At 61.8% G+C, this 55510-nt stretch carries 56 protein-coding genes (1 of these 56 cut by a window edge); 27 read left to right on the top strand and 29 right to left on the bottom strand.

Annotation, left to right across the window (positions count from 1 at the left end; translation table 11 throughout):
* Window positions 1-150: 150 nt before the first annotated feature.
* From AC07E3_RS07305 to leuD, 5 genes are all read right to left on the bottom strand, one after another.
* Complete coding sequence (locus AC07E3_RS07305) at window positions 151-1185, bottom strand: aspartate-semialdehyde dehydrogenase (RefSeq protein ID WP_223005639.1); 1035 nt, start codon at window positions 1183-1185, stop codon at window positions 151-153.
* A 108-nt stretch (window positions 1186-1293) separates the two neighbouring features.
* Window positions 1294-1491 (bottom strand): hypothetical protein, encoded by a 198-nt coding sequence (locus tag AC07E3_RS07310; protein ID WP_007010733.1) that lies wholly within the window; start codon window positions 1489-1491, stop codon window positions 1294-1296.
* An 18-nt stretch (window positions 1492-1509) separates the two neighbouring features.
* A complete protein-coding gene (leuB, locus tag AC07E3_RS07315) occupies window positions 1510-2619 on the bottom strand; it encodes a 3-isopropylmalate dehydrogenase (RefSeq protein WP_478360923.1) in 1110 nt (369 codons plus the stop codon).
* 71 nt (window positions 2620-2690) lie between these two features.
* Entirely contained in the window at window positions 2691-3113 is a 423-nt protein-coding gene (locus tag AC07E3_RS07320; protein ID WP_223005638.1) for a RidA family protein, read from the bottom strand.
* Complete coding sequence (gene leuD, locus AC07E3_RS07325; protein WP_478360925.1) at window positions 3104-3709, bottom strand: 3-isopropylmalate dehydratase small subunit; 606 nt, start codon at window positions 3707-3709, stop codon at window positions 3104-3106. Before leuD ends, AC07E3_RS07320 begins: the two co-directional genes overlap by 10 nt.
* 277 nt (window positions 3710-3986) lie before the next feature.
* On the opposite strand from leuD, the gene AC07E3_RS07330 reads away from it, so the two are divergent.
* From AC07E3_RS07330 to AC07E3_RS07340, 3 genes are all read left to right on the top strand, one after another.
* A complete protein-coding gene (locus AC07E3_RS07330; RefSeq protein ID WP_478360927.1) occupies window positions 3987-4892 on the top strand; it encodes an HpcH/HpaI aldolase/citrate lyase family protein in 906 nt (301 codons plus the stop codon).
* A complete protein-coding gene (locus AC07E3_RS07335) occupies window positions 4889-5095 on the top strand; it encodes a DUF1737 domain-containing protein (RefSeq protein ID WP_090328904.1) in 207 nt (68 codons plus the stop codon). Before AC07E3_RS07330 ends, AC07E3_RS07335 begins: the two co-directional genes overlap by 4 nt.
* A gap of 66 nt (window positions 5096-5161) precedes the next feature.
* Window positions 5162-5542 (top strand): DUF6693 family protein, encoded by a 381-nt coding sequence (locus AC07E3_RS07340; RefSeq protein WP_336070953.1) that lies wholly within the window; start codon window positions 5162-5164, stop codon window positions 5540-5542.
* A gap of 105 nt (window positions 5543-5647) precedes the next feature.
* Here AC07E3_RS07340 and AC07E3_RS07345 read toward each other — a convergent pair whose 3' ends face one another.
* On the bottom strand, window positions 5648-6070 hold the full coding sequence (locus AC07E3_RS07345) for a metallopeptidase family protein (protein ID WP_007010726.1): 423 nt from the start codon (window positions 6068-6070) through the stop codon (window positions 5648-5650).
* Between the two features lie 137 nt (window positions 6071-6207).
* On the opposite strand from AC07E3_RS07345, the gene ybgF reads away from it, so the two are divergent.
* The 6 genes from ybgF (at window position 6208) to AC07E3_RS07375 (ending at window position 14486) form a co-directional block, all read left to right on the top strand.
* Window positions 6208-7236: a tol-pal system protein YbgF gene (gene ybgF / locus AC07E3_RS07350; protein WP_478360930.1), complete on the top strand. Its 1029-nt coding sequence runs from the start codon at window positions 6208-6210 to the stop codon at window positions 7234-7236.
* Between the two features lie 8 nt (window positions 7237-7244).
* Window positions 7245-8537: a tRNA lysidine(34) synthetase TilS gene (gene tilS, locus AC07E3_RS07355; RefSeq protein ID WP_478360932.1), complete on the top strand. Its 1293-nt coding sequence runs from the start codon at window positions 7245-7247 to the stop codon at window positions 8535-8537.
* A gap of 144 nt (window positions 8538-8681) precedes the next feature.
* Complete coding sequence (gene ftsH / locus AC07E3_RS07360) at window positions 8682-10622, top strand: ATP-dependent zinc metalloprotease FtsH (RefSeq protein WP_336070959.1); 1941 nt, start codon at window positions 8682-8684, stop codon at window positions 10620-10622.
* A gap of 292 nt (window positions 10623-10914) precedes the next feature.
* Complete coding sequence (gene glmM, locus AC07E3_RS07365; protein ID WP_007010722.1) at window positions 10915-12267, top strand: phosphoglucosamine mutase; 1353 nt, start codon at window positions 10915-10917, stop codon at window positions 12265-12267.
* A 330-nt stretch (window positions 12268-12597) separates the two neighbouring features.
* The gene (locus AC07E3_RS07370) at window positions 12598-13461 is read left to right on the top strand and encodes an outer membrane protein (RefSeq protein WP_478360934.1); all 864 of its coding nucleotides are present in this window, start codon (window positions 12598-12600) and stop codon (window positions 13459-13461) included.
* Window positions 13462-13646: 185 nt separating this feature from the next.
* Window positions 13647-14486, top strand: a complete 840-nt coding sequence (locus tag AC07E3_RS07375; RefSeq protein WP_478360936.1) for an outer membrane protein — start codon at window positions 13647-13649, stop codon at window positions 14484-14486.
* A gap of 166 nt (window positions 14487-14652) precedes the next feature.
* Here the strand turns inward: AC07E3_RS07375 and AC07E3_RS07380 are convergent, their stop codons facing one another.
* From AC07E3_RS07380 to AC07E3_RS07390, 3 genes are all read right to left on the bottom strand, one after another.
* Window positions 14653-15276: a LysE family transporter gene (locus AC07E3_RS07380; RefSeq protein ID WP_171900091.1), complete on the bottom strand. Its 624-nt coding sequence runs from the start codon at window positions 15274-15276 to the stop codon at window positions 14653-14655.
* Between the two features lie 7 nt (window positions 15277-15283).
* Entirely contained in the window at window positions 15284-18196 is a 2913-nt protein-coding gene (polA, locus tag AC07E3_RS07385; protein ID WP_336070965.1) for a DNA polymerase I, read from the bottom strand.
* Window positions 18197-18529: 333 nt separating this feature from the next.
* Window positions 18530-18961 carry a Fur family transcriptional regulator gene (locus AC07E3_RS07390; protein ID WP_065816792.1) on the bottom strand — a complete coding sequence of 144 codons (432 nt, stop codon included), beginning with the start codon at window positions 18959-18961 and terminating at the stop codon, window positions 18530-18532.
* 195 nt (window positions 18962-19156) lie between these two features.
* On the opposite strand from AC07E3_RS07390, the gene AC07E3_RS07395 reads away from it, so the two are divergent.
* Genes AC07E3_RS07395 through AC07E3_RS07410 form a run of 4 tightly spaced genes read left to right on the top strand, consistent with a single transcriptional unit; the run spans window position 19157 to window position 22696 of the window.
* Window positions 19157-20050 carry a metal ABC transporter substrate-binding protein gene (locus tag AC07E3_RS07395; RefSeq protein ID WP_478360938.1) on the top strand — a complete coding sequence of 298 codons (894 nt, stop codon included), beginning with the start codon at window positions 19157-19159 and terminating at the stop codon, window positions 20048-20050.
* Window positions 20047-20952, top strand: coding sequence for a manganese/iron ABC transporter ATP-binding protein (locus AC07E3_RS07400; protein WP_478360940.1), 906 nt, complete (start codon window positions 20047-20049; stop codon window positions 20950-20952). The genes AC07E3_RS07395 and AC07E3_RS07400 overlap by 4 nt, the downstream gene beginning before the upstream one ends.
* Window positions 20949-21824, top strand: a complete 876-nt coding sequence (locus AC07E3_RS07405; RefSeq protein ID WP_336070971.1) for a metal ABC transporter permease — start codon at window positions 20949-20951, stop codon at window positions 21822-21824. Before AC07E3_RS07400 ends, AC07E3_RS07405 begins: the two co-directional genes overlap by 4 nt.
* On the top strand, window positions 21821-22696 hold the full coding sequence (locus tag AC07E3_RS07410; protein ID WP_478360942.1) for a metal ABC transporter permease: 876 nt from the start codon (window positions 21821-21823) through the stop codon (window positions 22694-22696). The genes AC07E3_RS07405 and AC07E3_RS07410 overlap by 4 nt, the downstream gene beginning before the upstream one ends.
* A gap of 252 nt (window positions 22697-22948) precedes the next feature.
* Here AC07E3_RS07410 and AC07E3_RS07415 read toward each other — a convergent pair whose 3' ends face one another.
* From AC07E3_RS07415 to AC07E3_RS07475, 13 genes are all read right to left on the bottom strand, one after another.
* A complete protein-coding gene (locus AC07E3_RS07415; protein WP_065816797.1) occupies window positions 22949-23356 on the bottom strand; it encodes a RidA family protein in 408 nt (135 codons plus the stop codon).
* A gap of 35 nt (window positions 23357-23391) precedes the next feature.
* Window positions 23392-24078: an ABC transporter ATP-binding protein gene (locus tag AC07E3_RS07420; RefSeq protein ID WP_478360944.1), complete on the bottom strand. Its 687-nt coding sequence runs from the start codon at window positions 24076-24078 to the stop codon at window positions 23392-23394.
* Entirely contained in the window at window positions 24075-24824 is a 750-nt protein-coding gene (locus tag AC07E3_RS07425; protein WP_336070975.1) for an ABC transporter ATP-binding protein, read from the bottom strand. Before AC07E3_RS07425 ends, AC07E3_RS07420 begins: the two co-directional genes overlap by 4 nt.
* On the bottom strand, window positions 24817-25788 hold the full coding sequence (locus tag AC07E3_RS07430) for a branched-chain amino acid ABC transporter permease (RefSeq protein ID WP_478360946.1): 972 nt from the start codon (window positions 25786-25788) through the stop codon (window positions 24817-24819). The genes AC07E3_RS07425 and AC07E3_RS07430 overlap by 8 nt, the downstream gene beginning before the upstream one ends.
* A gap of 10 nt (window positions 25789-25798) precedes the next feature.
* Window positions 25799-26719 (bottom strand): branched-chain amino acid ABC transporter permease, encoded by a 921-nt coding sequence (locus AC07E3_RS07435; protein WP_478360948.1) that lies wholly within the window; start codon window positions 26717-26719, stop codon window positions 25799-25801.
* Between the two features lie 174 nt (window positions 26720-26893).
* Window positions 26894-28030 carry an ABC transporter substrate-binding protein gene (locus AC07E3_RS07440; protein ID WP_478360950.1) on the bottom strand — a complete coding sequence of 379 codons (1137 nt, stop codon included), beginning with the start codon at window positions 28028-28030 and terminating at the stop codon, window positions 26894-26896.
* Between the two features lie 185 nt (window positions 28031-28215).
* Window positions 28216-29055, bottom strand: a complete 840-nt coding sequence (gene kynA / locus AC07E3_RS07445) for a tryptophan 2,3-dioxygenase (RefSeq protein ID WP_418793140.1) — start codon at window positions 29053-29055, stop codon at window positions 28216-28218.
* A complete protein-coding gene (locus AC07E3_RS07450) occupies window positions 29052-30671 on the bottom strand; it encodes an AMP-binding protein (protein WP_478360953.1) in 1620 nt (539 codons plus the stop codon). Before AC07E3_RS07450 ends, kynA begins: the two co-directional genes overlap by 4 nt.
* 10 nt (window positions 30672-30681) lie before the next feature.
* Window positions 30682-31824, bottom strand: coding sequence for an acyl-CoA dehydrogenase family protein (locus AC07E3_RS07455; RefSeq protein ID WP_478360955.1), 1143 nt, complete (start codon window positions 31822-31824; stop codon window positions 30682-30684).
* A gap of 198 nt (window positions 31825-32022) precedes the next feature.
* On the bottom strand, window positions 32023-32835 hold the full coding sequence (locus tag AC07E3_RS07460; RefSeq protein WP_478360957.1) for an enoyl-CoA hydratase family protein: 813 nt from the start codon (window positions 32833-32835) through the stop codon (window positions 32023-32025).
* The gene (locus tag AC07E3_RS07465) at window positions 32832-33308 is read right to left on the bottom strand and encodes a MarR family winged helix-turn-helix transcriptional regulator (RefSeq protein ID WP_478360959.1); all 477 of its coding nucleotides are present in this window, start codon (window positions 33306-33308) and stop codon (window positions 32832-32834) included. The genes AC07E3_RS07460 and AC07E3_RS07465 overlap by 4 nt, the downstream gene beginning before the upstream one ends.
* Window positions 33302-34060, bottom strand: a complete 759-nt coding sequence (locus AC07E3_RS07470) for an SDR family NAD(P)-dependent oxidoreductase (protein ID WP_478360961.1) — start codon at window positions 34058-34060, stop codon at window positions 33302-33304. The genes AC07E3_RS07465 and AC07E3_RS07470 overlap by 7 nt, the downstream gene beginning before the upstream one ends.
* Window positions 34061-34226: 166 nt before the next feature.
* Window positions 34227-36518, bottom strand: a complete 2292-nt coding sequence (locus tag AC07E3_RS07475) for a bifunctional salicylyl-CoA 5-hydroxylase/oxidoreductase (protein ID WP_478360963.1) — start codon at window positions 36516-36518, stop codon at window positions 34227-34229.
* A 232-nt stretch (window positions 36519-36750) separates the two neighbouring features.
* Here AC07E3_RS07475 and AC07E3_RS07480 point away from each other — a divergent pair, with 232 nt between their 5' ends.
* The 8 genes from AC07E3_RS07480 to AC07E3_RS07515 all read left to right on the top strand — a co-directional run bounded on the left by AC07E3_RS07480 (window position 36751) and on the right by AC07E3_RS07515 (window position 43825).
* Window positions 36751-37581, top strand: coding sequence for an alpha/beta hydrolase (locus AC07E3_RS07480; RefSeq protein ID WP_478360965.1), 831 nt, complete (start codon window positions 36751-36753; stop codon window positions 37579-37581).
* A 55-nt stretch (window positions 37582-37636) separates the two neighbouring features.
* Window positions 37637-37873 (top strand): Lrp/AsnC ligand binding domain-containing protein, encoded by a 237-nt coding sequence (locus AC07E3_RS07485; RefSeq protein WP_007010700.1) that lies wholly within the window; start codon window positions 37637-37639, stop codon window positions 37871-37873.
* 79 nt (window positions 37874-37952) lie between these two features.
* A complete protein-coding gene (locus AC07E3_RS07490) occupies window positions 37953-38636 on the top strand; it encodes a D-lyxose/D-mannose family sugar isomerase (protein WP_336070994.1) in 684 nt (227 codons plus the stop codon).
* Between the two features lie 79 nt (window positions 38637-38715).
* On the top strand, window positions 38716-39213 hold the full coding sequence (locus AC07E3_RS07495; RefSeq protein WP_336070995.1) for a hypothetical protein: 498 nt from the start codon (window positions 38716-38718) through the stop codon (window positions 39211-39213).
* Between the two features lie 147 nt (window positions 39214-39360).
* Window positions 39361-39636, top strand: a complete 276-nt coding sequence (locus tag AC07E3_RS07500) for an acyl carrier protein (RefSeq protein ID WP_065816811.1) — start codon at window positions 39361-39363, stop codon at window positions 39634-39636.
* Window positions 39637-40851 (top strand): beta-ketoacyl-[acyl-carrier-protein] synthase family protein, encoded by a 1215-nt coding sequence (locus AC07E3_RS07505; RefSeq protein ID WP_336070996.1) that lies wholly within the window; start codon window positions 39637-39639, stop codon window positions 40849-40851. It begins immediately after the preceding gene.
* 138 nt (window positions 40852-40989) lie between these two features.
* Complete coding sequence (locus tag AC07E3_RS07510; protein ID WP_374730043.1) at window positions 40990-42246, top strand: imelysin family protein; 1257 nt, start codon at window positions 40990-40992, stop codon at window positions 42244-42246.
* A 58-nt stretch (window positions 42247-42304) separates the two neighbouring features.
* Window positions 42305-43825, top strand: a complete 1521-nt coding sequence (locus tag AC07E3_RS07515) for a di-heme oxidoreductase family protein (protein WP_478360970.1) — start codon at window positions 42305-42307, stop codon at window positions 43823-43825.
* Here AC07E3_RS07515 and AC07E3_RS07520 read toward each other — a convergent pair.
* On the bottom strand, window positions 43822-44613 hold the full coding sequence (locus AC07E3_RS07520) for a GntR family transcriptional regulator (RefSeq protein WP_478360972.1): 792 nt from the start codon (window positions 44611-44613) through the stop codon (window positions 43822-43824). The two genes, AC07E3_RS07515 and AC07E3_RS07520, sit on opposite strands and share 4 nt — an antisense overlap.
* Window positions 44614-44859: 246 nt before the next feature.
* Between AC07E3_RS07520 and AC07E3_RS07525 the strand changes: the two genes are divergently transcribed.
* The 3 genes from AC07E3_RS07525 to AC07E3_RS07535 all read left to right on the top strand — a co-directional run bounded on the left by AC07E3_RS07525 (window position 44860) and on the right by AC07E3_RS07535 (window position 47557).
* The gene (locus AC07E3_RS07525) at window positions 44860-45750 is read left to right on the top strand and encodes an N-acetylmuramic acid 6-phosphate etherase (protein ID WP_478360974.1); all 891 of its coding nucleotides are present in this window, start codon (window positions 44860-44862) and stop codon (window positions 45748-45750) included.
* A 40-nt stretch (window positions 45751-45790) separates the two neighbouring features.
* Window positions 45791-46822: an SIS domain-containing protein gene (locus AC07E3_RS07530; RefSeq protein WP_336071001.1), complete on the top strand. Its 1032-nt coding sequence runs from the start codon at window positions 45791-45793 to the stop codon at window positions 46820-46822.
* Window positions 46823-46915: 93 nt separating this feature from the next.
* Window positions 46916-47557: a LysE family translocator gene (locus tag AC07E3_RS07535; protein ID WP_065816817.1), complete on the top strand. Its 642-nt coding sequence runs from the start codon at window positions 46916-46918 to the stop codon at window positions 47555-47557.
* 12 nt (window positions 47558-47569) lie between these two features.
* Here the strand turns inward: AC07E3_RS07535 and rlmN are convergent, their stop codons facing one another.
* The 4 genes from rlmN to AC07E3_RS07555 all read right to left on the bottom strand — a co-directional run bounded on the left by rlmN (window position 47570) and on the right by AC07E3_RS07555 (window position 50417).
* Window positions 47570-48796: a dual-specificity RNA methyltransferase RlmN gene (gene rlmN / locus AC07E3_RS07540; RefSeq protein ID WP_336071004.1), complete on the bottom strand. Its 1227-nt coding sequence runs from the start codon at window positions 48794-48796 to the stop codon at window positions 47570-47572.
* A gap of 139 nt (window positions 48797-48935) precedes the next feature.
* Window positions 48936-49436, bottom strand: a complete 501-nt coding sequence (locus AC07E3_RS07545) for an invasion associated locus B family protein (protein ID WP_336071006.1) — start codon at window positions 49434-49436, stop codon at window positions 48936-48938.
* A 230-nt stretch (window positions 49437-49666) separates the two neighbouring features.
* A complete protein-coding gene (locus tag AC07E3_RS07550; RefSeq protein ID WP_336071008.1) occupies window positions 49667-50047 on the bottom strand; it encodes a YkvA family protein in 381 nt (126 codons plus the stop codon).
* 73 nt (window positions 50048-50120) lie between these two features.
* On the bottom strand, window positions 50121-50417 hold the full coding sequence (locus tag AC07E3_RS07555; RefSeq protein ID WP_478360978.1) for a 4a-hydroxytetrahydrobiopterin dehydratase: 297 nt from the start codon (window positions 50415-50417) through the stop codon (window positions 50121-50123).
* Between the two features lie 58 nt (window positions 50418-50475).
* On the opposite strand from AC07E3_RS07555, the gene AC07E3_RS07560 reads away from it, so the two are divergent.
* A complete protein-coding gene (locus AC07E3_RS07560; protein ID WP_478360980.1) occupies window positions 50476-50949 on the top strand; it encodes a low molecular weight protein-tyrosine-phosphatase in 474 nt (157 codons plus the stop codon).
* Here the strand turns inward: AC07E3_RS07560 and thpR are convergent.
* Window positions 50898-51497 (bottom strand): RNA 2',3'-cyclic phosphodiesterase, encoded by a 600-nt coding sequence (thpR, locus tag AC07E3_RS07565; RefSeq protein ID WP_478360982.1) that lies wholly within the window; start codon window positions 51495-51497, stop codon window positions 50898-50900. The two genes, AC07E3_RS07560 and thpR, sit on opposite strands and share 52 nt — an antisense overlap.
* Before the next feature lie 79 nt (window positions 51498-51576).
* Window positions 51577-52266, bottom strand: coding sequence for an arylesterase (locus tag AC07E3_RS07570; RefSeq protein WP_478360984.1), 690 nt, complete (start codon window positions 52264-52266; stop codon window positions 51577-51579).
* Window positions 52267-52346: 80 nt separating this feature from the next.
* Between AC07E3_RS07570 and AC07E3_RS07575 the strand changes: the two genes are divergently transcribed.
* Window positions 52347-53048, top strand: coding sequence for an ABC transporter ATP-binding protein (locus AC07E3_RS07575; RefSeq protein ID WP_336071014.1), 702 nt, complete (start codon window positions 52347-52349; stop codon window positions 53046-53048).
* An 11-nt stretch (window positions 53049-53059) separates the two neighbouring features.
* Window positions 53060-55510 carry the 5' portion of an ABC transporter permease gene (locus tag AC07E3_RS07580; protein WP_478361110.1) on the top strand. Its footprint extends 93 nt past the window's final position, so the window shows 2451 of its 2544 coding nt (coding positions 1-2451); the start codon lies at window positions 53060-53062; its stop codon lies beyond the right edge, outside the window.

The following is a 55510-nucleotide window of genomic DNA, read 5'->3' on the forward strand; positions in this document are numbered from 1 at the left end:
CCATCTCGAGCGCTGTCTGTTCGGGGGCCGGTGTCTTCAACATGACCCAGTGAATCAAAAACCCCCGGCAAATGCCAGGGGTTTGTCAGCAGTCTGAGCGGACCCGAAGGCCCGCTTTTCTCATTCTTAAATCGAAGAACCCGCCTGAGGTCAGGCGGCTTCCTTCTTTGGCTGAATCAGGCCGCGCGCGACGAGAAGCTCGGCGATCTGAACCGTGTTGAGGGCAGCGCCCTTGCGCAGATTGTCGGCCACGACCCACAGAGCCAGACCGTTGTCGACCGTCGGATCTTCACGCAGGCGGCTGATATAGGTGGCGTCTTCGCCGGCGCTCTCGTAAGGCGTCACGTAGCCGCCGTCCTCGCGCTTGTCGATCACCTGGCAGCCCGGCGCCTCGCGCAGGATCTCGCGCGCCTCGTCGGCCGTGATCGGCTTCTCGAACTCCAGGTTCACGGCTTCCGCATGGCCGATGAACACCGGCACGCGCACACAGGTGGCCGTGAGCTTGATCTTCGGGTCGAGCATCTTCTTGGTCTCGGCGACCATCTTCCACTCTTCCTTCGTAAAGCCGTCTTCCATGAAGACGTCGATATGGGGAATGCAGTTGAAGGCGATGCGCTTGGTGAACTTGTTGGTCGAGATCGGATCGGCGACGAAAACGGCGCGCGTCTGCTCGAACAGCTCGTCCATGCCTTCCTTGCCCGCGCCGGAAACCGACTGATAGGTGGACACGACAACGCGCTTGATCGTCGCTGCCTCATGCAGCGGCTTCAGCGCGACCACAAGCTGCGCCGTGGAACAGTTCGGATTGGCGATGATGTTCTTCTTGGTGAAGCCGTCGACCGCGTCGGGGTTCACTTCAGGAACGATCAGCGGCACGTCCGGGTCGTAGCGCCAGGCCGACGAATTGTCGATCACGACGCAGCCCTGCTTTCCGATCTTAGGAGAATACTCCTTGGAGATCGAACCACCGGCCGACATCAGGCAGATGTCGGTGTCGGAAAAGTCGTAGGACTCGAGTGCCTTAACCTTCAGCGTCTTGTCGCCGTAGGAAACCTCGGTGCCGACGGAACGGCGGGAAGCAAGCGGGACGATCTCGTCTGCCGGGAAGCCGCGCTCTTCGAGGATATTGAGCATTTCGCGGCCGACATTCCCCGTGGCGCCGGCGACAGCTATCTTGAAACCCATGTGGTTTTTAACTCCTGTCTCTCTCCGCTTGGCTTTGATTTGAAGGCCTGCAGCCAGCAGGCATCTTCTCCCCGGCTAGGCCCGGGGAGAGAACGAGCAGCCGAGGTGTCAGACCGTTTTGGTCGTCGTTTTGGCTGTCGTTTTGGTAAAGCAGAGACCGACGCTGCCGTTCCCGGCTGCGTTTAAAAAACTTTGTGCAAATGGCGCTTCGTGATGCGCGCGCATGGCAAAGGGGTCTCCGTTTCCGCGCGTTGTTTTACGCTGAATCAGGCGCAAGTCAACGAAATAGCGTGCGCGGCCGGCCATGCCGGCCGCAAACAGGGGTCAGGCGAGCGCCTTGTATTTGGCCACGATGGCGTCGCCCATTGCCGTGGTGCCAACCTCGGTCATGCCTTCAGACATGAGGTCGCGGGTGCGCAGGCCGTCTTCCAGAACCGCAGCGATGGCCTTCTCGAGGCGGTCTGCCTCTTCAACCATGTTGAAGGAATAGCGCAGGCACATGGCGAAGGAAGCGATCATGGCGATCGGGTTTGCGATGCCCTGGCCGGCGATGTCCGGTGCGGAACCATGTACCGGCTCGTAGAGCGCCTTGCGCGAGCCGGTCTTCTCGTCCGGCGCGCCGAGCGAAGCCGAAGGCAGCATGCCGAGCGAGCCGGTGAGCATGGCGGCAACGTCAGACAGCATGTCGCCGAACAGATTGTCGGTGACGATGACGTCGAACTGCTTGGGCCAGCGCACGAGCTGCATGCCGCCGGCGTCGGCCAGCATGTGGGTCAGCTCGACGTCGGAATACTTCGCCTTGTGCGTGTTGGCGACGACCTCTTTCCAGAGCACGCCCGACTTCATGACGTTGTGTTTTTCCATGGAGCAGACCCTGTTGCTCCGGGTGCGGGCAAGCTCGAAGGCCACGCCGGCAATGCGTTCGATCTCGTAGGTGTCGTAGACCTGCGTGTCGATGCCGCGCTTCTGGCCATTGCCAAGGTCGATGATCTCCTTGGGCTCGCCGAAATACACGCCGCCGGTCAGCTCGCGCAGGATGAGGATGTCGAGGCCTTCGACGACTTCCGGCTTGAGGGAGGACGTGGCGGCCAGCGCCGGGTAGCAGATGGCCGGACGCAGATTGGCGAACAGCTCCATCTCCTTGCGCAGGCGCAGAAGGCCGGCTTCCGGGCGAACCTCATAGGGAACGCCGTCCCACTTGGGACCGCCGACCGCGCCGAACAGCACGGCATCCGCCGCCATGGCCTTGTCCATGTCGGCATCGGAGATCGACTGACCGTGCGCGTCATAGGCGCAGCCGCCGACGAGGCCTTCCTCGGTCTCGAACCCGGCGCCAAAGTCGGCGTTCATCATGTCGATGAGTTTCTTGACCTCGGCCATTGCCTCGGGGCCGATGCCGTCGCCGGGGAGAAGAAGGAGTTTGCGCGTTGCCATGGAATGCCTCTCGAACTGGTAATTCGAGGGACTTGCTAATCCGCCGCGCCGGATTGCGCAAGGCTGGCAGGTCAGGAAGCGGTACGGTTGCGCCTGAGCGCGGTCACCTCGATCTCGATCTTCATCTCCGGCTCATTGAGCTCGCAGACGATCATGGTGGCTGCTGGCCGGATATCGCCGAAGGCTTCGCCGAGGATCGGGAAGACCCGGGACACATAAGAGCGGCTGGTTACGTAGTAATGCGCGCGCACCACGTCGGCGAGCTCGAAGCCGCCCTCGGTCAGCGCTGCGCGAATGGTGGAAAGGCAGTTGCGTGTCTGCTCTTCCACGCTGTCGGGCATGGCCATGGTTGCATAGTCATAGCCCGTGGTGCCGGAAACGAAGCACCAGTCTCCATCAACCACCGCGCGGCTGTAGCCTGCGGTCTTCTCGAAGGGAGATCCGGTGGAGATGAGGCGGCGCTGGCCGCCTCTGTCATCCCGGCTTACGCCCACGGATGGCTTTCCGTATACTTGTTCTCGAAGGTCTCGATGGCCGGAGCCTTCTCCATGGTGAGGCCGATGTCGTCGAGGCCGTTCAGCAGGCAGTGCCGCTTGAAGGCGTCGATCTCGAACTTCACCACGCCACCGTCCGGGCCGCGGATTTCCTGCTCTTCAAGATCGATGGTCAGCGTCGCATTGGAACCACGCTGTGCGTCGTCCATCAGCATGTCCAGTTCTTCCTGGCTGACCTTTATGGGCAGAATGCCGTTCTTGAAGCAGTTGTTGTAGAAAATGTCGGCGAAGCTGGTGGAGATGACGCAGCGAATGCCGAAATCGAGCAGCGCCCACGGGGCATGTTCACGGCTCGAACCGCAGCCGAAATTGTCGCCGGCGACGAGAATGCTGGCGTTGCGGTAGGCCGGCTTGTTGAGAACAAAGTCCGGGTTCTCGGAACCATCTTCGTTGAAACGCATTTCGGCGAAAAGCCCGGCGCCGAGGCCGGTGCGCTTGATCGTCTTGAGATAATCCTTCGGAATGATCATGTCGGTGTCGACATTGACGATCGGCATGGGCGCGGCGACGCCCGTCAGCTTGGTAAACTTGTCCATGAATCCTGGTCCGTTGTCTGCGCGGCCATTTTATCTGCCGCCTCTCAATACACAAGCCGACCCCGCAAAGCAAAGCTCTCTTGTTTTTGTCCCTCAAGCGCCGGGCGGGCGCATACGCGCCCTTGGCTTTCGGCGCACAGGCGCCGGCGGCCGATCGGCCTTGCCATCCTGCTGCGCAGAATGGAAATCTTTCTTCCATTCGGATTGTGCAAGGAAGTTTTCCCTTGGCCAATGGTCCTGTCTTGCTTCGAATGCAGTACTGAGCCATGAAACGGATATGCATCATCATCCAGCACAGCTTCGCCGCTCGGTTCTTTACGTGCCCGCCAGCAATGAAAAGGCGCTGGTCAAAAGCGCAACGCTTGCCTGCGATGCGGTGATCTACGATCTGGAAGATGCCGTCGGACCGGAAGAAAAACTGGATGCGCGCGAGAGGCTGCGCGACTTTCTGAATGGCGGGGATCGTCCGCGCTGCGAGGTCGTCGTGCGCATCAATGCGCTCTCCAGCATCTGGGGAACGGAAGATTTTCTGGCTGCGCGCGCGGTGAAGCCCGATGCCATTCTCCTGCCCAAGGTGAATGGCCCCCGTGACATTCTCGACGCGGATGCGGCGCTTGATGAAACCGATGCGCCGCGCAGTCTGAAGCTCTGGGCCATGATCGAGACACCGCGCGCCGTGCTCAATCTGGGGCCGATCGCGGAGCTCGGGCGCGATCCGGCTGCGCGCCTCTCCTGTCTCGTTGCCGGCACGAACGACCTTGCCAAGGAAACCGGCGTCGAACTGACGGAAGATCGCCGTTATCTGGCGCCGTTCCTTTTCCAGCTTGTCATGGCGGCGCGGGCCGGCGGCATCTCGGTGCTTGATGGCGTTTCCAATGATTTCCGCGACCTCGACGCATTCGGGAAAGGCTGTCGGGAGGCGCGGTCGATGGGTTTCGACGGGAAGACGCTCATCCACCCGGCGCAGATCGCGCCGGCCAATGCGGTTTTTGCGCCTTCCTCCGAAGCCATTGCCGAGGCCGAGGCCATCGTTGCCGCCTTCGCAGATCCCGAAAACGCCGGACGCGGCGTGATTTCCCTGAACGGACGCATGGTGGAGCGCCTGCACCTGGAGATGGCGCAGACACTGCTCGAGCGCGCCAGAGCAATCAGACTGAAAGAGATTGGGGAGACGGCCCGATGAGGCTCTATCGTTTTTTGACCGGCCCGGACGATGCCAGCTTCTGTCACAAGGTGACGGTGGCTTTGAACAGGGGCTGGCTGCTCCATGGTTCCCCCAGCTATGCCTATGATGCCGAGGCCAAATCGATGCGATGCGGCCAGGCCGTCTACAAGGAAATCGACGGGCTGGAATACACGCCGGAGATGAAGCTCGGCGACTACTAGTGTAATTAAAGTTGCGCCCCGGTTCGTTTCTTGCTTTCCTCTCTTCGGGCAAGGGAGGGGGACGAAATGAACACGATCAATATCGTCAATGCAGGAAATCACTCACCGGAAGAGAGTGGCTCCGTGCGGTTGCGTTGCAACTACTCAATCATGGAGGCGACCGGCTATATAATCATCTGGGCGGTTGTCTCTGTTGTCACGCTCGGGATCGGCGCATTCTTCGCGATCTACTATTTCTACAAGTCGATCATCAACAAGACCTACCTGATCAACCGGGAAGGGCATGCCATCGCCAGGCTTGAGTGCGAACTCAACCTTGCCGAAATCATCGGGCACGTGATCCTCTGGATCGTTCTGACCGTTATCACGTTTGGAATCGGGCTGCTGTTCTACATGTTCCGAACACTGCGCCTGTGCATGAACAAGACGCGGATGGTTCGCCTTTAGATCGTCCTTTGTGCGTCCGGATGGACGCAGGACGATCTAAACGATTGATGGAACATCGGAATAACCCGAAAACCGGATTCCACTTTTCGGTCCGATGCTACAGGATCAGGCAACGGCCTCTTCGATCCGGGCCATATCGTCGTCGGATAAGCCGAAATGATGGCCGACCTCGTGAATGAGCACGTGGTTGACGATATCTCCCAGCGTTTCTTCGTTCTCGGCCCAATAGTCGAGGATCGCACGGCGGTAGAGGGTGATGCGGTTGGGGCCCTCGCCGGTCGCCGGGTTCCAGCGTTCGGCGATGCCGCGCCCTTCAAACAGGCCGAGCAGGTCGAAAGGCGTCTCCAGAGCGAGATCGTCCATGATCTCCTCCGTGGGAAACTCGGCCACCTGGATGATGATCTCGCCGGTCAGCGTGCGGAAGTCATCGGGAAAATTCGCATAGGATTCAAGCGCCAGTAGCTCCATCTCCTGAAGCGAAGGCGAAAGCTGGCTTTCCCAGGCCCGTGTCTGATAGATGCGTGCCATTCCTAGTCCTTTGAGGCGCCATATAGCGGTTTATGTGGCCGCTTTCGAGTACGAAATGCGCCCCTGCATTCGGCGTCAGACATCAAAAATCAAAATTTGGCCGAAGTCTCGCGCCCTGATAAAGAGCAAATGGGGCGATGAACAGCCCCGTTGTCTATTGCGAAAGCGAGAGTGGAATGTTTTTGCGAACGGTTCTCGGCGGCGTTCTGGCGTTGCCGTTTCTCATGGCGGGGCAGGCGTTGGCGCTTGGCCCTGCGGCGCTTCCCTCGACGGGGTTTGCCAAGCAGAATGGCGGAAATGTCATTCTTGCCCAGGCGGGAGACCCGCGTGTCAGCGGCCTGGAAGAGCAGGTGCGCCAGCTCAACGGGCGGGTGGAAGAGTTGAATTTCCAGATTCTGCAAATGCAGGATCAGCTCCGGCGGATGCAGGAAGACAATGAATTCCGCTTCCAGGAACTGGAAAAGAACGGCGGGTCGGGTGCCGCGCCTGCCGGTGGTTTGCCCGATCAGCGAACCGAGCGCATGCCGTCAGACGGCGGCCTCGGGGGCGGACCTGGGGGCGGCCTAGGGGGCGACACGGCGAACGGCATGGAAAGCGGTACACAAAGCGCGTCACGGGACGCGCCGACCGTGGGTGAGCCGCCGCGCGCACTTGGGAGTGTTCGCTTCGATGCGAACGGCAACATTGTCGGCGGCGAAGTTGGCGAACCCATCGACCTCACCCGATCGGGCGAGATCGGGCCGATCGGGCAGGGTGATCAGATGGCATCGCTCCCCTCTGCCGATGATCCGGAAGAACTTTACAGGAATTCCTACGAATTCATCCTGTCGGGCGATTACAAAACGGCGGAGGCCGGGTTCCGTCAGCACATCGAGCGTTTCCCGGGCGACACCCGCACGCCGGATGCACATTTCTGGCTTGGGGAATCCCTTCTGGGGCAGGACCGTTACCGCGACGCCGCCGAGATTTTTCTGCGCGCGAGCCGCGAATATCCTTCGGCCGACAAGGCGCCCGACATGCTTCTCAAGCTTGGCATTTCGCTGGCGGCGATGAACCAGCGCGACGTGGCCTGCGTCACCTATAATGAAATTGGTCAGAAATACCCTGATGTTTCCACGGCGCTGCGTGAGCGCGTGAAGCAGGAACAGGCGCTCGCGGGTTGCTGAACCCGGCGATGCAGCCAGATCCGAGACAGATCTTCGACGGTATCGCATTTTCCCGACAGACCGGGGTGATTGCAGCGGTTTCCGGCGGTGGCGACTCCCTCGCCCTTCTTCTCCTTTTGAAAGAATTCCTTGATTTGCAGGCAGGCGCTCCGGCCCTCACGGCGGTGACGGTGGATCACGCCCTGCGAGCCGAGGCGGCCGAGGAGGCGCGCTTTGTCGCTGCCCTTTGCGCCAGCCGCGGCATTGCCCATCGCACAATGGTCTGGCGCGGCGAAAAGCCGGCGACGGGCATTTCCGCTGCCGCGCGCTCGGCACGGCTGTCACTTCTGGCGCAGGCGGCACGTGAGGCGGGTGCCGGGCTCGTTTTCACCGGCCACACGCGTGACGATCAGGCCGAGACTGTTGCCATGCGCGCCGGGCGCGGCACGGGGCTGGGCAGCGCGGGGATTGCCCCTGCTTCACTCTATGACGGTGCGATCTGGTTTGTCCGGCCGCTGCTTTCTCACGGCCGCGCCGATCTGCGCAGCTATCTGGCATCGCGGGATGTGCGCTGGATCGACGACCCGACCAATGACGATACGGCCTATGAGCGCGTGCGCGTACGCCGGTCGCTGACTCCCGAAATGGCGGCCAGCCGGATTATGGAAGCCGAGACCGCCGCCGCGGGGCGTATTGCGCTTGGTGCGCGCGCAGCACATCTGATCAGTGATCATGCGCGCTGTATGGCACCGGGGCTCTATCGCGTTGATCCGGCGTTTGTCGAGGACGCGGACGCCGAGGCTGCGCTCTATGCCCTGCGGGTGCTGACGGCGATGGCTGGCGGCGCTCTTCATCTGCCTTCCGAAGAGCCATCGGCCCGGGTGCTTGCCGGGCTGCGCGCCGGGGTTTGCGCCACATTGTCGCGGGCGGTGATCGACCGGCGTGCAAGCGGCATCTACCTTCACCGCGAACGGCGCAACCTGCCGACAGGAAACGAAGCGATGTGGGAGGGACTATGGGATCGACGCTACAGGCTTTCCGCGCCGGAAGGCCTGCACATTGCTCCGTTTGGCGCTGCAGCACGCGATCTTTTGCCGGAGGCGAACCCCACCCTGCCGCAGGATCTTCTTTTTGCAGCGCAATTTGCCGAACCGGCTCTGTGGCGCGGCGATGTCTGCATTGGACCCGCGCGTATGGCGGTGCCGGGAAACGGGATCGGCGTGCCAGCCCCATGGGCGCACCTGCTTCCATCCTTCGATATTGACGTCGCGCACGCCCTCATTCGACTGGTTGGCGGCAAAACAGTTCTAAAACTGCCATGAGCGCACCACATTCGGCATGGAAGCTTAACCTAAAGGTGAGCAGGTGGGGCGCCTTGGCTTGGCAAGGAAGCACCGGCTCCCTATGTTAATCCTGACCACGAAAAACGGACGATCGCCGGGCTTCGGCGAGTATGCGGGACTTATATGAATCCGAATTACAGAAACTTTGCGCTCTGGGCGATTATCGCCGTTCTGCTGATTGCGCTCTTCAACCTGTTCCAGGCTCCCCAGCAGCGCGGTGCGACGCGCGATATCGCGTATTCGCAGTTTCTGGAAGAGCTTTCGTCGGGAAGCGTTGAATCGGTGACGATCACGGGCGATCGCATCACCGGCACCTATACGGGCAACCGCACCCCCTTCCAGACCTACTCTCCGGGCGATCCCTCGCTGGTGCAGCGTCTTGAAGAGCGCGGTGTTACGATCAATGCCCGGCCTGAAAGCGACGGTTCCAACTCGTTCCTCGGCTATCTTGTCTCGTGGCTGCCCATGATCTTGATCCTGGGCGTGTGGATATTCTTCATGCGCCAGATGCAGTCGGGCTCGGGCCGCGCCATGGGGTTCGGCAAGTCGAAGGCCAAGCTCCTGACCGAAGCGCATGGCCGCGTCACCTTCCAGGATGTGGCGGGTGTCGATGAAGCCAAGGAAGATCTTGAGGAAATCGTCGAGTTCCTGCGCGATCCGCAGAAATTCCAGCGTCTCGGCGGCAAGATTCCGCGTGGCGTGCTGCTTGTCGGCCCCCCCGGAACCGGCAAGACGCTTCTTGCCCGCTCGGTGGCGGGTGAGGCCAATGTGCCGTTCTTCACCATTTCGGGTTCGGATTTCGTGGAAATGTTCGTCGGTGTCGGTGCGTCCCGCGTGCGCGACATGTTCGAGCAGGCCAAGAAGAACGCGCCCTGCATCATCTTCATCGACGAAATCGATGCGGTCGGCCGTCATCGCGGTGCCGGTCTTGGTGGCGGTAACGACGAACGTGAGCAGACGCTGAACCAGCTTCTCGTCGAGATGGATGGTTTCGAGGCCAATGAAGGCATTATCCTGATCGCAGCCACCAACCGTCCGGACGTTCTGGACCCCGCGCTTCTGCGTCCGGGCCGTTTCGACCGCCAGGTCGTGGTGCCGAACCCGGATGTGGCCGGCCGTGAGAAAATCCTGAAAGTGCATGTGCGCAATGTGCCGATGGCGCCGAATGTCGATCTCAAGATTGTTGCACGCGGGACACCGGGCTTTTCCGGTGCGGACCTCGCCAACCTCGTCAATGAGGCTGCCCTGATGGCCGCCCGGCGCAACAAGCGCCTTGTCACCATGCAGGAATTCGAAGACGCCAAGGACAAGGTCATGATGGGCGCCGAGCGTCGTTCGCACGCCATGACCCAGGAAGAGAAGGAACTGACCGCCTATCACGAGGCCGGTCACGCCATCGTTGCTCTCAACGTGCCGAAGGCGGATCCCGTCCACAAGGCGACGATCATACCGCGCGGGCGTGCGCTCGGCATGGTCATGCAGCTTCCCGAGGGCGACCGCTACTCGATGAGTTACAAGTGGATGATTTCGCGCCTTGCCATTATGATGGGCGGACGCGTGGCCGAAGAGCTCAAGTTCGGCAAGGAGAACATCACCTCCGGTGCTTCCTCCGATATCGAACAGGCGACGAAGCTTGCCCGCGCCATGGTCACCCAGTGGGGCTTCTCCGACGAGCTCGGCCAGGTGGCTTATGGCGAAAACCAGGAAGAGGTGTTCCTGGGCCATTCCGTGGCGCGCCAGCAGAACATGTCGCAGGAAACGCAGCAGAAGATCGACAGTGAAGTGCGCCGTCTGATCGATGAAGCCTACACGACCGCCCGCGATATCCTGACCAAGAAGAAAAAGGGCTGGATCGCCATCGCCGAAGGGCTGCTGGAGTATGAAACGCTTTCGGGCGACGAAATTCAGGCGCTGCTCAAGGGTGAGAAGCCGTCGCGCGATTCCGGCGACGACACGCCCCCGTCCCGCGGCTCGGCCGTGCCGAAGACAGGCACGCGGTCCCAGGGGCAGAAAAAGGGCGGCGATGAGCCCGAAGGCGGCATGGAGCCACAGCCGCAGGGTTGAAGAACCGTCCTTCGGACGGACGTCACTTCCAAAAAGCCGTGAACACCGTTTCACGGCTTTTTGCTATGGTTTGACCAAACCAAAGTCGCGCTACGGTTGAGTTTGCAGGGTTGTCCTGCCTCTTAACTTGCTATTAAGCATAATTCGCAAGCAGACGTTTATTTGAAAAGCGTTACACTGTCTCACAGAATTTGATGCAAACGAGTGCTGCTCCTGTGGCAAAGAGTGAGCGAGGGACGCCGCTTTGACAGAAAAACCAGACAAAGTGCGCCGAACGGGCAGCAAGGGTAAAATGGCAAAAAAATACTTTGGTACGGACGGGATTCGTGGTCGCGCGAACCGCTTCCCGATGACGGGGGAAATTGCGATGAAGGTCGGCATGGCGGCTGGCCTTTCGTTTCAGAATGGCAGTCATCGCCACCGTGTGGTGCTCGGCAAGGACACGCGGCTTTCCGGTTATATGATCGAGAACGCGCTGGTTTCGGGCTTTTGCGCCGCCGGCATGGACGTCTTCCTGCTTGGACCCATACCGACCCCGGCTGTTGCCATGCTGGTGCGGTCGCTGCGCGCCGATATCGGCGTGATGATCTCTGCCTCGCACAATCCCTATTACGACAATGGTATCAAGCTCTTCGGCCCGGACGGCTACAAGCTCTCCGACAAGATCGAAGGCCGCATCGAGGCGATGCTCGACAAGGAGGTCGAGCTGGCGCTTGCCGATAATGGCGGGCTGGGCCGGGCAAAACGTGTCGACGGTGTCCATGACCGCTATATCGAGTTTGCCAAGCGCACCCTGCCGCGCTCCATGTCTCTTTCGGGGCTGCGCATCGTGGTCGACTGCGCCAATGGTGCCGCCTACAAGGTTGCCCCTGCCGTGCTCTGGGAACTCGGCGCCGAAGTGGTGGCGATCAATGACGAGCCGAACGGCGTCAACATCAATGAGGATTGCGGCTCCACGCATCCGCTCGGCCTTGCCAAGAAGGTTCATGAGGTGCGGGCCGATATCGGCATCGCACTCGATGGCGATGCCGATCGCGTGGTCATCGTCGATGAGAACGGCACGGTGATCGATGGCGACCAGATCATGGCGCTCATCGCCCAGTCCTGGCACAAGGCCGGCAAGCTGCAGGGCGGGGGTGTTGTCGCCACTGTCATGTCCAATCTCGGGCTTGAGCGCTTTATGGGCGATCTGAAGCTCGATCTGCACCGGGTGAAGGTTGGCGACCGCTATGTGGTCGAGCGCATGCGTGCCAATGGGCTGAATGTCGGTGGAGAGCAGTCAGGTCATGTCGTCCTCTCGGATTTCTCCACCACGGGAGACGGGCTGGTGGCGGCGCTGCAGGTGCTGGCCTGCATCAAGCGCGAGAACCGCCCGGCGAGCGAGGTCTGCAAGAAATTCGAGCCGGTTCCGCAGCTGTTGAAAAATGTGCGTATCTCCGGCGGGAAGCCACTCGAATCGGCGCCGGTCAAGTCGGCCATTGCCGAGGCCGAGGCCCGGCTCGGCGGCAAGGGACGGCTCGTCATCCGCCCGTCCGGCACCGAACCGCTTATCCGCGTGATGGCCGAGGCTGACGATCCGGCGCTGGTTGAAAGCGTGGTGGATGACGTGATCAACGCAATCGCCGATTCGAAGAACGCAGCCTGACGCGGCAGAACAGAGACAGTGGAGAAGCCGGTGCTCAGCGCCGGCTTTTTTCGTTCCGGCGCTGCATGTTCGCTTAAAGCTGGCGGTTGCCCTCATCTGTCTGCCCACGGCAGGGTGGATGTCTTCCTTCACCTGTTCGGTGGCCTCCCCGGCCCGGCACAAATGGGGCGCTTTCGTCCCTTGATCATGCAATTCCCGCAAAACGTGCATGCCGAACGTGGTTAAGGCTTAGGGTTAAGGCGTATTTAACTTTTTTCCTCAAATACTCCGGGCGAGTTGCAATTTGCCAGTGTGCCCAGGGGGGCGCGGCAACGCCAAGGATGGGAAGATATGTTGAAGTCTATGAAGGTCTTCGGGGCGGCCTTGCTGCTAATCGCTCCGACCGCGGGCTATGCTGCAGATCTGTATGAGCCACCGATCATCGAAGCTCCCGAACCCCTGCCGCCCGTGATCCAGCCGGATCCGGCTCCGTCCTTCGGCGGCTGGTATATTCGCGGCGACATCGACTATCACTGGTCGAAGCTGCGGGGCACCGAATACATCACTTATGGAGACGCGCCGGGCGGCCTTCGCGGCGGAACGGCCTCCTTCGATACGACAGACCTCAAGGGCGCCATGTCGCTCGGGGCTGGCATCGGTTACCAGATCAACCGCTATCTGCGCACGGATCTGACGGCGGACTACTGGTTCAAGTCAGACTTCACGGGCTCCACCTCAGGCACGTGCCTGGACGGTAATGCCTGTGTTTCCAGCGACACGTCAGCCTATAGCGCTTGGTTGCTGATGGCCAACGCCTATGTCGATCTCGGCACCTATTACGGGTTCACGCCCTATGTCGGTGCGGGTATCGGTGGCGCGTACATTATGTGGGACGATCTTACCAACACGACGCGCGACGGAACGACGGTTCATGAGGGCTCCAGCAATTGGCGCTTTGCCTACTCGCTGATGGCGGGTACCTCTTACTGCCTCACCGAAAACCTCAATCTCGACATGGGCTATCGCTTCACGCGCGTCGCAGGCGGCCGCATGTTCGAATACGCTTCGGGCGTTGCACCGGGCTTTGACGATGGCTTTAACGTGCACGAGGCACGCGCCGGCCTGCGCTACCAGTTCGGCGGCAACTCGAACTGTGCACAGCCGCAGGTGGTCAGCTACGACCCGCCGCCGTTTGAACCGCCGGTTTATAAGTAAAATCAGCCAGTTGGAATTTCGACCGCCCGGCTTTGCGCCGGGCGGTTTTTTGTTTGCGCGGTGGTTCTGAGCAAGTGCGGTAACCCTGCGTTAGCCTTAACCTCGGCTTAACCCGAATGGTTAACAATGCTCTCCAACAGCGGCGGGGGCAGCGTTTATCCGTCGCATTTTGCGGAGTTCGGATTATGCGCACCATCACCCGTTTGCTTGCTTCTTCGGTATGCCTGACGCTGATTTCGATCGGCGCGGCAGCCGCCGCTGACTACGATCCACCCATCATCATCGACCAGGCGCCGGACGTGGTGCCGGTGGAGATCGGCAGTGGCTGGTATCTGCGTGGCGACATCGGCTATTCGCTGAAGACCGAAGCGAAGGATCCCTTCACCTACCGGACATTTGACGGTGTCAGCTATGGATCGGCGTCGTTCGACAGCGTTTCCTTATCCGACGACTTCACGTTCGGCATCGGCGCCGGCTATTCCTTCACGGACTGGCTTCGCGCCGATGTGACGCTGGATCGTTTTTCGGCTGATTTCAGCGGCACGACCTCAAGCGCGTCTCCCTGCCCCGGAAGCCCCGGCAGTACCACCTGCCGGTCAGAGGATTCGTCCGAGGTGACCGGATACTCCATGCTTCTCAATGGATATGTTGACCTTGGCACCTATGTCGGCTTCACGCCTTATGTCGGTGCAGGCATCGGTTACACCTATCTTCGCTGGGATGATCTCTCCAACAGCTCATACTGCGTGGGCGGAAGTTGCGGAGGCACCGGTCTTGTCGGCACGACCACCCATGCCGGCGAGTCCGACTGGCGCTTTACCTATGCCTTGATGGCTGGCGTTTCCTACGATTTCTCCAACAACATGAAGGTCGATCTGGGTTATCGCTATCGCAATATCGACGGCGGCCAGATGTTTGGCTGGGATGCTGCCACGGCGACGGCCGGGGCCACCGGAATTCAGGGCACCGACAGTGGCCTGTCGACGCACGAAATCCGTGTGGGTCTGCGCTACGAACTTTGGTGAACGCAGGTCGCCGTGCGTCCATCCGGACGCACAAAGGACGATCTAAACTATTGATGGAGCATCGGAATAGCCCGAAAGCCGGATTCCACTTTTCGGTCCGATGCTCTATTCACAAGCGACCATCTGAAATGCGAGACCTCGCTCCTGCAGCGGGGTCTTTTCGTGCTCAGCGCGCAGTCGACCAGCCGAACCACAGGGCGACAAGCGCGAGCAGTGCAGAAAGCGTCCGCCGCGCGATGCGTTCTCGCCGCGGGTCGGTCAAAAAGGGCTGCAAGCGGCTTGCTAGCAAAACGATAAGCCCGTGGATCAGCGTCGCAACGCCCACATAGACCATCGTCAGAAGCATGGTCTGCGGCGTGAGCGGCTCCAGCGGATTGACGAAGGTCGGCAGCACCGCGATGTAGAAGACGGCAGCCTTCGGGTTGAGCAGGTTGGTGACTAGCCCGCGCAGGAAGTGTTGTCCGTCCGGCCTGTCGCCTGCCGAGACCACGTCAGTGCCCTGGCGCCAGCCATCCCAGGCCAGATAGAGCAGGAACAGAACGCCCGCCCAGCGCAGGCCCTCATAGAGCAGCACGGATGCCTGAATGATCTGAGCGACCCCGAGGGCTGCGACAATGCCGACAATGCCGAGCCCGAGCGCAACACCGGCGACGGTGGCAAACCCGGCGCGGCGGCCCTCCGACGCGGATATCAGCGCCAGATAGGCCATGTTGGGGCCGGGTGTGAGCTCGATCAGCGTGGACGCCAGAGCGAAAGAGGCGATGACGGTCAGATCGAGTCCCAGAAGCATCATCGTGTCAGTGGGCTTCGTCCCAGTTGCTTGCCGCGCGCGCCTCGACCTGTAGGGGAACGGAGAGGGCGCGTGCGGGAAGTGCCGCGTTCTCCATGACCTCGCAGATAACGGGAATGGCCTTCTCCACCTTGCTTTCCGGCGCTTCAAAGATCAGTTCGTCATGCACCTGAAGCAGCATCTGCACGTCTTCAAGACCGGCATCGGCAAGGGCGTTTTCCATGCGCGCCATCGCGCGGCGGATGATGTCGGCTGCCGAGCCCTGGATCGGCGCGTTGATCGCCGCACGTTCGTTGAAGGCGCGCAGTTGCGGGTTTGAGGAGCGGATCTCGGGGTAGTGTGCCCGGCGGCCGAACACGGTCTCCACATAGCCCTGCTCGCGTGCCTGGGCCTTGGTGGAATCCATATAGTCCTTGATGCCGGGAAAACGCTCGAAATAGCGCTTGATATAGGCGCTGGCCTCTTCGCGCGGAATGCCAAGCTGATTGGCCAGGCCAAAGGCCGAGATACCGTAGATGATGCCGAAATTGATTGCCTTGGCGCGGCGGCGCACCTCCGGCGGCATGCCTTCAACCGGCACATCGAACATTTCCGACGCCGTCATGGCGTGAATATCGAGCCCGTCGGCAAAGGCTTTCTTGAGCTCGGGGATATCCGCCACATGGGCGAGCACGCGCAGTTCGATCTGGCTGTAGTCGGCCGAAATCAGCCTGGCGCCCTCCGGTGCCACGAAGGCGGTGCGGATTTTACGGCCCTCTGTGGTGCGGATCGGGATGTTCTGCAGGTTCGGTTCGGACGATGAGAGGCGTCCGGTCGTGGTGGAAGCGAGTGCGTAGGAGGTGTGCACCCGCTTGGTTTCAGGGTTGATGTAGCCCGGCAGGGCATCCGTATAGGTGGATTTGAGCTTGGTGACCTGGCGCCAGTCGACGATCTTGCGCGGGAGCTCATGGCCCGCGGCTGCAAGGTCTTCGAGCACCTGCGCCGAAGTCGACCACTGGCCGGTCTTCGTCTTGCTGCCGCCCGGAAGGCCCATCTTGCCGAACAGGATCTCGCCAAGCTGCTTGGGCGAGCCGATGGTAAAGCGTTCACCGGCCAGCTCGTAGATCTCGTCTTCGATGCCCGCTGCCGTCTGTGCGAAATCGCCTGAAAGCCGCGAAAGAATCTGCCGGTCGACGGCGACGCCGCGATGCTCCATGCGGCCGATCACCGGGATCATGGGCCGTTCGAGCCGCTCATAGACGGAAACGAGGCCTTCGGCGGCAAGCCGCGGCTTCAGCACCTGCCAGAGCCGGAGGGTGATGTCGGCATCTTCGGCGGCGTAGGCGGTGGCGCGCTCCAGATCGACCATGTCGAAGGTGACCTGCTTGCGGCCCGTTCCCGTCAGTTCCTTGTAGGGGATGGGTTTGTGACCCAGCCAGCGTTCGGAGAGCGCGTCCATGCCGTGGCTCACCGTGCCGTGGCTGCCGGTTCCGGCATCGAGCACATAGGACATGAGCATGGTGTCGTCGACGCCGACGATCTCCACGCCGAGTCGATACATCAGCAGCCAGTCATATTTGAGGTTCTGGCCGATCTTGAGCACGGCAGGATTGGCCATGACGGCGCGGATCGCCTCCAGCGCGTCCTGCTGCGGAATCTGGTTCTCGATCAGCCCGCCACCCAGAAGGTCGCCGTCGCCGCTCTTGTGGTTGAGCGGGACATAGGCGGCACGACCGGGTTTCGTGGCGAGCGAAAAGCCGCAGAGTTCCGCCTGCATCGGATCGAGCGAGGTGGTCTCGGTGTCGAAGGCGAGGATGCCGGTCTCGCAGGCTTCCGCAATCCAGCGCTTCAGCGTGTCCAGATCGCGGACGCATTCGTAGCCGGCATGGTCGAAAGTCTGGGCTGCGCCAGCTTCTGCGATACCGGCTGCAAGCTTCGCAGGGGTTGCCGCGTCACCGTCGCTCTCGGCGGGGGAGGGGTCGAGGTCCGGCCCGTGGGCATTTTCGCCCGCTTCCACCTCCACATGAGCGGCTTCGATTTCCGCCACTTCAGCGCCGGTGGCTTCCGCCACGCGGCGCGTCAGGGTGGAGAACTCCATCGCTTTCAGGAAGCCGATCAGCTTCGGCCCGTCGGGCGGAGCGAGCTCGAACGTGTCGATCCCGTGCTCGACCGGAACGTCGATCCTGAGCTTCACCAATTCGCGGGAAATGCGCGCCTTTTCGGCGAATTCGATCAGGTTTTCGCGCCTTTTGTTCTGTTTTATCTCATTTGCGCGAGAAAGCAGCGTGTCGAGATCGCCATACTCTTCGAGCAGTTGCGCGGCCGTTTTCGGACCGATTCCGGGGACGCCGGGGACATTGTCCACCGAATCGCCCGTCAGCGCCTGAAGGTCGATCATTTTCTCGGGCGGAACGCCCCATTTCTCGATCACTTCCGGAACCCGGATCTCGCGATCCTTCATCGGGTCGTACATGGAGACGCGATCGGTGACGAGCTGCATCAGGTCCTTGTCAGAGGAAATGATGGTGGTTTCGCCGCCTGCTTCACTCGCAAGCCTGGCATAGGTGGCAATGAGGTCATCGGCCTCGAAACCGGCCATTTCGATGCAGGGCAGGTCGAAAGCCAGTGTCGCTTCGCGGATCAGGCCGAACTGCGGCACGAGGTCTTCCGGCGGTTCGGAGCGGTTGGCTTTGTATTCCGGGTAGAGATCGTTGCGGAAGGTTTTCGAGGAATGGTCGAAAATCACCGCAAAATGCGTCGGTGTGACGCCGACATCCGTGTCGCGCGCATTCTGCAGCAGTTTCCAGAGCATGTTGCAGAAGCCGGCCACCGCACCGACCGGCAGGCCGTCGGATTTGCGGGTCAGCGGGGGCAGTGCATGATAGGCACGAAAGATGTAGCCCGAGCCGTCAACGAGGAAAAGATGATCGCCTTTTTTCATGGCTGTACGGGTAGCGCGGCAGGGTGCGCCTGTCCACGGAAAAGGGGGTGTTCAGCGCCTTTCGGAGAAGAGTGCTGACATGGTCGAACGCCGCCTACCGCTTTCTATCACGCGTTTGTTACGAAGATGTAATGTTCGTGCCCTTGAATAGCCACGTTCGAACACAAAATAACAGACAGCGGCAATTTTTCGCCGTGGTCCGGCCTAGGCTCGTCCCCCGCCTTTTCCGGACGAAATAGCGGCAGCCTCATCCCCCCTCTCCGGGCTGCCGCGGTGTTTCAAGCATGGCCGCCGTGGTTTCCCCTCCACCACGGCGGCTCTTGCGTTTAGAGGTCAGGGTTTCCTGCGTCTTCTGCCGTAAAGCTCCAGCCGGTGATGCACGATATCGTAACCCAGGGCGCGGGCTATCTCTTCCTGCAACTCTTCGATCCGGTTTGAATGAAATTCGATCACGTCACCAGTGTCGATATCGATCAGGTGATCATGATGCTCGCCATCGGCCTGCTCGAAACGGGCGCGCCCGCCTTCGAAGGCATGGCGGTGGATCGCCCCCATCTCTTCCAGAAGCTTCATGGTGCGGTAGACAGTCGATAGTGAGATGCTCGGATCGATGGCCGAAGCACGCTGGAAAATTTCCATGGCGTCCGGATGATCGTCCGTTTCTGTCAGAATCCGCAGAATCACCTTGCGCGGCCGGGTGATGCGAACGCCGGCGCGGCGCAGTTCCTTCTCATAATCCGGCTTATGACTGGCATGCTGATTCATGGAGCAACTATGCGCCAGATGACAATCAGTTGCAAAGATTCCATCTGTTCGTACTCAAGTTTCTCCTCATGAAACCCCACAGTTTAAGCATTCCAGCTTTTTTATTGCAAACGATTTGCAATTGCATTGACGAGTTGAGAAATACGGCCTAGCTTCAGACAGTCACAGCAGTTCGATGTGTATCAGGGGATATTCATGCGTTTAGCCAAGGGATTGGCCACTTTCATCGTCGCAGCACTCGCCGCGACCTCCGCCTTCGCTCAGGATGAGCGCTTCAAGGCGGTCACCACATTTACCGTCATTGCCGACATGGCACGCAACGTTGCGGGCGAGGTGGCGGTGGTCGAATCGATCACCAAGCCGAATGCGGAAATTCACAATTACCAGCCGACACCGGGCGATATTCTGCGGGCTCAGGATGCCGACCTGATCCTGTGGAACGGGCTCAATCTCGAGCTCTGGTTCGAGCGCTTCTTCCGCAATCTCAAGGATGTTCCGAGCGTGGTGGTCTCGCAGGGCGTGGAGCCGATGAGCATTGGCGAGGGTCCCTATACGGGCAAGCCCAACCCGCATGCCTGGATGTCGCCGAGCGATGCGCTGACCTATGTCGACAACATTCGCGACGCGTTTTCGAAGCATGATCCGGAGAATGCCGGGGTGTATGCGAAAAATGCCGAAGCGTACAAGGCGCAGATCAAGGCGGTTGTTGATCCGATCCGCGAAAGGCTTGCTGCCATTCCCGAGGATCACCGGGTTCTCGTCACCAGTGAGGGTGCGTTCAGTTATCTTGCCCGCGACTTCGGGCTGAAAGAGCTCTATATCTGGCCGATCAATGCCGACCAGCAGGGTACGCCGCAACAGGTGCGTCACGTGATTGACCAGATCAGGGAAACCAGGGCGCCGGCGGTCTTCAGCGAAAGCACGGTTTCTCCCGATCCGGCGCAGCAGGTGGCGCGTGAAACCGGCGCGAAGTATGGCGGGGTTCTCTACGTGGATTCGCTGAGCGATGCGAGCGGCGAGGTGCCCACCTATCTGGACCTCCTGCGGGTCACGAGTGAGACGATCGCCGAAGGACTGAGCGGGCAATGAACGCACCCGTGATCAACAGGGACAGAAAGCCGGCGGCGAAATCCGCCGGCATTGATGTTCGCGATGTGACGGTTACATATCGGAACGGTCACACGGCGCTGCGTGACGCCAGTTTTTCAATCCCCACCGGCACGATCGCGGCGCTTGTCGGCGTCAATGGCAGCGGCAAATCCACGCTCTTCAAGGCAATCATGGGCTTCGTGCCGCTTGCCCGCGGGGAGGTGTGCATCCTGGCCCAGCCGGCAGGGCGGGCCCTGAAGCGCAACGTCGTTGCCTATGTGCCCCAGGCCGAGGAGGTTGACTGGAACTTTCCCGTTCTCGTCGAGGACGTGGTGATGATGGGGCGCTATGGCCACATGAATTTCATGCGCTGGCCGCGCCGGCACGATCATGAAAAGGTCGAGGCGGCGCTCGAGCGTGTGGGCATGGCCGATTTCCGCAAGCGTCAGATCGGCGAACTGTCCGGCGGCCAGAAGAAGCGCGTCTTCCTGGCGCGGGCGCTGGCCCAGGAAGGACGGGTGATTCTGCTCGATGAGCCGTTCACCGGCGTCGATGTCCGCACGGAAGAATCCATCATCGCGCTTCTGAAGGCGTTACGCGAGGAAGGGCATGTCATGCTGGTCTCGACGCACAATCTGGGCAGTGTGCCGCGCTTCTGCGATCGAACCGTTCTGATCAACCGCACGGTGCTGGCTTCCGGGCTGACACCGGAAGTTTTCACCCGCGCCAATCTGGAAAAGGCATTTGGCGGTGTGCTGCGCCAGTTCACGCTTGGCGGGGCGGATCTGCATGAAGACGCAGAAGAGGATTCCCGCAAGCTCACGGTTCTGACCGACGATGAGCGGCCCTTCGTCATCTATGGCGATGAGGATGGCGCCCCGGAAGCAGGGGACAGGAAATGAGCGCCTATCTGCTCGAACCGTTCTCCTATGGCTACATGGTCAACGCCATGTGGGTGAGCGCGCTGGTGGGCGGGGTGTGTGCTTTTCTCTCCGCCTATCTGATGCTCAAGGGCTGGTCGCTGATTGGCGATGCGCTCTCGCATTCCATCGTACCGGGCGTAGCCGGGGCCTACATGCTGGGCCTGCCGTTTTCCATCGGCGCGTTCTTTGCCGGCGGGCTTGCGGCCGGTACGATGTTCTTTCTCAATCAGCGCACCAAGCTGCGTGAAGATGCCATCATTGGCCTGATCTTCACCTCGTTTTTCGGCCTTGGGCTCTTCATGGTCTCGCTTTCGCCAGCGGCGGTGAACATCCAGACCATCGTTCTGGGCAATGTGCTGGCGATCACGCCATCGGACACGCTGCAGCTTGTCATCATTTCCGGCGTCACTCTGCTGGTCCTCGCATTCAAGTGGAAGGACCTGATGGTCGCGTTTTTCGACGAGAACCATGCGCGCTCCATCGGCCTCAATCCGGGTTTTCTGCGGCTGATCTTCTTTACGCTTCTGAGTGCCTGCACGGTGGCCGCCATGCAGACGGTGGGCGCGTTTCTCGTCATCGCCATGGTGGTGACGCCGGGGGCGACGGCCTATCTCCTGACGGATCGTTTTCCGCGGCTCGTGGCCATTGCGGTGGCGATTGGCGCGCTCTCAAGCTTCATCGGGGCCTATGCGAGCTATTTTCTCGATGGGGCGACGGGCGGTATCATCGTCGTGCTGCAGACGCTGGCGTTTCTGACGGCCTTTGTCCTTGCACCGAAGCACGGGCTTCTGGCGGCGCGCAGGCGGGCCCGTGAGGCGCTGGAAGGCGAGATGCGGGAGATGGGCGCATGAGTGGCTTTTTCGACGCGCTGATGCTGCCCTTCGCGTTTCCCTTCATGCAGCAGGCCTTCATCATTTCGGTGTTGATTGCCGCGCCCATGGCGCTGCTCTCATGCTTTCTCGTGCTCAAGGGGTGGTCGCTGATGGGCGATGCCGTGAGCCATGCGGTGCTGCCGGGCGTGGTGATTGCCTATATTATCGGCATACCCTTTGCCATCGGCGCTTTCGTGGCCGGCATGACCTGCGTGGTCGGCATCGGCTATCTGAAGGAAAACAGCCGTGTGAAGGAAGACACGATCATGGGCGTGGTCTTCTCCGGCATGTTCGGGCTTGGTCTGCTGCTCTACACCAAAATTCAGACAGAGGTGCATCTCGACCATATCCTGTTCGGCGACATGCTGGGCGTGACGTGGGGAGACATCACGCAGACGGGGATTATCGCGCTTTTTGTCTGCGTGGCGATCGTGCTCTTTCGCCGGGATCTGCTTCTGAATGCGTTCGACGGGCAGCACGCCAAGGCGATCGGCCTGCCGGTGCGGGTGCTGCATTACGGGCTTCTGGCCATCCTCTCGCTGACCATCGTCGCGGCATTGACGGCGGTGGGCATCATCCTCGCGATCGCGCTTCTGATCGGGCCCGGGGCCGTGGCCTTTCTGCTGGTCAGGCGGTTCGACAGGATGCTGCTTGTCAGCCTGGCAGTTGCACTGCTCTCGTCGTTCTTCGGCGTTTATCTGAGTTTCTTCCTCGATAGCGCGCCGGCGCCGACAATCGTGCTTTTGATGACGGGGCTTTTTGTGGCGGCATTCATCTACACGCTGCGCCGCAATGCGCGGGAGGATGCCGCGCGGGAGGTGGACGGCGGCGAACTGGGCGTGGGGCGATGAATCTCACCGGTACGGCGCCAGGCACCCTCGCCCTTCGACGAGCTCAGGATGAGGGTTACTGGAAGCTCCGTGCTTTCTTGAAACGTGAAATGCGGACGCAGGAGCATATGCCACGCGTGGCGCTACCGCTTTTCTGAGCGGGCTAAACAGCCCTCATCCTCAGCTTGTCGAAGGGCGAGGGCGCTTGGCTCCCAAGTATCGTGAAAGCGCCGAGCGTTGTTTTCTGATGCACGGCGCTTGAATCATGTTCGGCTAATCGGGCAGGACCGCCGTGGCCTCGATCTCCACCTTCGCTTCATCCTCGATGAGCGCGGTGACCTGAACGACGCTCATGGGCGGGAAGTTGCGGCCCATGACGGAGCGATAGGCCTCGCCCAGTTCGCGCAGACGGGTGGCGTAGGCCTGCTTGTCCGTGATGAACCAGGTGAGCCGCACCACATGTTCCGGTCCGGCGCCGGCTTCCTTCAGCAGTGTGACGATGTTCTCCAACGCCTGCCGCACCTGACCGATGAAGTCGTCCGTCTCAAACACCTGACTGCCGTTCCAGCCGATCTGACCGCCAAGGAAGACGGTGCGCCCCCTTGCAACAACACCATTGGAATACCCCCTGGCAGGAACCCAGTCGGCGGGCTGGAGAATCTGGTGAAGCGGGACAGTCATGCTATTTCCTTCATACTTGGGAACGAAAGGCGTGGTCACACGCCGAGAAAGCGCTCCTGGATCTCGTCCGTGAGTGCTGAGGGTGCACCGGTCCATGCGGTGCGGCCTTTTTCGAGAATGACGCAGCGGTCCGCCACGGGCAGAAGCTCGCTCAGTGTCTTGTCGACGATCAGGATCGACTGGCCCTCCGCCCTGATAGTGCGGATGGCGCGCCAGATATCCTGCCGGATCACCGGTGCGAGCCCTTCGGTCGCTTCGTCGAGAATGAGCAGGCGCGGATTGGTGGCCAGCGCCCGGCCGATGGCGAGCATCTGCTGCTCGCCGCCCGAGAGCGTGCTGGCATACTGGTCCCGCCGCTCCGCCAGGCGCGGGAACAGCGCATTCACGCTATCGAGCGTCCACTTGCCCGGACGCGCGGCGGCGAGGATGTTTTCCTCCACCGTCAGGTTCGGGAAGCAGCGGCGGCCTTCCGGCACCAGCCCGAGACCGAGCCGGGCAATGCGGTGCGGCTTCATACGCATGATGTCTTTGCCGGCAAAATTTATGCTGCCTGACTGTGCGGGCGTGAGGTGGCAGACGGAGCGGATCGTCGTCGTCTTGCCCATGCCGTTGCGGCCCATCAGTGCGACGGCCTCGCCTTCCTCGACCGAAAGATCGACGCCGAAGAGCGCCTGCGATTTTCCGTAGAAGGTTTTCAGATCCCGGATCTCGAGCAGCTTCATGCGCCATCTCCCAGATAGGCTTCGCGCACGGCGGGATGGCTGCGAATGTCATCCACCGAGCCGGTGGCGATGATGCGCCCATAGACGAGGACGGAGATGCGGTCGGCAAGGGCGAAGACGGCGTCCATGTCGTGCTCGATGAGAAGGATCGGCGCTTCGTCGCGCAGGCTGTCCAGGAAGCCGGTCAGCGCCTGTGAGCCTTCGGGGCCCATGCCGGCCATCGGTTCATCGAGTAGAAACGCCTTTGCGCCGAGCGCCAGGGCGATGGCGATTTCGAGCTGACGGCGTTCGCCGTGCGAAAGCTCGGCGGCGGGCACGTCGGCGCGGTCCGACAAGCCGACGCGGGCGAGTGCTTCACGGGCCGGATCGGTGAGGCTCGTGTCGCGCATGACGGGTTTGAAGAAATGGAAGCTGGTGCCCTGACGCGCCTGCACCGCCAGCATCACATTGCGCAGCGCCGAGAACTCGGGTGCGAGCGAGGACACCTGAAAGGTGCGGCCCATGCCAAGCCGTGCGCGGGCGGCCACATCGAGTGGCTTCACGTCACGCCCTTCGAAGTGGATTTCGCCACTGTCAGGCTGGAGCGAGCCGGCAATCTGGTGGATGAGAGTCGATTTGCCGGCGCCATTGGGGCCGATCAGCGCGTGGATCTCTCCGGGTTTCAGGTCAAGGCTGACGCCATCGGTGGCTTTCAGCGCTCCGAAGCTTTTGCGCAGGTCTCGAATGTCGAGGATCGGTTCAGCCATGACGTGCTCTCCCGGCCATAAGACCCATCACACCACCGCGGGCAAACAGCACCACGGCCAGAAGAATGAGGCCGAGGAAAAACTGCCAGTGCTCCGTGATGCCGCCCAGCGCGAACTCGAACAGCACATAGACTATGGCCCCGGCCAACGGCCCGGCAAGCCGGCCGACGCCGCCGATGATGATGAGAACGATCAGTTCGCCCGACATGTGCCAGGAGAACATGGAGGGGCTGACGAAGCGGTTGAGATCGGCAAAGAGCGCGCCGGCAAGGGCTGTCATCATGGCGGACAGGACAAAGGCCACAAGCCGAATCCTGAAGGGGCCGATGCCGACAGCGGCAAGCCGTGTCTCGTTCTGTCGCCCGGCCTGAAGTGCTGCGCCAAAGCGGGACGCGCGGATCAACGCGAAGAGGATGAGGCCGATCGCCAGAAGGCCAAAACAGATGAGGAAGAAGCTCATCGGCGCCAGCGTGTTCGTGCCTGGAAACGCGTTGCGAACATAGATCGACAGACCATCCTCGCCTCCATAGGCGGGCCAGGAGATCGCGAAATAGTAGATCATCTGCGCGAAGGCGAGGGTGATCATGATGAAATAGACGCCGGAGGTTCTGAGCGAGATCAGGCTGATCAGCGTTGCCACGAGCGCGGCAGCGATGGCGCCGGTAATCCAGATCACGATCATCTGGTTGGTGCCGGGCAGGCCGAAGAGAAGCGGCTCGCTGTTGAAGGCGTGGGTGGCAAGAATGCCGGCCGCATAGCCGCCAATGCCGAAGAAGGCTGCGTGGCCGAAGGAGACCAGACCACCAAGGCCGAGCGCGATGTTGAGCCCGGTTGCGGCAAGGCCGAGGATCGCCATGCGGGTCGCCAGCGTGATGTAGAAGGTTTCGCCCATGGCCTGGGCGATGAAGGCGGCGGCGAGAAGGCCGGCGACGATGAGGATGCTGATTGATGTTTCGCGTGTCATGTGCGGCCCCTCATGCATTCGCCGCGAACAGACCCTGGGGCCTGAAGGCAAGGATGAGGGCCATGACGATGTAAATCAGCATGGAGGCGAGTGCCGCACCCACTGTGGCGGCTTCGGAATTGGACATGAACAGACCGAAGAAATGCGGCAGCAGGAAGCGGCCCAGTGTCTCTGTCAGTCCCACGAGGATCGAGCCCACCAGCGCACCCTTGATCGACCCGATGCCACCGATGACGATGACCACGAAGGCGAGGATCAGCACCGGTTCGCCCATGCCCACCTGCACCGACTGAAGCGCGCCCACCATGGCGCCGGCCAGACCGGCAAGGGCTGCGCCCAGCGCAAAGACGAGCGTGTAGAGCGTGCCGATGTCGATGCCGAGCGCGCCGATCATCTCGCGGTCGGATTCACCGGCGCGAATGCGCATGCCGAGCCGGGTCTTGCCGATGAGAAGATAAAGCCCCGCAGCGACCGCGATGCCGACGCCGATCACCGCGAGACGGTAGATGGGGTACTGCGCGCCGCCGGGCAGATGCACTGCGCCTGAGAGAAGCTGCGGAATGTCGAGATAGAGCGGGAAGGAGCCGAACACCCAGCGCGTGCCTTCCGAGAAGATGAGGATCAGCGCGAAGGTGGCGAGCACCTGGTCGAGATGGTCGCGTTCATAAAGCCGTCTGATGACGAGGATTTCGACCAGCGCGCCAGCGGCAGCGGCCGCGGCAAGGCTGGCGACGAGGCCGAGCCAGAAGGAGCCGGTGGCCGCTGCGACGGAAGCGCACGCAAACGCGCCAACCATGAAGAGCGAGCCATGCGCAAGGTTGATGAGACCCATGACGCCGAAGATCAGCGTGAGACCGGCGGCCATCAGGAACAGCATCACGCCGAACTGCAGTCCGTTCAGGATTTGCTCTATGAATAGGGTTAGGGTCACGGGGAGTTTTCGCCGTCTGGTTTTGAGGTGGAGCGCTGCGTGGACGCCTCCCTCTCCCCGTTTACGGGGAGAGGGTGAGGGTGAGGGGCTGCGCCATGATCTGCAAAGACTGGCGCAGGCCCCTCATCCGCCTGCCGGCACCTTCTCCCCGCCAGCGGGGAGAAGGAGGCTGTCCTACATCTTGCACTCGGCCGCGTAGGCGTCCTTGTGATCGGTGAATGCGGTGGCAACGATCTTGTTTGTCAGCGTGTCGCCGTCCTTCACCACCTCGCGGACATAGAAATCCTGGATCGGGTGGTTGTTGGTGTTGAAGGAGAACTTGCCGCGGACGGAATCGAAATCCGCCTCCTTCAGCGCCGCGCGGAAAGCGTCTTTGTCTTTCACGCTTGCCTTTTCGGCGGCGGAAAGGATCAGGTTCGCCGTGTCATAGGCCTGTGCGGCATAGACGGAGGGCAGGCGGCCATAGGCTTCCTTGAACCCTTCGACAAAGGTCTTGTTGGCTTCATTGTCGAGGTCATAGGCCCAGGACGCGGTGTTCTTCACCCCAAGCGCCGCATCACCAATGGCGGGCAGCACATCCTGGCTGAAGGAGAAAGCCGGTCCAAGCAGCGGGAGGCCGACGCCCGACTGGGCATACTGCTTGGTGAAGGCGATGCCCATGCCGCCCGGCAGGAAGATGAACACCGAATCCGCCCCCGAAGCGCGGATCTGGGCGATCTCGGCGGCATAATCCGTCTGACCGAGCTTGGTGTAGACCTCACCCGCCAGCTCGCCCTTGTAGAAGCGCTTGAAGCCGGTCAGCGAATCCTTGCCGGCCGGATAGTTGGGCGCCATGATGAAAGTCTTCTTGTAGTCCTTGTTGGCCGCCTCGCCCATCGCCTCGTGGAAATTGTCGTTCTGATAGGCGACGTTGAAGTAATTCGGGCTGCAACCGGCGCCGGCCAGCGCCGAGGGGCCGGCATTGACCGACAGATAGATGATATCCTGCGCCGTCGCCGACGGCACGACCGCCATGGCAAGGTTCGACCAGATGATGCCTGTCATCAGGTCCACCTTGTCGCTCTGGATCATCTTGTCGGCGATCTGGACCGCAAGTTCCGGCTTCTGGGCGTCGTCTTCAACAACGACATCGATCTCCTTGTTGCCGGACCGCTCGATGGCGAGCATGAAACCGTCGCGGGCATCGATGCCAAGCCCCGCGCCACCGCCAGAGAGCGTGGTGATCATGCCGATCTTGATCGGTTCGGCAAAGGCATTTCCGGCGACGCTTGCCGAAAGGGCAAGCAGGCTTGCTGCAAGTAGCTTCTTCATGTGTGGTCTCCCTTTTTTGTTCCCGTTTATCTGCTGGGCAGGTGTTTGCCCCTCATCCGCCTGCCGGCACCTTCTCCCCGTAGGCGGGGAGAAGGGGGCTGAATGCAACGTTTATGCCTCCCTCGCCCCGCTTGCGGGGAGAGGGTAAGGGTGAGGGGCTGGCGCGGCGGTTGATCATCATCTCCTCACATGTCCGTTCGGACTCTCCAGAGTTCGGGGAATAGTTCCACATCCAGCATCTTGCGCAAGTAGGAAACGCCGGATGTGCCGCCGGTGCCCCGCTTCAGCCCGATGATCCGTTCGACGGTGGTCACGTGGTTGAAGCGCCACCGGCGGAAATAGTCTTCGAAATCAATCAGTTTTTCGGCCAGTTCGTAAAGTGCCCAGTGCTCGTCGGGCCGTGCATAGACCGCCTTCCACGCCGCCTGCACCTCGGCATTGGCCTCCCGGCGCTCGCGCCAGCTCGTGCGTTCCGCATCGGGGCCGATATTGAAGCCATTGCGTGCCAGAAGCCGCAATGCCTCGTCATAGAGGCTGGGCTCGGCCAGAATCTCCTCCAGATGCGCTGTAATTTCCGGCAGGTCGGCATGCGGCTTGAGCATTGCCAGATTTCTATTGCCGGCCAGGAATTCGATGGAGCGGTACTGCCAGGACTGGAATCCGGAGGACTGGCCGAGCGCATCGCGGAAGGTGGAATACTCGCTCGGCGTCATGGTGCGCAGCACGTCCCAGGCGCTGTTCAACTGCTCGAAGATGCGTGCCACGCGGGTCAGCATCTTGAAGGCGGGGCGCAGCCTGTCCTCGGCGATGGCCGCGCGCGCGGAGCGGATTTCGGTGATGGCGAGTTTCATCCAGAGCTCGGATGTCTGATGCTGGATGATGAACAGAAGCTCATCACGTGCCGTGGACAGGGGCTCCTGCGCGTCGAGTATTTTCTCCAGATGCAGATAGTCGCTATAGGACATGGGCGGCTTGATGTCCGCTGCCCTTTCGTCGTCGAGCTCCGGCTGGCTTGCCATGGTCATTGCTTCTCCCGCAGGCGGAAACGCTGGATCTTGCCTGTCTCGGTCTTCGGCAGGGCGTCCAGAAACTTGATGGAACGCGGATATTTGTAAGGCGCGATTGCTGCTTTCACGTGGTCCTGAAGACGTTTCACCGTCAGCTCATCGCGCGCGACGCCTTCGGCCAGAACCACATGAGCCTCGACAATCTGCCCGCGCTCCTCGCTCGGTGCACCGATGACGGCGCATTCCATGACGTCGGCATGGGCAAGCAGTGCCGCCTCCACCTCGGGACCGGCAATGTTGTAACCGGCGGAAACGATCATGTCGTCGGAGCGGGCGGCGAAATGGAAGTGGCCGTCCTCATCCTGATAGAAGGAATCGCCCGTCAGGTTCCAGCCGTCGCGCACATACTCTTTCTGCCGTTCGTCAGCGAGATAGCGGCAGCCGGTCGGGCCACGCACGGCCAGACGCCCGGTCTCGCCGCGCGGCAACTCGTTCATGTCTTCGTCCACGATGCGCGCTTCATAGCCGGCCACCGGGCGGCCCGTGGTGGCGGGATGGCGATCATCGAAACGATTGGAGATGAAGATGTGCAGCATCTCGGTCGCACCGATGCCGTCGAGGATCGGCTTGCCGGTCTTTTCCGTCCACGCCTCGAACACGGGGCCGGGCAGCGTCTCGCCCGCCGAGACGGCAACGCGGAGCGAGGAGAGATCCGCACCCTCATCCATCGCCGCCATCATGGCGCGGTAGGCGGTGGGCGCGGTGAAACTCACCGTGGCACGGTATTTTTCGATGATCTCGATCATGTTGGGCGGGGTGGCGCTTTCAAGCAGCGTCGCCGTCGCGCCAAAACGCAGCGGGAAGATCGCCAGACCGCCGAGCCCGAAGGTGAAGGCGAGCGGCGGCGAGCCGACGAACACGTCGTCCGGGGTGACCTGCAGCACTTCCTTTGCATAGGCATCGGCGATGATCAGCAGATCGCGGTGGAAATGCATGGTCGCCTTGGGCGTTCCAGTGGTGCCGGAGGTGAAACCCAGAAGCGCGACATCGTCACGGCCTGTCTTGACGGCATCGAACCGGACCGGCTTGTCGAGGGCGATGCGGTCGAGTTCTGCATCGAAATTGGCGGTGCCGTCGAAGCCGACGACTTTCTTGAGGAATTTGCTGTCCTTCGCGCAGGCGACGAGCTCGTCCTTGATGCGCGTGTCGCACAGGGCAAGGCCGATCTCCGCCTTGTCGACGATCTTGGCGAGTTCGCCGGCACGCAGCATCGGCATGGTGTTGACCACCACGGCGCCCGCCTTGGTGGCCGCCAGCCAGCAGGCGACCATGGCCGGGTTGTTGGCCGAGCGGATCAGGATGCGGTTGCCCGGCCTGACGCCGTAATCCTCGACCAGCGCATGGGCGAGGCGGCTCGTCCAGTCCGCCAGCTCCTTGTAGGTTCGGCGGCGGCCATTGCCGATCAGTGCCACATGGTCGCCGAAGCCGCGCTCGACCATGCGGTCGGTCAGTTCAACGCCGGCATTCAGATATTCCGGGTAGTCGAAACCATCGAGAAGGAAGGCCGGCCATTGGTCTTCCGGCGGGAGATTGTCCCGCGCAAAGGTGTCGGTATGACCTGTCGGTCCGAGCATGTTTCCTCCCTCACTTTCCAATCTGCCGGGCAATCACGACCTTCTGGACGTCTGACGCGCCCTCATAGATGCGCAGAGCCCTGATCTCCCGGTAAAGGCTCTCTACGATATGTCCGCGGCGCACGCCGTCGCCGCCATGAATCTGAACCGCCTTGTCGATGACCTGTTGTGCGCGGTCGGTGGCAAAGAGCTTCGCCATTGCCGCTTCGCGGGTCACGCGCCGCGCGCCCATGTCCTTGGTCCATGCGGCGCGGTAGATGAGGAGTGCTGCAGCGTCGACATCAAGCGCCATGTCTGCGATGTGGCCCTGCACCATCTGCAGCTCGAACAGCGGAGCGCCGAAAAGCTCGCGGCTGCCGGCACGGTCCAGCGTCTCGTCCAGCGCCCGGCGTGCAAAGCCGAGTGCGGCCGCACCCACGGTGGAGCGGAACACGTCGAGCACCGACATGGCGATCTTGAAGCCTTCGCTCGGCTTGCCGATCATGGCAGAGGCGGGCACACGCACATCGTTGAAGGCAAGCCGCGCCAGCGGATGCGGCGCAATCACGTCCAGACGCTCCGCGACCTTCAGCCCCGGCGTGTCCGCAGGGACGAGGAAGGCGGAGATCCCTTTGGCGCCCGGCGCTTCGCCGGTGCGGGCGAACACGGTATAGAGGTCGGCGATGCCGCCATTGGAAATCCAGGTTTTTTCGCCGGAAAGAACGTAGCCATCGCCATCGCGCGTGGCGGTCATGTCCATATTGGCGACATCCGAGCCCGAGCGCGGCTCGGAAAGGGCAAAGGCCGAGATCGCCTTGCCGGCGCGGGTCCTGTCGAGCCATTGCTGCTGCTCCGGCGTGCCGAACAGGCTGATCGCGCCGGTGCCGAGCCCCTGCATAGCGAAGGCAAAATCGGCCAGCCCGTCATGGCGGGCCAGCGTTTCGCGCGTCAGGCACAGCGTGCGCACGTCGAGCGGGCCGGGATTGGCGGTGTCGAGCGCGGTGGGCTTGAGGAAGCCGGCTTCGCCGAGCCGGGCAACGAGATCGCGGCAGGCGGCATCGACATCGCTGTGGTCAACGGGGAGGTTCTTCGCGCACCATGCGTCGAGTTTTTCGGCCCAGTCGCGGTGGCGCTGTTCGAAGAAGGGCCAGTCGAGGAAGGAGCGGTCAGGCATGGGGTTGCTCCCTATTGCTGGTGCGGGCGCATTGCCCCTCACCCTTACTGACCGGGGCCGAGCCACGGGTCTCGACCCGTCCTTCGGACCCCCGCAGGCGGGGAGAGGGGGGCATAAACGTAGCGGCCTTGATCCCTTCTCCCCGTGAACGGGGAGAAGGTGCCGGCAGGCGGATGAGGGGCAGCGCCAACGCCATCATCAATCCCCCTCGAACACCGGTTTTTCCTTGGCCACGAATGCGCGATAGGCGCGTTCGAAATCCTTTGTCTGCATGCAGATGGCCTGCGCTTGGGCTTCCGCCTCGATGGCCTGTTCCAGACCCATCGACCATTCCTGGTTGAGCTGGGTCTTGGTGATGCCATGGGCGAAGGTTGGCCCGGCGGCAATCCGCGAGGCCATGGTCAGCGCTTCGGTTTCCAAGGCGTCGGCGGCAACGAGGCGGTTGTAGAAACCCCAGCGCTCGCCCTCTTCAGCGCTCATGGAGCGACCGGTGTAAAGCAGCTCCGCCGCACGGCCCTGACCGATGATGCGGGGCAGCATGGCGCAGGCGCCCATGTCGCAACCGGCGAGCCCGACACGGGTGAACAGGAAAGCCGTCTTGGCCTCCGGCGTTGCAAGTCGCATGTCAGAAGCCATGGCGATGATCGCCCCGGCACCGACAGCCACGCCATCCACCGCCGAAATGATCGGCTTGTTGCAGGCGATCATGGCCTTGACCAGATCGCCGGTCATGCGCGTGAAGGCGAGCAGACCCTTCATGTCCATATCGACAAGCGGGCCGATGATGTCGTGCACATCGCCGCCTGAGCAGAAATTGCCGCCATTGGGCAGGAACACCACCGCGTCCACATCGTCGGCATAGGGCAGGGCGCGGAATGTGTCGCGCAGTTCCGCGTAAGACTCGAAGGTGAGCGGATTCTTGCGGTCCGGCCGGTCGAGCTGGATCAGCGCGACATTGCCTTCCATACGCCAGATGAAGTGCTTCGGCTTCAGACCCGCCATGGTGCTCATACGCCGCCCTCCCAATTGCTTTCGAATGTCTTGAGTGTGCCGGCCAGAGCGCGTGCCTCATCCTCCGGCAGACTGCCGAGAAGCTCGTCAATCCAGCGCTCATGCGCTTCGGCCATTGCCGCGAAGGCTTCCTTGCCGGCTGGTGTCAGCTTTATGATGGATGTGCGCCGGTCACCGTCGCGCTTGGTGCGACTGGCCAGACCATCCGTCACCAGGCGTTCCACGATGCCCGTCACATTGCCGTTCGAAACCAGAAGGAAGCGCGATATGTCGCTCATCGCCATGCCTTCGGGTGCGCGGTCGAGGGCCGACAGCACATCGAAACGCGGCAGGGTCGTGTCGAAGCGGGTTTTTAGCCTTTCGCGCAGAACGGCTTCGATGAGGCGCGAGGCACGCAGAATCCTGATCCACAGGCGCAGGCGTTCCTTTGCGGGTGCGCCGCTGCGAACGGAAGCCAGGGGGGCGCTTACCATGTTTCACCTCCAGATATGGAAATCGACTGGCCGGTGACCGACGAGGCCGCGGAACTGACAAGCCACAATGCCGCCGCCGCGACCTCTTCCGGCTGGATCAGCCGGCCATGGGGATTGGCTTCGACAAAGCCCCTGCGGGCCTCCTCGTGGCTGCGCCCGGTCTTCTCGACCACGCGCTCGATGGATTCTTCAAGCATCTCGGTTTCCACGTAACCGGGGCAGATGGCATTCACCGTCACGCCGGTCTTGACCAGTTCCACGGAAAGCGCCCGCATGAGCCCGATGACGCCGTGCTTGGATGCGACATAGGGCGCGACATAGGCATAGCCCTTGAGGCCGGCGACAGAGGCGATGAAGATGATGCGTCCGCTGCCGCGCTTTGCCATCGGGGACAGTGCGGGCTTCACCGTGAGGAACGCGCCCGTCATGTTGACGTCGAGGATGCGGTTCCAGTCTTCGAGCTTGGTGCGGTGGGCCGGCGCGCTGGAGGCGGTGCCTGCATTGGCGATGACGATGTCGAAGGGGCCGCGCGCGGTTTCCGCCGTTTCATAGAGCGCCTGCATGGAGGCTTCGTCGGTCACGTCGGCGGTGAGCGCGTGGATGCGCTCGTGCCGGGCCGCGACCTTTTCGAGAGGCTCGGCCCGCCGCCCACAGATTGTAACGTCGATGCCGGCTTCCGCGAAGGAGAGCGCGATCGCTTCGCCGACGCCCGTTCCGCCGCCTGTGACGAGTGCGTGGCGTGAACTGGTCATTGTGCTGGCCTTTTCCTTGAAGTTCGGCGATGCCCCTCATCCGCCTGCCGGCACCTTCTCCCCGCACGCGGGGAGAAGGACGAAGCGGCGACGTCTATGCCCCCTTCTCCCCGAGCGCGGGGAGAAGGTGAGGATGAGGGGCAGAGCCGGCATTCGGAAAACATCGTCACACCTTCCCTGTCATCTGCTCGGCCCGCTCGGCAAGCCGGTAGAGCTGATCGCGGCCTGGCAGGTAGGGATCGGGCCAGGTCACGCCTTTGTCTCCGAGGGTTGCCGCAGCGTGGAGCGTCCAATAGGGATCGGCCAGATGCGGGCGGGCGAGGCAGACAAGGTCGGCCCGGCCGGCCATCAGGATCGAATTGACATGGTCGGGCTCATAGATGTTGCCCACGGCCATGGTTGCCATGCCGGTTTCGTTGCGGATGCGGTCGGAGAAGGGGGTCTGGAACATGCGTCCATAGACGGGGCGGGCGCGCTTCGAGGTCTGGCCTGCCGAGACGTCGCAGATGTCGACGCCGGCCTCCTGCAACATGCGGGCGATCTCAACGGCCTCTTCCGGTGTCACGCCTTCATCGCCCACCCAGTCATTGGCCGAGATGCGCACGGAAATGGGCTTGTCGTCGGGCCAGACGGCACGCACGGCATGGAAGATTTCCAGCGGATAGCGCATGCGGTTTTCAAGGCTGCCGCCGTAGTCATCCTCGCGCCGGTTGGTGAGCGGCGAAATGAAGGACGACAGGAGGTAACCGTGGGCGCAGTGCAGTTCGAGCATGTCGAAACCGCAGCGTTCGGCCATCTGGGCAGCCGCGACGAACTGGTCGCGCACCATGTCCATGTCGTTGCGATCCATGGCTTTCGGTGTCTGGTTCTGCTCGGACCAGGACACTTCGGAGGCAGCCAGAACCGGCCAGTTGCCGTCTTTCAGCGGCGCGTCCATTTCTTCCCAGCCGAGCTGGGTCGAGCCCTTCGGGCCGGAATGGCCGATCTGCGCACAGATCTTCGCGTCCGTCTCCCGGTGAACGAAATCGACGATGCGTGTCCATGCCGTTTCGTGCTCGGGCTTGTAGAAACCAGGACAGCCGGGCGTGATGCGGCCCTCGGGGCTGACACAGGTCATCTCGATATAAACGAGGCCGGCGCCGCCCTTGGCACGCTCGCAATAATGCACCATGTGCCAGTCGGTCGGTGAGCCGTCTACGGCCTTGTACTGGGCCATGGGCGACACGACCACGCGGTTTTTCAGCGTCAGGCCGCGCAATCTGTACGGCGCGAACATGGGCGGGCGGGCGGCGTTGTCTTCCGCGCCGGCCTGCTGCTGGAACCAGCTTTCGGCGTCCGCAAGCCATTCGGGGTCGCGCAGGCGCAGGTTTTCATGGCTGATGCGCTGGGAGCGGGTGAGCAGCGAATAGTTGAACTGCACCGGATCGAGATCGAGATAGCGCTCAACCTCCTCGAACCATTCCAGCGAGTTGCGCGCCGCCGACTGGAGACGCAGGACTTCCAGCCGCCGCGCGTCTTCGTATTTGTCGAAGGCTTCCTTCAGCGTCGGCTCAGTGTGGAGATATTCGGCCAGGGCAATGGCGCTCTCGAGCGCCAGCTTGGTGCCCGAGCCGATGGAAAAGTGGGCGCTGGCGGCGGCGTCGCCCATCAGCGCGATGTTTTCATGCGACCAGCGTTCGCACAGCACGCGCGGGAAGTTGATCCACGCCGAACCGCGAATGTGGTTTGCGTTGGTCATCAGCTTGTGGCCGCCAAGGTGGTCCTTGAAAATCCGTTCGCACACGGCGATGGATTCCTGCTGGCTCATCTCGCCGAAGCCGAACTTTTCCCAGGTCTCCGGGCCGCACTCCACGATGAAGGTCGCGGTGTCGTCATCGAACTGGTAGGCGTGCGCCCACACCCAGCCATGCTCCGTTTTCTCGAAGATGAAGGTGAAGGCGTCGTCGAATTTCTGATGCGTGCCGAGCCAGACGAACTTGCACTTGCGCACGTCGATGTCAGGCTTGAACACGTCGGCGAAGGTGGTTCGCGTCCGGGAGTTCAGGCCGTCGGATGCCAGCACCATGTCGTATTCGGCCATGAAGGGGCGGGGATCGTCGATCTCGGTCTCGAATTCGAGCCTGATGCCGAGTTCGCGGGCGCGCTCCTGCAGGAGAATGAGGAGGCGCATGCGGCCGATGCCGCAGAAACCGTGTCCCGTGGAGAGCGTGCGCACGCCCTTGTGTACCACGGCGATGTCATCCCAATAGGCGAAATGCTCGCGGATGCGCTCGGCGCTGACGGGATCGTTCTCCGCCAGATTGTCGAGGGTTTCGTCAGAGAGAACCACGCCCCAGCCGAATGTGTCGTCGGGCCTGTTTCGTTCGAAAACCGTAATGTCGTGAGCTGCGTCGCGCAGCTTCATCGAGATTGCGAAGTAGAGGCCCGCCGGGCCACCGCCGAGAACAGCAACTTTCATGTTCGCGCTCCTTCCTCCCAGGATCGCTTAACACCTGGCTTGTAAGCTTGGAGCATCGCACCGGACCGGGAATATTTCAAGTATGAAATTTTAAGGTTGAAATATATCCGGCCTGGGCGCAGTCTACATGACGTGCTGCAATGATGACAGAGTCTGGGATGACAGGGTTGCGACCACGGGGCCTGCGAGAACGTCAGGCAGGCGGCTCGCTTCACCACAGGGAGGAATGCACGTGTTTTACCGCCAGGTTGCTGACTGGGACGACGCTTATGCCAATGGCGCGAACATTCCTCAGGGGGAGCGGTGGCCCGGCGTTTGGGTCGAGCCCGCGCAGGCTTACCGCGATGCCCTTTCCGCTGTAGGGCGGGCCGAGCTCGACATCCCGTACGGGGAAGGCGCGCGCAACCGTTTCGACCTCTTCCTACCGGAAGGCCGGCCAGCCGGTCTGGTTGTCTTCATTCATGGCGGCTTCTGGCTAAAACTGGACAAAAGCTACTGGTCGCATCTGGCGGCCGGGGCGGTCGACAGCGGCTATGCGGTTGCCATGCCGTCCTACACGCTTTGCCCGGAGAACTCGATTGCCGGCATTGTGCGCGAAATCGGTGCAGCCGTTTCCGCTGCGGCGGAACGCGTTGATGGACCCCTGATCCTGACCGGCCATTCGGCGGGCGGGCATCTTGCCTCGCGCATGGCCTGCGAGACCTCGCCACTGCCTGCGGATGTGCGTGCGCGGTTGCGTCATGTCCTGTCCATTTCCGGTGTGCATGACCTGCGCCCGATGATGAAGACCGCGATGAATGAGGGGCTCAAAATCACGCCCGAGGAAGCACAGGCGGAAAGCCCGGCGCTGCTTGCGCCCATGCCCGGCGTGCGCATCACCTGCTGGGTCGGCGCCTCCGAGCGTGGTGAATTCCTGCGCCAGAACGCGCTTCTGGCCAATGTCTGGGTCGGGCTTGGCGCGGAGACCGCGGCTGTGGAAGAACCAGACCGGCATCATTTCGATGTCATTGACGGACTGGCGGATTCGGATCATCAGATCGTCCGCTGTCTGTTGACAGTATGAGACTATGGGCCAAGTCTGGTCCAACCCCGTTCAGAATCCGCTCCATGGAGCCCCTATGAGACCTGTCTTCGTTCAACTGCGCTGCAAGCCCGGCAAGACCTACGAGGTTGCCGATGAGCTCTACAAGCGCGAAATCGCCTCGGAACTCTACTCGACCAGCGGCGACTACGACCTGCTCATGAAGGTCTATATCGACGATGGTGTCGACATCGGAAAATTCGTCAGCGAGAATATCGCAAATGTGCCGGGCATCCGCCGCTCGCTCACCACGTTGACCTTCAAGGCATTCTGAACAAACAAACGCCTTGGCGCGGCGCCCGGCTTGCGATACGAACCGACAATCTAAATCGGTTCGCATATGGGAGGCGGCGGTGAAACGGTCGAAAGTGAACGAGATTCTGCGCGAGGGAGACGCGTTCATCCGCTCCTTCGGCTACGTGATGCCGCCATTTGCAGACTGGACGCCCGACGAGATGAAACGGCGGCGCGAGTCGATCGGCGGTATTGTCGATGCGAGACTAGGCTGGGACATCACCGACTATGGCGGCGGCGATTTCGACCGGCGTGGCCTGTTCCTCTTCACGGTGCGCAACGGCAATCAGGACGATCTGAAGCACGGTCGCGGCATGCTCTATGCCGAGAAAATCATGATCTCCCGGCGCGATCAGGTTGCGCCGATGCACACCCATGCCATCAAGGCAGAAGACATCATCAACCGCGGCGGCGGCACGCTCTGCATCGAGCTTTTTGCGTCGGATGCCGATGGCAACATTGACCGGACGGCCCCGGTCAGCGTGCCGACGGACGGCGTGATGCGCCGTGTGGATGCGGGCGGTGTCCTCAGACTGCAGCCTGGAGAGAGCGTCACGCTCCTGCCCGGGGTCTGGCACGCCTTCTGGGGGGAAAAGGACGATGTGCTGATCGGTGAGGTTTCAACCGTGAACGACGACGTTACGGATAATATTTTCGCCGACCCGATCGCGCGGTTTTCCGAGATCGAGGAAGACGAAGACCCCTATCGGCTGCTCGTTTCGGATTACCCGACCTGGCTCTGAGGGAACCCGCGCCGCAGTGTGCCCGTTGCCTTCCGTGGCAGAACATGTTTTCTGCGCCACGAACATACGGGATTGAATCATGAGCTTGAGCACTGCGGATCGGTCAGTACCGGTCGATGCCGGGTTTTACTGGGTTGTTGCCCTGGCGCTGGCAGCGGCACTGGCACTGCAAACGCCGCTTTTCGCACAAGGGTTGCAGAGTGAAGAGGCAATCGACGCAATCGTTGGCTCCGAGGTAAAGACCGAAGAGGTCGAGGCCGACACGGCGAGCGGGCGTATCGTAGCGGCAATCGGTGCTGCCGCGGAGAGCGCCGAGCGGGTGCGCAAGACCTTTTCGCTGGAAGAGATCGACATCGTCTTCCTTCCGGACCTGGATGAAAAGAAAAGCGTGATCGTCTCGGCGATTGCCGAACACGAGGATGAGATTCGCCTGCTGCGCGAGTCGATCGAGGGCAGCGCGCTGTTTTTCCATGCCGTGGATTCACGCTCCATCCAGCTCAAAGACGTGGTCGCGCTCGAATATGCCGACAATGGCGCCGTAACAATCTTCGTGAAGGGCAGGGCAAACGGAAACTGATTGCGAGGCATCGGCGGATATGCACCACATGCCCTTGCCGCCCGCTCCGCTTTGATTTCTTATGGCTGCAAATTGTCAAGAGTAACGCGTGGACACCTTGCCCCATGGTTTTAAAGCCGGCGCAAACGCAGTCCCAGGAGATGTTTCATGAATGCTGAAGCCAGTTTGAGCACGGACGAGATCGGCAAGGCGATCCTGGAAAAGATCAAGACCCATGCGCAGGACGATGTCGAGACCATCACGCTCGACACGCCGCTGGCCGACCTTGGCATTCACTCTCTCGAACTCACCGAGATCATTTTCGATGTCGAAGACGAGTTCAATATCGAGGTGGAAATGAACACGGCTGAAGCCTGGGAGAACATGGAGACGGTCAAGGATATCGTTGCCGCCGTTCGTGAACTGGTGGACGCCAAGAAATAGATGACAGCGCCGCGCATCGTCATAACCGGCATCGGCGGCATCTGCGCGCTTGGAACCGACGCCCCGGCCATCTGGTCTTCCATGCGAGCCGGTCGCCCGGCTATTGGGCCGATCACCACTGCGCCGTTGCACGAACTGAAAGTGCGCATCGGGGCTGAGATCAAGGAATTGCCGAACCATGGCATCGACCGCAAACGGCTCGTGACCATGGACCGCTTCAGCCTTCTTGCGGCAATTTCCGCCCGGGAAGCGTTGAGCCAGTCGGGTTTTACGGTGGACGCATCGAACACGCATCGTGTGGGGGCTGTCGTCGGCACAGGCGTTTGCGGCTGGGAAGCCATCGAAGACAGCTATCGGGCAATTCTTCTTGAGGGGAAGCCGCGTACCGGCATTTTTACGGTCCCTCGCGTAATGCCGGGAGCCGCCGCCGGACAGGTCAGCATGACACTTGGTCTGCGCGGTCCTGTTTTCGGCGCCACATCTGCCTGTTCGTCATCCAACCATGCGATATTGGCGGCTGCCGATCAGATCAGGCTCGGCCGTGCCGATGTGATGCTTGCCGGTGGTTCTGATGCGCCTCTCATATACGGTATTCTGAAGGGGTGGGAAGCGTTGCGGGTTCTCGCGCCCGAGACCTGCCGGCCTTTCTCTGCCGACCGCAACGGGCTGGTGCTCGGCGAAGGCGCCGGCATTGCCGTTCTCGAAACGCTGGAACACGCACAGGCGCGCGGCGCAACCATTCTGGCCGAGCTTGCCGGTGGCGGCATGTCTGCCGACGCCTCGGACATTGTGGCTCCAACGGTCGACGGGCCGGTGTCCGCCCTCAAGGCGTGCCTGGATGAAGCCGGGCTTTCGCCGGCGGATGTCGATTACATCAATGCGCATGGCACCGGCACCAAAGCCAACGACAAGATTGAAACCGAGGCGATCAGGCGCGTGTTCGGCGCGCATGCGGAGAAACTCTCCGTGTCTTCGACCAAATCGATGCATGCGCATTGCCTGGGGGCATCCGGTGCGCTGGAACTGATCGCCTGCGTCATGGCGATCCGGGATGGCGTGGTGCCTCCCACGGCCGGTTACCGGGAGGCCGATCCCGACTGCGATCTGGACGTGACGCCAAATGAGGCGCGCAGGCGGGATGTGCGCGTGGCGCTCAGCAACGGGTTTGCATTCGGCGGCACCAATGCGGTGATCGCTGTCAAAGCGATGGATTAGCCCCGCGAAAGCGATGCCGGGGTTGCCTTCATAAACCTGATAATCTAAATCCACATTACTTGGTGGCGGTCGATGGCCGCTGGACGGTCGTGTTTTTCTTGCGGCCGATGATCTGGATTGGACGAGAGGGGAAGTCACATGAAGCGTCGTTTACTCATCGGTACCGCACTCGCAGCCGTCATGGCCTCGCCGGCTGTTGCAGCCGAGCCGCAGGAGGTGGTTTCCACTTATGCAGACATTGCGCTGGCCACCTATGAAGACAGCCTGGAGACCGCGAAGACGCTGCGCGAAGCGGTGAACCGGCTGGTGGAGGCGCCTTCTGAAGAAACGATGGCAGCCGCCCGTGAAGCCTGGCTCGCGGCGCGTGTTCCCTACCAGCAGAGCGAGGCTTATCGCTTTGGCAACGCGATTGTCGATGAATGGGAAGGAAAGGTGAATGCCTGGCCGCTCGATGAGGGCCTGATCGACTATGTCGACGCCAGCTACGGCACGGAATCCGATGCCAACGAATTCTACACGGTCAATGTGGTCGCCAATGACAAGGTGAGCGCCGGCGGTACGGAGATCGATGTCTCCGAGATCACGCCCGAGGTGATCCAGTCGCTTCACGAGGTTGGCGGTATCGAGGCGAATGTGGCCACGGGCTACCACGCCATCGAGTTTCTTCTCTGGGGGCAGGATCTCAACGGAACGGATGCGGGCGCCGGCGCGCGCTCCTACACCGATTTCGATGCGGACAACTGCACCGGCGACAATTGCGACCGTCGCGGACAGTATCTTCAGGCCGCTGCCGATCTCTTGGTCACAGATCTGGAAGAGATGGTGGCCAACTGGCAGACCGATGGCGAGGCGCGCGCGGAGGTGACGGCTGACCCGAAGGCCGGCCTGACCGCCATGCTGACGGGGCTCGGATCGCTTTCCTATGGCGAACTGGCCGGCGAGCGCATGAAGCTGGGCCTGCTTCTGAACGATCCCGAAGAGGAGCATGACTGCTTCTCCGACAACACCCACAACAGCCACTATTATGATCTCGTCGGTATCCGGAATGTCTATTTCGGTTCCTATGAGCGTGTCGATGGATCCACGGTTGAAGGTCCGAGCCTTGCCGACCTGGTGTCCGAGAAGGACCCGGCTCTGGCCGAAGAGGTGAAGGCGAAGCTCGACACCACGCTGGAGGCGATGACGGCTCTGAAGGAACGCGCCGAGGGCGGCGAAGCCTATGACCAGATGATCGGTCAGGGGAACGAGGAAGGCAATGCGGTCGTGCAGGCAGCCATTGACGGGCTTGTCGACCAGACCCGCTCGCTGGAGCGCGTGATTGTCGCGCTCGACCTTTCCGGTATCGAACTCGAAGGCTCCGACAGCCTCGACAATCCCGACGCCGTTTTTGAGTGAGATCAATTCTGCACCGGGCCGCTTGCCGGCCCGGTGTCCGTTTGTATAGACCCTTTCCATGAACGCTTCTGTCCGCGCCGCGCTTCTGACCGGCCTGTTTTCTCTCGTGACGCTATCCGTTCAGGCGGACAGTCTGTCCCCTGATTCCCGCGAGGATCTGAGCGAGAAGGATCGCAAACGGGTTGAAAAGGTCATCCGGCCTGCGACCGCTTTCGACAAGCCGGAGCGTTTCGAGCGCATGTCCGCCGGCGCGACCACGTCGACGAAGCTGATTAATGCGGACGCGTTCTCGCACTCTTCCGCCAATCTGGAGTTTGCCGAACTGGAGCGCTTCCTGCTCGGCAACGGTCTTTTCCGCAAGGATTGGGTTTCCTCACCGTCATCGACGCAGGCCTCGGACGGGCTTGGACCGCTGTTCAACGCGCGGGCCTGCCAGTCGTGCCATATCAAGGACGGGCGCGGTCATGCGCCGGCGCGGCCGGAGGATTCGGCGGTGTCGCTGCTTGTGCGCCTGTCCGTTCCGGCGAGCAGGGAGCAGGAAGCGGCGATTGCAGACGGTCGTTTGCCGGCGGCACCTGACCCGGTTTACGGGTTGCAGCTTCAGGACCATGCGGTGGCCGGGTTAAATCCCGAGGGTCGTGTCGCGATCACCTATGAGGATGTACCTGTGGCGCTCTCCGGGGGCGAGACGGTCACACTGCGCAAGCCGACGCTGCGGGTCGCCGAACCCGGTTTCGGCCCGATGCGCGATGATCTGATGATGTCGGCGCGTGTCGCGCCGCCGATGATCGGGCTCGGTCTTCTGGAAAGCGTGCATGAGGCCGACATTCTCGCCTGGGCCGACCCCGACGATGAAGACGGCGACGGCATTTCCGGACGCGCGGCAAGAGTGCGCGACGCGGAGGGCCAATGGAAGCTTGGCCGCTTTGGCTGGAAGGCCATCGCGCCCACCATCGCCGAACAGACGGCAGGCGCGTTTTCCGGCGATATGGGGCTTTCGACCCCGCTTGCGCCGGACCATTGGGGTGACTGTACCGAGGCGCAGACCGAATGCCGGACCCTGCCGCATGGCGCGCAGGAGCGACTGGGCGCCGAGGAGGTGCCGGAAGACCTGTTGAACCTCGTGACCTTCTATTCGAGCCACCTCGCCGTACCCGTGCGGCGTGACGTGGACGACGCTGCGGTGCTTGCCGGGAAGAAGGTCTTTTACGACAGTGGCTGTGCCTCGTGCCATCGGCCGAAATATGTGACCCGGCGCGATGTGGACGATCCGGCCCTGCGCTTCCAGCTTATCTGGCCGTATACCGACATGCTGCTGCATGACATGGGCGACGGGCTGGCCGATGGTCGCGGCGAGGGGCTTGCCGATGGCTATGAATGGCGCACGCCGCCGCTCTGGGGCATCGGCCTTACCGCGACAGTGAACGCGGAAGCGACATTCCTGCATGACGGTCGTGCGCGGACACTGCTAGAGGCCGTTCTCTGGCACGGCGGAGAGGCGCAGGCGGCGCGTGACCGCGTGGTCGAGATGGCAAAGCAGGATCGGGACAATCTGATCCGCTTCCTGGAATCGCTTTAAGTTTCCCGGTGCAGATTGAGTTCGGCGACGAAGTCGAACCGATCACCTTTGAAGTGGGAGCGGGTGAACTCCACCACGCGCCCTTCGACCGTGCGGGATATGCGTTCAAGAAAAAGTGCGGGCTCTCCGGCCTCGGCTTCGAGAAGGCGCGCTTCGAACTCCGGCAGGGCACACGCGCGCATGCGCTGCAGCGCCTTGTGCGGGCGCGCCCCGGCTGATGCCATGGACTCGTAGAGCGAGGTCCCCAGGGCCGAAAGGTCCGGCAGAAGGTCTGCCGGCACGATGGCCAGTTCGACTGCAAGCGGCAGGGCATCGGCAAGCCGCAGGCGATGCAGGCGCAGCACGCGGTCGCCGGGCGAGAGACCGAGCGTCATGGCCTCCTGTGCCGAAGGGCTTGCATATTCGCGCGCCAGCCAGCGCGTTTCGGGCTTCCGGCCATAGGAGAGCATGTCCTCGGTGAAGCTGGTGATCGCGGCCAGCGGCTGCTCGAAACGCTCGACCGGTGCGAGAACATAGGTGCCCGAACCCCGGCGCTGTTCCAGAACGCCCTCGCGCACCAGAAGCTCGATGCCACGTCGCACGGTGACGCGCGAGAGACCTGTCATCCCGGCCAGGAGGCGCTCCGATGGCAATGCTGCTCCGGTACCCAGAGCATCGGTCTCGATCAGAAGCCGCAGCGCATTGGCGAGCCGGATGTAGCGCGGCGTCGCGTCGGCGGCATCGATCTCGATGCCCCGGGCGAGGAGTGCGCCGAGATCTTCCCTCGTTTCTGGAAGGGTATCTGTCATCGATTGGGCGGGCTCATCATCGCAGAAATGGTATCAATCTTATAAGTCCAATTATGGATTCTACGGGAACCCAATGCAAGCGGGTTTGACCGGAAGCGCGCTGTCTTATTTCTGAAACAGGCGGATAGCATGGTTTCACTTCAATTTTGCTTCAGGGGAATGGATTTTTGCGAGGATGCCTGATAAATCATTTGGTATTAAATTGGTCTATCAGAGACGAGCCGACCCGAAACCAGAGAGCCAGCCATGACGACAGCGACAGAAACAGCAAGCGAGGTGTATCGTGACATTGAGCGGTTTTCGACCGCGGATATGCTGAGCGCCATGCTTGATGGTCAGCGAGCCGCCGTGGACGCGGCCGCTGCCGCCCTCCCGGCGCTGGAAGAGGCTGTCGAAGCGGCGGCGAAACGTCTGGCGAACCCGGAGAGCCGGCTCATCTATGTGGGTGCCGGCACGTCGGGCCGCGTGGCCATGCTGGATGCGGTCGAGCTTTACCCCACGTTTGGCTGGCCGGAGGAGCGCAGTCTTTTTCTGCTCGCGGGCGGCAGCATAAGCTTGGCCGAAGCGCGCGAGAGTGCCGAGGACGACACGGATGCGGGCCGGGCCGAGATCGACGCGGTCAACTGTGGTCCTCAGGACGTGGTCGTCGGGCTCGCCGCGAGCGGCAGCACGCCCTACACGCTTGCGGCAATCAATGCCGCGAAGGCGTGCGGCGCGCTGACCATTGGCATCGCCAACAATCCCGGCAGTGCGCTTCTTGAAAGCGCTGACTGCGCGGTGCTTCTGGAAACGGGCGCAGAGGTGCTTGCCGGCTCCACGCGCATGGCAGCCGGCACCAGCCAGAAGATCGCAATGAACCTTTTTTCCACCGCGGTCATGATGCGGCTGGGCAAGGTTTATCGCGGCCGCATGGTGGACATGAAGCCCTCCAACAGGAAGCTGATGCGTCGTGCCGTCGAGATGCTGATGCAGGTTGCCGACTGCGACGAGGCCTCGGCGCGGAAGGCGCTCGAGAAGACGGAATTCCACGTCAAGCCGGCAGTGCTCGTTCTGCGTGGCCATTCGGCGGACGAGGCGAAGACCGCCCTCGATCGCAATGGCGACGACCTGCACCGTGCGCTTGCCGAACTTGGCTGAATGGTCCCACATTTACCTACGAACCCACGGAAAGACTGACATGACTGACACGCCTTCCCTGATGTTTCAGGAAACCGCCGAGGCCGCCGAGGCGGTAGAGCGGCTTTTTGCGCAAGAGGCAAAGACCTTCGCCGAACTTGGCCGGGTGATTGCCGAGCGTGGGCCCGCCGTGGTGAGCATGTCGGCGCGGGGCTCGTCGGATCACGCCGCGAGCTTCTTCAAATATCTGTTCGAGATTCACACGGGCATTCCCGTGGCGTCCATCGGCCCTTCGGTGGCCTCCGTCTATGACGCCTCGCTGAAGCTGGAGCGTGCGCTACACATCACGATTTCCCAGTCCGGCGGGAGCCCTGACATCGTCGCCGCGCAGGCATCGGCCAAGAAGGGCGGCGCGGTTACGCTCGCAGTGGTCAATGTGGCCGAGAGCCCGCTTGCGAAGGCGGCTGACATCGTGTTGCCGATCCATGCCGGGCCGGAGCGCAGCGTGGCGGCGACCAAGAGTTTCATCGCGTCCGCAGCAGCACTTGCCGGTGTCACTCAGGCAGCCTCGGGCGATGCAGCGCTCAATAATGCGCTTGCCCGCCTGCCGGAAGCGCTAGCCGCGGCCTGCGATGTGAACTGGGAGCCGGCGCTGCCGCTTCTGACGGGTGCCGCGTCCGTCTATACCGCCGGTCGCGGTCCGGGCTTCGCCATTGCGCTGGAAGCAGCCCTGAAGGCAAAGGAAACGGCCCAGCTTCATGCCGAAGCCTTCTCCCTCGCCGAGCTGATGCACGGGCCCATGCAGCTGGTCGACAAGGGCTTTCCCATTCTTGCCTTTGTGCCGGAGGACGCAGCGCTCGCTTCAAGCGCGCAGTCGCTCGAAAAGCTGCGCGGCTTCGGTGCGCAGATTGCGAGCTTCTCTTCGCGCGATCTGGGAGAACGCACCATCAGAACGCCATCCACCGGCCATGGCCAGTTGGACCCGCTGGTCTCGCTCGTCGGTTACTATCGCCTGATCGAGCGTGTCGCGCGGGAGCGTGGGCTCAATCCGGACACACCGGACAAGCTCAAGAAGGTGACGGAAACGATCTGATCCTGCACCAGCGGCCTCCCAATCATGCCGCTGGCGTCGGGTCTGATCCTGCGTTAGCTTCCGGCAGATCAACACCGTGCCGGAAGCACTTCCATGACCTTCATTCCCGACTTCGCCACCATTCTCCAGTTTGCCCTCGCCACCTTCGTGATTTCGATTACGCCGGGTCCGGATATGACGCTGTTCGTCGGCCGGGCGCTGAGCCAGGGCAGGGCGGCCGGCTTCGCCTGCATGTTCGGTGCGATGACCGGGATCATGATCCACACGGCGCTTGTGGCGCTGGGGCTCTCGGCCCTGATTGTCGCTTCCCCGGAGGCTTTCCTTGCGCTCAAGGTGTTCGGTGCGGGCTATCTGATCTGGCTGGCCATCCAGGCGATCCGCAAAGGCTCCGCCTTCTCGCCGGAAAAGAAGGGCGGGGCGGGCCGGTCGCTCTTGAAGAACTGGGCCACGGGGCTCGGCATCAATCTTCTGAACCCGAAGATCATCCTGTTCTTCATGACGTTTCTGCCGCAGTTCGTGTCGGCCAGCGATCCGCACGCGCCGGGCAAGCTCTTCTTTCTCGGGCTTCTGTTCATTCCGCTGGCGCTGCCCATCGTCGCGCCGATGGTGATCGCGGCAGACAGTTTTTCCAAGCTTCTGAAGAAGAGCCCGCGTGTCACCCGCGTGGTCGACTATCTGTTCGCAGGCGTATTCTCGGCCTTTGCGCTGAAGATCCTGACAGCGCAGGCGCGGTGAGCCAGAATTGCCCTATTCGCCGTGGCCGGCGATCATCATGGCTTCCAGCTTCAGCCGATCAGCTTTCTTCATCCGCTCCGATGCGGATTTGAGCTGACCGCAGGCGGCCAGGATGTCGCGCCCGCGCGGGGTGCGGATGGGCGAGGCGTATCCGGCCTTGTTGACCAGATCCGCAAACTCCTCGATCTGCTCCCAGTCGGAGCATTCATAGTCGCTGCCGGGCCATGGGTTGAAGGGGATCAGGTTGATCTTGGCAGGAATGCCCTTCAGAAGCCGCACCAGTTCGCGGGCATCGTCGAGCGAGTCGTTGACACCCTTCAGCATCACATACTCAAAGGTGATACGCCGCGCGTTCGAGAGGCCTGGATAGGCGCGGCAGGCGTCGAGCAGGTCCTTCAGCGGATACTTTTTGTTGATCGGCACAAGCTCGTTGCGCAACTCATCGCGCACGGCGTGCAGCGAGATCGCCAGCATAACGCCGATTTCCTCGCCGGTGCGATAGATTTCCGGAACCACGCCGGAGGTTGAAAGCGTGATGCGGCGCTTTGAGAGCGAAAGGCCTTCGCCATCGGAGGCGATGAGAAGCGCCTGCTTCACATTCTCGAAATTGTAGAGCGGCTCGCCCATGCCCATCATGACGATGTTGGTGACCTTGCGGCCTTCCGCCGGAACGATGGCCCCGTCCGGCGTATCGGCATCGGGAAAATCGCCGAGGCGGTCGCGCGCGACGAGAAGCTGGTCGAGAATTTCGCCTGGCGTCAGGTTGCGCACCAGCTTTTGCGTGCCGGTGTGGCAGAAGGTGCAGGTGAGCGTGCAGCCGACCTGGCTGGAGATGCACAGCGTGCCACGGCCTTCCTCGGGAATGTAGACCGTTTCCACGTCGACCGGGCGGCCCGCGCCGCGCGCCGGAAAGCGCATCAGCCACTTGCAGGTGCCATCCTTCGAAATCTGCTCTTCGATGATTTCCGGGCGGGCGATTGTAAAGCGCTCATCGAGCTGTGCGCGCAGGTCCTTCGAGATGTTGAACATCTGCGAGAAATCGGAAACACCGCGAACATAGAGCCAGTGCCAGAGCTGGCGCACGCGCATGCGTGCCTGCCTCTCGGGCACACCGAGCGAGAGCAGGGCTTCCGCCAGCTCATCCCGCGAAAGGCCGATCAGCGATTGTTTTTCGGCGGTTGCGGCGGGGCGCAGCTCAGCGCGCCCCTCGGGCGTCGATAGGTCGAGTGTCAGTGCCATGGCGTTCTAGAAGTGCTTTACGGGCAGCACTCTGTGAATTCGCTCTTCGAATTCCAGGGCCACCCTTCATTGGCCGCGCTCATAGCACGCCTGAAGGCTGCCGTCACCTGTTGCGACCGGCAGCCTGTTTCACCGAACGCTACTTGCAGTTCTGCGTGGCGTTGATGGCAGCCGTGACGCCGCTCAGCGAGAAGGTGTAGCTGGTGTCGTTGCCGCGGCCCGATTTGGCGGCGATCTTCATGTCTGCTCCGCCCTTCATCGCGGCAATCAACTGGGGCTCTTCAGCCGCGTTCTCCAGCCAGGCAGACTTGCCCTTGGTGAACATGGTGAAGCTCTTGCTGCCGACGGTGACAATCACCTTGGAGTTGGTCTGGAAATCATATGCAGCGATGAACTGCGGCTCGGAAGCAACGTTCTGACCAGGCTTCTGGCTGACGAAGAAGAAAATATCGCCATGGTCGAGGCTGGCCGGCTGCTTTTCCTTCGGCACGCTCATGGCATAGCACACCTTGCCGTTACCGGACTGGTAGCTGTAGACGCCCCAGTCGCGATGCTGTCCCACCGCCGTTGCCTGGGCCAGCGCGGGGCTTGCCGCCGCCATTCCGCAAATGAGCATCAGTGTCGAAATCAGTACGCGCATCGTCTTGACCGTCTTTTTCTGCCAGTGTTTGGAGACCGGCTGGTCCCTCTAGATCACTTCATTTTTATTTAATCTGGGTTACCAAAGCGTGAAGCGAATCGACGGATTCTTCATGCGTTCAACCCCGATTGTCCGTTGCCGCAAAAACAGATGCGCCAACTCCCGAACACCCTTCATTTCCGGTTGAAACGAATGAAAGAGGCAAGAATTTGACTGACGGGGTCCTGACCCTAGACGTCTCGTTCGGTTTCTGTGAGGGCCTGCCGGGCGGCAATGCGATGCGCCGGCGTGATGTGGCGGCGTACGGCGTTAAGTGCCGCCGCCAGCACGGCGACGTCATCCGTGAAGCCGAAACCCAGCAGAAAATCAGGCACCACATCAAGCGGAAGCACGAAGTAGGCCAGAGCGGCGAGGAGAATGCCGCGCACCTTTGGCGGTGTGTCATTGTCGAGTGCGCAGTAATAGCCGGCGACAAGATCTTCCATGAAGGGCACCTGGCGGGCAGCCTTCTTCACCGTGCGCCAGAATTTGGCGCGCACACGTTCCTCGCGCTCGCGGTTCTCGCCGGGCCCGACAGGTTCAAGGATTTCGCCGATTTTCACATCTTCCATGGTGTGCTCCTGCAGGCAAAGATGTGGGAATCAGCCTGCAAAATTCAATGCTCAGTCGGAATCGGTGGCTGGATCAGCTGCGGGCCAGATCGTTCATTGCGGCAGCAAGCTTCAGATCGAGCTCGGTCAGCCCGCCCGCATCATGCGTGGACAGACTGACATTCACGGTCTTGTAGACATTCGACCAGTCGGGGTGATGGTTGAGTTTCTCGGCCATCAGCGCCGAGCGCGTCATGAAGGCGAACGCTTCGGAGAAATCGGCGAAGACGAAGCGCCGCTGGATGGAGCCGCCGTCCTCCGCAAGATCCCATCCGTCGAGTGTTCTGAGCGCCTGTTCCAGTGCTGCCGGATCGAGCTTTGCCCTTGCCATTGCCTCTCTCCATGGTATCGCCTGTCGGAACCATCACCCGGATGATAGCGCATAGACGATGAACGCAAAGCCCCGTACCTCTATCCTGTTTGTCTGTCTCGGCAATATCTGCCGTTCACCACTTGCCGAGGGCGTATTTCGCAGAGTGGTGACCGAGCGCGGGCGGCATGCGGATTTCATGATCGATTCTGCCGGAACGGGTGCCTGGCATGTGGGCAGTGCGCCCGACCCGCGCTCGATCGAGATCGCCCGCCGGTTCGGCGTCGACATCTCCATGCAGCGGGCGCGGCAGGTGAACGCCCGGGACTTTGAACGGTTCGACCTGCTTCTGGGCATGGACCGCAACAATGTCCGGACGCTGCGTGAGCGCGCGCCGGAGGCGGCGGCAGGGAAGATCCACCTCTTTCTCAATTATGCAGATGGCCGAACGCTCGACATTCCCGATCCCTATTACGGGGGCGATGACGGCTTCGCTTCAGTCTACCAGACGATCCGCGAGGCTTCCGAAGCACTGTTGTCGAAACTCGCCTGACGGTCGTAGTCCGCGCCCACCAGAGGCCAGGCTTCCTCTATGATGTACGGTCCGCCGCCGAACGAGGCGCGCGAAGACATCAGCACGAAACGACCAAGGGTGAAGGGGACCGAGGCAAAGTTGCCGCGGGCGGAAAGATAGTTTGCCACGTCGCGTGGACTGGCGTTCTTCAGGCGCGCCAGCGTTACATGCGGTGTGAACTTCCTGGGGTCCGGCGGCAGTCGTAAGCGCCGGCAGATGCCTTCAATTTCACCCTGCAGGGCGTAGAGATCAGGCGAAGCGGACACGCCGGCCCAGATGGAGTGCGGTTTCTTCTGCCCGAAGGCCCCGACACCGGAAAGCTTCATCGTGAAGGCTGGACGCCGAACCCTATCGAGGGCATTGGCGATCTCGTCGGCCGTGTGGCCTTCCACATCGCCAAAGAACCGCAATGTCAGATGATAGTTTTCGACGTCGATCCAACGAGCTCCTGGGAGGCCCCCGCGCAGAAGTGACAACGACAAAGCGGCGTCACGCGGGATCTCGAGGGCGGTGAAAAGTCGCGGCATGGCAACCTCCTCGAATCGCACTGTCAATGACAGCGAATCACCGATTGCCACCGTGAGCAAGCGGTTTCTTCATCAAGTTTTACGTGCCTTCTTCCTGTTGCTTGTCGAGCACTTCGCGGAAGGTGGGCAGGATGCGCTCCACCATGCGTGCAACACCCTGGGCATTCGGGTGCATCCCGTCTTCCAGAAGCAGTGACGGTTCGGCGGCCACGCCGTCGAGAAAGAACGGGATGAGGGGGATTTCGTGTTTCTCCGCCAACCGCTCATAGAGCGGGTTGAAGGCGGCGGCATAGTCTTCGCCCAGATTGGGCGCGGCCAGCATGCCGGCCAGGATCACATGCTGCCCGCGTTCCTTCAGTGTGGCGATCATCCGGTCGAGATTTTGTTCGGTGGATGCGGGGGGAATGCCACGCAGCATGTCGTTGGCGCCCAGCTCCAGAAGCACAATGTCTGCATCTTCAGGAATGGACCATTCAAGACGTGAAAGCCCGCCGCTGGTGGTATCGCCGGAAACGCCGGCATTGGTGATTGCAACATCGTAATCTTCCGCCCTGAGCGCGTCTTCGAGCTGTTCCGGGAAACCTTCTCCCGGCCCGAGATTGTAGCCCGCCATAAGACTGTCGCCGAAACCGACAATCTCAATTGTCCCGGCGGTTTCGGCGGTCTGGGCGCGGGCGGTCACGGCGATGCAAAGCGCCAGCATGAGTGCTGCGGCGGCCGATGAAATTTTTGTGAACTGGCCGGAAGGACGAAAAAATTTGAATGCCATGCGGGAGAACCCATATTTGCCAGAATCGAACACTTGTACGATCCCAGCGTCATTTCTTCCCAATATAGGATGTCTTTTCCGTGACAGAAGCCGTGATCGAACTTGAGAACGTGTCGCTGACGCTGGGCGAGGGCGCTTCCTCTGTGCATGTTCTCAAAGGGGTGAGCCTCTCCGTCGAACGGGGACGCTCGACAGCGATCGTCGGCCCGTCCGGTTCGGGTAAATCCACGCTGCTGATGGTGATCGCGGGGCTCGAGCGCGTTGATGACGGCATGGTGCGGGTTGGCGGAACACAGATCAACGGGCTGAGCGAAGATGCGATTGCCGCCTTTCGCGGCCGTTCGATCGGTATCGTTTTCCAGTCCTTTCACCTCATCCCCAACATGACGGCGCTGGAGAACGTCGCTGTTCCGCTGGAACTGGCCGGGCATGCCGATCCGTTTGGTGCAGCCGAGGAGGAACTGGCCGCTGTCGGTCTTTCGCAGCGCCTGACACACTATCCGGGCGAGCTCTCGGGCGGTGAACAGCAGCGCGTGGCCATTGCCCGCGCGCTGGCGCCGGGGCCGGCGATCCTGATCGCCGACGAACCGACCGGCAATCTCGATCAGGCCACGGGCCGGCAGATTGCCGATATGCTGTTTGCCAAGGCGAAGGAGCGTGGGACGTCGCTTGTGCTCGTTACCCATGATCCCGCCCTTGCCGCCCGCTGCGAGCGACAGGTGGCGATGCGCTCGGGGCGCATCGAGCCCGAGGTCGCGGTCGAGAAGGCCGCAATGGCATGAATTCGGGCGAGATGAGCTTCCGTCGCAGCCTCAGCCTGGCGTTTCGTTTCTCTTTGCGCGAGATGCGCGGCGGGCTCTCGGGCTTTTTCATCTTTCTGGCCTGCATTGCGCTGGGCGTGGGCGCCATTGGCGGTGTCAACTCCGTGGCCACGGCGATTACCGGAGCCGTGGAAGCCGAAGGCCAGTCGCTGCTTGCCGCCGATCTGCGTTTCGAGTTGAACCAGAGGCGTGCCGGCGATGCCGAGCTGTCGTTCCTTTCCGGGCTGGGCGATGTCGCCGAGAGCGCGAACATGCGCTCCATGGCGCGGCTCCCAGACGGTTCCGACCAGACGCTCGTGGAGGTGAAGGCGGTCGACGCGCTCTATCCGCTCTATGGAAAGCGGGTGACCGAGCCGCAGCTTTCCCATGATGAACTCTTCGATGAGAAGGCGGGCGCGTATGGCGCTGCGGTGCCTCAACTGCTTTTCGAGCGGCTGGGTCTCGGTGTCGGCGACCGCATCATGCTGGGCGGGGAGACCATCGAGCTGCGTGCCGTGCTTGTCAGCGAGCCGGATGCCGTTTCCGACGGGTTCGGCTTTGCGCCGCGGCTGATGATTTCGCTGGATGCGCTTCAGGCGACCGGGCTCATCCAGCCGGGAAGTCTTGTCGAGCACGTCTACAAAGTGCGGCTCAATGGCGACGCGGGCGCTCTCGAAACCGTGCAGGCGCGAGCCGCGTCCGCGTTTCCGGAGGCCGGGTGGAGCATCCGTACGCGCAGCAATGCCGCGCCCTCGCTTTCGCGCAATATCGAGCGGTTTTCGCAGTTTCTCACTCTGGTGGGACTGACGGCGCTTGTCGTGGGGGGCGTGGGGGTTGCCAACGCGGTGCGCGCCTATCTCGACAGCAAGCGTGCCGTGATTGCGACCTTCAAGAGCCTTGGCGCTTCCGGCGGTTTCGTCTTCACCGTTTACCTCGTGCAGATCCTGATGATCGCCGGGATCGGCGTTCTCGCCGGCCTGGTGATCGGCGCCCTGATGCCGTTCGGCGCATCGGCTGTTCTGGCGAATGTCCTGCCGGTTCCCGCGACGGGCGGCGTCTATCCGGCGGCGCTTATGGTGGCGGCGCTTTTTGGCGTGATGATTACGCTTGTGTTCGCGCTGATGCCGCTCGGCCGCGCTCGTGATGTGCCGGCGACGGCGCTGTTTCGCGAAATGGGCGTGGATGGCCGCGGCTGGCCGCGTCCCGTCTATATCGCTCTTTCGGTTACCATCGCGGCGGGTCTTGCCGGTTTCGCGGTCTGGTTTTCCGACGACCGGCGCATGGCTGCGATCTTTGTCGGCGCGACCGTGTTTGCCTTCATCGTGCTGAGGGTTGTGGCGCTTGGCATTGAGTGGCTGGCGCGCCGCAGTCCGCGTGTAGCCTCGACGCCGCTGCGCCTGGCGCTCGGCAATATCCATCGCCCCGGCGCGCTGACGCCCTCCGTGGTGCTGTCGCTGGGTCTCGGCCTCACGCTGCTTGCCACGCTGGCCCTGATCGACGGCAACCTGCGACGGCAGATCACCGGAAATCTGCCGGATGTCGCGCCAAACTTCTTCTTTGTCGACATCCAGAGCGGTGAGGTGGAGGCCTTTGCTGATCTGTTGGACAGGGAAGCACCCGGCGGCAAGCTGATCCAGGTGCCGATGCTGCGCGGGCGCATCACCGCGCTCAACGATGTGAATGTGCGTGACATGGAAATTCCGCCGGAGGGCGGCTGGGTGCTGCGGGGTGACCGTGGCATCACCTATGCCCGCAACGCGCCCGAAAACGCCACGCTGACACAGGGTGATTGGTGGCCGGCAGATTATCAGGGCGAACCGCTCGTTTCCTTCACGGCGGAGGAGGGCGGAGAGCTTGGTCTCAAGATAGGAGACACGATCACAGTCAATGTGCTCGGCCGTGACGTCACGGCGCGGATCGCCAATTTCCGCGCCGTCGAATGGGAATCTCTGGCCATCAACTTCGTGATGGTGTTTTCGCCCAACACATTTGCCGGCGCTCCGCATGCCTGGCTGGCGACGCTGACGGATGCGGAAGCAACGCAGGCCGACGAATCGCAGATCCTCAATGCTGTCACGCGCAATTTCCCGACGGTGACCACCGTGCGTGTGAAGGATGCACTCGATGTGGTGAACCGGCTTGTCGAGCAATTGGCCACCGCAATCCGTGCGGCAGCCGCCGTTGCGCTGATTGCCTCGGTTCTCGTGCTTTCCGGTGCACTGGCAGCCGGCAACCGGGCGCGGGTGCACGATGCCGTGGTCCTGAAGACGCTGGGCGCGACACGGCGCACGCTGATTGCCGCCTTTTCGCTCGAATATCTGCTGATCGGTCTCGCCACGGCGGTGTTCGCGCTGCTTGCGGGCGGGATTGCAGCCTGGTTTGTGGTGACGCAGGTGATGGGCCTGCCCTCAAGCTTCCTGCCGGAGGTGGCGTTCACCACCGTT

The organism is Nitratireductor lacus (assembly GCF_056431025.1).

Excerpts from the sequence above, each read along its gene's own strand:
- AC07E3_RS07305 (WP_223005639.1), bottom strand. The coding sequence starts at position 1,185 with ATGGGTTTCAAGATAGCTGTCGCCGGCGCCACGGGGAATGTCGGCCGC.
- AC07E3_RS07310 (WP_007010733.1), bottom strand. The coding sequence starts at position 1,491 with ATGGCCGGCCGCGCACGCTATTTCGTTGACTTGCGCCTGATTCAGCGT.
- leuB (WP_478360923.1), bottom strand. The coding sequence starts at position 2,619 with ATGGCAACGCGCAAACTCCTTCTTCTCCCCGGCGACGGCATCGGCCCC.
- leuD (WP_478360925.1), bottom strand. The coding sequence starts at position 3,709 with ATGGACAAGTTTACCAAGCTGACGGGCGTCGCCGCGCCCATGCCGATC.
- AC07E3_RS07330 (WP_478360927.1), top strand. The coding sequence starts at position 3,987 with ATGCATCATCATCCAGCACAGCTTCGCCGCTCGGTTCTTTACGTGCCC.
- AC07E3_RS07335 (WP_090328904.1), top strand. The coding sequence starts at position 4,889 with ATGAGGCTCTATCGTTTTTTGACCGGCCCGGACGATGCCAGCTTCTGT.
- AC07E3_RS07340 (WP_336070953.1), top strand. The coding sequence starts at position 5,162 with ATGAACACGATCAATATCGTCAATGCAGGAAATCACTCACCGGAAGAG.
- AC07E3_RS07345 (WP_007010726.1), bottom strand. The coding sequence starts at position 6,070 with ATGGCACGCATCTATCAGACACGGGCCTGGGAAAGCCAGCTTTCGCCT.
- ybgF (WP_478360930.1), top strand. The coding sequence starts at position 6,208 with ATGAACAGCCCCGTTGTCTATTGCGAAAGCGAGAGTGGAATGTTTTTG.
- tilS (WP_478360932.1), top strand. The coding sequence starts at position 7,245 with ATGCAGCCAGATCCGAGACAGATCTTCGACGGTATCGCATTTTCCCGA.
- ftsH (WP_336070959.1), top strand. The coding sequence starts at position 8,682 with ATGAATCCGAATTACAGAAACTTTGCGCTCTGGGCGATTATCGCCGTT.
- glmM (WP_007010722.1), top strand. The coding sequence starts at position 10,915 with ATGGCAAAAAAATACTTTGGTACGGACGGGATTCGTGGTCGCGCGAAC.
- AC07E3_RS07370 (WP_478360934.1), top strand. The coding sequence starts at position 12,598 with ATGTTGAAGTCTATGAAGGTCTTCGGGGCGGCCTTGCTGCTAATCGCT.
- AC07E3_RS07375 (WP_478360936.1), top strand. The coding sequence starts at position 13,647 with ATGCGCACCATCACCCGTTTGCTTGCTTCTTCGGTATGCCTGACGCTG.
- AC07E3_RS07380 (WP_171900091.1), bottom strand. The coding sequence starts at position 15,276 with ATGCTTCTGGGACTCGATCTGACCGTCATCGCCTCTTTCGCTCTGGCG.
- polA (WP_336070965.1), bottom strand. The coding sequence starts at position 18,196 with ATGAAAAAAGGCGATCATCTTTTCCTCGTTGACGGCTCGGGCTACATC.
- AC07E3_RS07390 (WP_065816792.1), bottom strand. The coding sequence starts at position 18,961 with ATGAATCAGCATGCCAGTCATAAGCCGGATTATGAGAAGGAACTGCGC.
- AC07E3_RS07395 (WP_478360938.1), top strand. The coding sequence starts at position 19,157 with ATGCGTTTAGCCAAGGGATTGGCCACTTTCATCGTCGCAGCACTCGCC.
- AC07E3_RS07400 (WP_478360940.1), top strand. The coding sequence starts at position 20,047 with ATGAACGCACCCGTGATCAACAGGGACAGAAAGCCGGCGGCGAAATCC.
- AC07E3_RS07405 (WP_336070971.1), top strand. The coding sequence starts at position 20,949 with ATGAGCGCCTATCTGCTCGAACCGTTCTCCTATGGCTACATGGTCAAC.
- AC07E3_RS07410 (WP_478360942.1), top strand. The coding sequence starts at position 21,821 with ATGAGTGGCTTTTTCGACGCGCTGATGCTGCCCTTCGCGTTTCCCTTC.
- AC07E3_RS07415 (WP_065816797.1), bottom strand. The coding sequence starts at position 23,356 with ATGACTGTCCCGCTTCACCAGATTCTCCAGCCCGCCGACTGGGTTCCT.
- AC07E3_RS07420 (WP_478360944.1), bottom strand. The coding sequence starts at position 24,078 with ATGAAGCTGCTCGAGATCCGGGATCTGAAAACCTTCTACGGAAAATCG.
- AC07E3_RS07425 (WP_336070975.1), bottom strand. The coding sequence starts at position 24,824 with ATGGCTGAACCGATCCTCGACATTCGAGACCTGCGCAAAAGCTTCGGA.
- AC07E3_RS07430 (WP_478360946.1), bottom strand. The coding sequence starts at position 25,788 with ATGACACGCGAAACATCAATCAGCATCCTCATCGTCGCCGGCCTTCTC.
- AC07E3_RS07440 (WP_478360950.1), bottom strand. The coding sequence starts at position 28,030 with ATGAAGAAGCTACTTGCAGCAAGCCTGCTTGCCCTTTCGGCAAGCGTC.
- kynA (WP_418793140.1), bottom strand. The coding sequence starts at position 29,055 with ATGACCATGGCAAGCCAGCCGGAGCTCGACGACGAAAGGGCAGCGGAC.
- AC07E3_RS07450 (WP_478360953.1), bottom strand. The coding sequence starts at position 30,671 with ATGCTCGGACCGACAGGTCATACCGACACCTTTGCGCGGGACAATCTC.
- AC07E3_RS07455 (WP_478360955.1), bottom strand. The coding sequence starts at position 31,824 with ATGCCTGACCGCTCCTTCCTCGACTGGCCCTTCTTCGAACAGCGCCAC.
- AC07E3_RS07460 (WP_478360957.1), bottom strand. The coding sequence starts at position 32,835 with ATGAGCACCATGGCGGGTCTGAAGCCGAAGCACTTCATCTGGCGTATG.
- AC07E3_RS07465 (WP_478360959.1), bottom strand. The coding sequence starts at position 33,308 with ATGGTAAGCGCCCCCCTGGCTTCCGTTCGCAGCGGCGCACCCGCAAAG.
- AC07E3_RS07470 (WP_478360961.1), bottom strand. The coding sequence starts at position 34,060 with ATGACCAGTTCACGCCACGCACTCGTCACAGGCGGCGGAACGGGCGTC.
- AC07E3_RS07475 (WP_478360963.1), bottom strand. The coding sequence starts at position 36,518 with ATGAAAGTTGCTGTTCTCGGCGGTGGCCCGGCGGGCCTCTACTTCGCA.
- AC07E3_RS07485 (WP_007010700.1), top strand. The coding sequence starts at position 37,637 with ATGAGACCTGTCTTCGTTCAACTGCGCTGCAAGCCCGGCAAGACCTAC.
- AC07E3_RS07495 (WP_336070995.1), top strand. The coding sequence starts at position 38,716 with ATGAGCTTGAGCACTGCGGATCGGTCAGTACCGGTCGATGCCGGGTTT.
- AC07E3_RS07500 (WP_065816811.1), top strand. The coding sequence starts at position 39,361 with ATGAATGCTGAAGCCAGTTTGAGCACGGACGAGATCGGCAAGGCGATC.
- AC07E3_RS07505 (WP_336070996.1), top strand. The coding sequence starts at position 39,637 with ATGACAGCGCCGCGCATCGTCATAACCGGCATCGGCGGCATCTGCGCG.
- AC07E3_RS07510 (WP_374730043.1), top strand. The coding sequence starts at position 40,990 with ATGAAGCGTCGTTTACTCATCGGTACCGCACTCGCAGCCGTCATGGCC.
- AC07E3_RS07515 (WP_478360970.1), top strand. The coding sequence starts at position 42,305 with ATGAACGCTTCTGTCCGCGCCGCGCTTCTGACCGGCCTGTTTTCTCTC.
- AC07E3_RS07520 (WP_478360972.1), bottom strand. The coding sequence starts at position 44,613 with ATGACAGATACCCTTCCAGAAACGAGGGAAGATCTCGGCGCACTCCTC.
- AC07E3_RS07525 (WP_478360974.1), top strand. The coding sequence starts at position 44,860 with ATGACGACAGCGACAGAAACAGCAAGCGAGGTGTATCGTGACATTGAG.
- AC07E3_RS07530 (WP_336071001.1), top strand. The coding sequence starts at position 45,791 with ATGACTGACACGCCTTCCCTGATGTTTCAGGAAACCGCCGAGGCCGCC.
- AC07E3_RS07535 (WP_065816817.1), top strand. The coding sequence starts at position 46,916 with ATGACCTTCATTCCCGACTTCGCCACCATTCTCCAGTTTGCCCTCGCC.
- rlmN (WP_336071004.1), bottom strand. The coding sequence starts at position 48,796 with ATGGCACTGACACTCGACCTATCGACGCCCGAGGGGCGCGCTGAGCTG.
- AC07E3_RS07545 (WP_336071006.1), bottom strand. The coding sequence starts at position 49,436 with ATGCGCGTACTGATTTCGACACTGATGCTCATTTGCGGAATGGCGGCG.
- AC07E3_RS07550 (WP_336071008.1), bottom strand. The coding sequence starts at position 50,047 with ATGGAAGATGTGAAAATCGGCGAAATCCTTGAACCTGTCGGGCCCGGC.
- AC07E3_RS07555 (WP_478360978.1), bottom strand. The coding sequence starts at position 50,417 with ATGGCAAGGGCAAAGCTCGATCCGGCAGCACTGGAACAGGCGCTCAGA.
- AC07E3_RS07560 (WP_478360980.1), top strand. The coding sequence starts at position 50,476 with ATGAACGCAAAGCCCCGTACCTCTATCCTGTTTGTCTGTCTCGGCAAT.
- thpR (WP_478360982.1), bottom strand. The coding sequence starts at position 51,497 with ATGCCGCGACTTTTCACCGCCCTCGAGATCCCGCGTGACGCCGCTTTG.
- AC07E3_RS07570 (WP_478360984.1), bottom strand. The coding sequence starts at position 52,266 with ATGGCATTCAAATTTTTTCGTCCTTCCGGCCAGTTCACAAAAATTTCA.